Genomic DNA, 55,402 nt, shown 5'->3' on the forward strand with positions numbered 1-55,402 from the left:
CCCCCGCTGCTGTCACGGTGACTGGAGGCTGTAGCGCTCGCCCTCGACCTGGGTCTCGAACACGCCCTGGACGTTGCCGTCGGCGTCCAGGGACGTTCCCGTCCCCGTCGTGGTGAACGTGCCGTCCGCGTCCACCTGCCCCTCCTGGGCTCCGCGCAGTTCGAAGTCGAAGGTGTCGTCGGCCTTGAACGCGTAGTGCCTGAAGGCGTAACGGAAGCCGTCGGCGGTGGGCTGCCAGCTGCCGAACCCGGTCCGCTTGCCGACGGCGAGGCTGAAGCTGCCGTCGGGCCGCAGCGCGAACAGGCCGCGCTCCGTCTTCGTGCCGGACGCGAACGTGATCTCCACGGCCCACGTGCCGACCGGCGAACGCCGCCACTCGGTGTCGCCGCTGGCCGAGCCGGCCAGGCCGGCCACCGAGCCGAGCGTCAGGGCGCCCGCCGCCGCCACCAACGCCACGCGCCGGGCGAACCCGGGACGCTTGCCTGCCTTGTCTGACATGGTTCCTCCTTGTGTGCCGGCCCTATCTGCCGGGAGTGACCAGGTCGACGGCCTCCGCCGCGACCTGGAGGGATGTGCGCCGCGCCACCGGGTCGGAGCCGACGGGGGACAGGGCGATCGTGGTGACGCCGGCCCGCGCGTACGCGGCCATGCGCTCCGCCACCCGGTCCGGAGGCCCGAGCAGCGAGGTGCTGTCGACGAACTCGAACGGCACCGCCGCGGCCGCGCCCGCCGCGTCGCCGGCCCGCGCCCGGTCCTGGATCTCCACCGCCGCCTCGCCGTGGCCGAGCCGCTCCAGCAGGCGGAAGTAGAAGTTGTCGGCGCGGTGCCCGAGGCTGACGAACCGCGCCACGTGGTGCCTGACGGGCAGCGCGGCGGCCTCCAGATCGTCGTCCACGGCGATCGACACCGAGGGGATGACCTCGAACGGCTCGCCGGCCAGGTCGCCGCGCAGCCGCCCGGCCTCCATGTGCCCGACCGCCTCGGCCACCCGCTCGGGCGAGCTGAAGACCCCGAACCAGCCGTCGGCGATCTCCCCGGCCAACTCCAGCCCGCGCGGGCCGACGGCGGCCAGGTAGATCGGGATGCGCGGGCTGACGAGCGTGGCGTGCAGGCGGAAGCCGGTGCCCCGGCCGCCGCGCAGCGGCACCTGCAGGTGCTCGCCCTTGTGGTCGACCTGGCGGCCGTCGAGCGCGGCCCGCACGATGGAGACGTACTCGCGCGTCCTGGCCAGCGGGCGGCCGAACGGCGTGCCGTGCCAGCCCTCGGTGACGAACGCGTTGGAGACGCCCAGCCCGAGCCGGAACCGGCCGCCGGACAGGCCGTCCAGCGTGGCGGCCGTCATCACGGTCATGGCCGCGGTCCGCGCCGGGATCTGGAACACCCCGGAGGCCACGTGGATCCGCGTGGTCCTGGCCGCGAGGTATCCCAGCGCGCTGGCCGCGTCCGAACGGAATCCCTCCGGTACGAACGCCACCTCGAACCCGAGCCGTTCCGCCTCCATGACGAGGTCGGCGTCGTTCAGAGGGACGTTGATCCCCAGTCGCATGGCATGCCCCGCTCTCTCGGATCAGATCGTCGCGAGGCCATCGTGGAAGGCCGTGTTCGAGCCGCGCTCGATCCGGGGCGGACGGGGGCTGGAGCGGAACTCGACCGGACGTCCAGCGTCGCGCGACGCCGGTTCTGCTCCCTGGTACATGTGCCGAGGACCGAAGGGATGAGGCCAGCCATGCCACACGAAGACACCGAGGTGCTGATCGCCGGCGGCGCCGTCGTCGGCCTGACCGCGGCCCTGTTCCTGGCCAGGGCGGGAGTACGGGTGACGCTCGTCGAGCGCAAGCCCAGTACGCTGCGCCACCCCAGGGCGCGGGTGATCAACCCGCGCACCGTCGAGATCTTCCGGTCGGCCGGTCTGGAGGAGACGATCGTCGCCGCGCAGTCCCTGACCTCCGACCTGAGCACCAAGACGGTGATCAGGGCCAGGACGCTCAACGACGCCGAGCTGTTCTCCATGCCGATGCGCAACGAGGCGCCGGGGCTCAGCGAGGCCACGCCGTGCGACTGGTGCTCCATCGACCAGAACAGGCTGGAGGAGATCGTCGCCGACCACGCCGTGAAGCTGGGCGCCGACGTGCGCTACTCCACCGAGCTGACGTCGTTCGACGACGACGGGGACGGGGTGACGGCGACCGTGCGCGACGCCGACACCGGCCGCGAGCGCCGGATCCGCGCGCGCTACCTCATCGCCGCCGACGGCAGCCGCAGCTCCGTGCGGCAGCGGCTCGGCATCGGCGTGACCGGCCCCGGCGTGCTGCAGAACATCGTCAGCCTCGTCTTCAAGGCCGACCTCAGCGGCCCCCTGCGCGGCCGGGACCTCGGCCTGGGCTACTTCGACCAGCCCGAGCCCGGCACCCGCATGATGCCGATGGACGGCTCGCGCTGGGTGTTCGTCACCCCCTACGATCCGGCCGCCGGCACCGCCGACGACTTCGACGACGACCGGTGCGTGGCGGTCATCCGCGCCGCCGTGGGCGTGCCCGACCTGCGCGTCGACAACATCGAGGTGCAGATCGAGCGGACCGGCGCCAAGGTGCTCGGCTACGAGGTCGCCGCCCAGCTCGCCGAGCGCTACCGCCACGGACGGGTGTTCCTCGTCGGCGACGCCGCGCACGCCATGCCCCCGACCGGCGCGCTCGGCGCCGCCACCGGCGTGCAGGACGCCCACAACCTGGCGTGGAAGCTGGCCGCCGTCCTGTCCGGCGACGCGGGCCCCGGCCTCCTGGACACCTACGAGCAGGAACGCCGCGCCGTCGCCGGGCACACCATCGACTACGCCATGAAGACCATGCGCGACCGCACCAGCACCGCCGACGGCGACGGGAAGGCCGTCAGCTACGCCGCGATCATCCTGGGCTACCGGTACGACTCCGCGGCCGTGCTCCCCGAGGAGACCGGCGGCCCGCCCGCGCTGGAGCCCGCCCTGCTCGGCGCGCCGGGCACCCGGGCCCCGCACTGCCCGATCGTCCGCGACGGCGTGCCGGTGTCCACGCTGGACCTGTTCGGCGAGGCAACGGTGCTCCTCACCGGCTCGCAGGGCGGCGGCTGGCACGAGGCGGCGGCCCGCGCCGGGCTGGACGCGCGGATGATCGGCGGCGCGGAACTGGCCGCCCCCGAGGGCAGCTGGCCGCGCGCGTACGGGGTGAGCCCGTCGGGCGCGGTGCTCGTCCGACCCGACGGCTTCGTCGCCTGGCGCGCACCCGCCCTCCCCGCCGACCCGGAGGCCGTGCTGCGCTCGGTGACCGGCCGGATCCTCGACCGCGGCTGAGAGGCCCGCCATCATGGACATCGGACTCGCCCTGCCCACAACCGTGCCGGACCTGACCGGCGAGCGGCTCGTCGAGTGGGCCCGCAGGGCCGACCGGCTCGGCTTCAGCACGCTCGGCGCGCTCGACCGCATCGTGTACCCCAACTACGAGCCGCTGCTGGCCCTGACGGCCGCCGCCGCCGTCACCGAACGGATCAAGCTCGCCACCACCATCCTCATCGCCGCCTGCCGCGACAGCGCGCTGCTGGCCAAACAGCTGGCCACGCTCGACCACCTGTCCGGCGGGCGCCTGGTGGTCGGCCTCGCCTCGGGCGACCGCGAGGACGACTTCGACGCGACGGGGACGCCGTTCGCCGGCCGGGGCAAGCGCCTCGACACCGTCGTACGCGAGCTGCGCGACGCCTGGTCGGAGGCGGGCCAGGGCCTGCGCCCCCGGCGCCGGCCGCCCCTGCTGATCGGCGGCCACTCGGCGGCGGCCATGCGCCGCTCGGCGCGGGTGGGCGACGGGTGGATCGGCGGCGGCAGCTCGGTCTCCCGCTACGCCGACCTGGCCGACGCGGTGCGCGCGGAATGGCGGCGGCAGGGGAGGACGCAGGCTCCCAGGCTGCTGGCGCTGTCCTACGTCGCGCTCGGCCCGGGCGGACGCGAGCACGCCGAACGTTACCTGCGCTCCTACTACGCCTTCATCGGCGACAAGGCGGCGCTGGTGGCCTCCGGCGCGGCCACGGACCCGGAGCGGCTGCGCGAGCTCGCCCGCGGCTACGCCGAGGCCGGCTGCGACGAGCTGATCCTGCTGCCGTGCACGGCAGACCCCGGACAGGTTGATCTGATCGCCGATGCGGCGCTGAGCTGAGAGCTGGTGGAGCGGTGCGGGTGTTGTTCACGGCCTGGGCGTGGCCGTCCCATCTGTACGCCATGGTGCCCCTCGCCTGGGCGGCGCGCGCGGCCGGGCACGACGTGCTGGTGGCCTGCCAGCCGTCGCTGACGGCCGCCGCGCGGCGGACCGGGCTGCCGTACGCCGTGGTCGGCTCCGACGTGGACTCGGTGGACCTGGTCCGCGGGTACGCGCTGCCGACCCGGCGCTTCGGCACCCCGCCCGTCCCCCCGGGGCCCCTGGCCAACGGGCGCGCCCCCCGCGCGCTGCGCATGTTCCAGGCCAACGCCGAGGCCATGGTGGACGACCTGGTACGGCTGGCCGGGGAATGGCGGGCCGGCCTGGTCGTGCACGATCCGACGGCCTGGGCGGCCCCGATCGCGGCGGCGGCGGCCGGGGTGCCGGCCGTGCGCCACCTGTACGGGGCAGACCTCGTCCACCGCGCCCGCCGGTTCCTGCCGGAGCTGCTGGCGCCGATGGCGGAGCGGCACGGCCTCGACGACCTGGATCCCCTCGGGGCGGCCACGATCGACCCGTTCCCCGCCGGCGTGCAGGTGGAGGTGGACTACCGGCCGACGCCCATCAGGTACGTCCCGTACAACGGGGCCGGCGCGGACCCCCGCCTCGGCCCCGCGGACAGGCCCAGGATCTGTGTGACGTGGGGCACGACCATGGCCCGCGTCGACGTGCGCCGCTTCCTGGCCAGGGACGCCGTCAGCGCGCTGGCGGGGTCGGAGGCCGAGGTCGTCGCCGCCGTGACCGCCGCGCAGCGCCCGCTGCTCGGCTCCCTGCCGGAGGGCGTACGGGTCGTCGAGGACGCGCCGCTGCACGCCGTACTGCCGTCTTGCGACCTGCTGGTGGCGCACGGCGGCGCCGGCACCTCGCTGACCGGCCTGGCCGCCGGCCTGCCGCAGCTGCTGGTGCCGCAGCTGCCCGACCACGAGGCGCACGCCACCCGCCTGGTCCGCGCCGGGGCGGCCGAGCTGCTGCCGCCCGACGACGCCGGTCCGGCCGAGCTGCGGGAGCGGGCGCTGCGCCTGCTGCACGACGAGCGGGCCAAGGAGGCCGCGGCCCGCCTGCGCGAGGAGATCGCCGCCCGCCCGGCCCCCGCCGCCGTCGTCCCGCACCTGGAACGCATCGCCACAGCCTGACCGGCCGGCACGGCGCGCTCGTGCTGGAAGGAGACGACCGCGGCCTGACGGGAGGCCGCGGTCGTCCCGTGTCCGGAGGGGATCGCCACGGGCTGGTCGAGGGGCGCGGTCCCTCGGGTCCGGAGGGACGGCGTCGGTGAGTGCGGAAAGCCGCCGCGGGACCTCTCGGGCCCGCGGCGGCGTAGGGGCGGATCAGGTTCCGCCGGTGACCTCGACGATGGTGCCGGTGATGTTCCCGTTGGCCTCCGAGCCGAGGAACACGATGGCCCTGGCCACCTCCTCGGGCGTCGAGATGCGGCCCGTGGCGGCCGAGGCGGCCACCTTGCTCATCACCTGCGGGGGAAGGGCACGCCGGGTGGTGTCGGTCGCTGTCGCCCCGGGCGACACCACCACGCTGAGGATCCCGCTCGTGCCCGCCTCGGCCGCCAGGGTGCGGCTGAAGGCGTTGAGGCCGGCCTTGCTGGCGATGAAGGCCTCCTCCCCGGGGATGCCCGAGCGCACCGACGCCGCCGAGACGAAGACCAGCCGTCCCCAGCCGCGCGCCTTCATCGACGGCAACACCGCCTGCACCGTGTGGAAGGCGCCGTCGAGCTCCTCGCGGAGCTGGGTCTGCCACTCCGCGACCGGCACGTCCTCGAAGGCGCGGGGCGGCAGGTGCGGCCCCGACCAGGGGGAGGCGTTGGCGACCAGCACGTCCACGCCGCCGTGGGCGTCGATCACGCCGGCCACGGCGGTCCTGATGGAGTCCGCGTCGCCCAGGTCGTACTGCACGGCGATCGCGGTGCCGCCGGCCCGCTCGATCTCGGTCACGGTGCTCTGCGCACCGTCCTTGTTGACCCGGTACGTGAGGGCCACCCTGGCCCCTTCCGCGGCGAACAGGCGTGCCGCCGCACGTCCGATGCCGCTGCTGGCGCCCGTGACGAGCACACTCTTTCCGGTGAGCCCCAGTTCCATCCGTCACTCCCTTTGATCGGCACGACGGGCGGAGCAGGCCCGCCGGGACGCCCATGCTGGCTCGTTCCGCTCGAGCATCACCTGAGCGGTGCTGGCCGTCGCCCGGTCCGGCCCTCACCGATCCGCGGGCCGCTGCTCAAGCGGTGCTGGAGCGATCCTTGAGCCCTCGCAGCCAGCCTCTGCAGTCGGCGGGTCTCGAGGACCCGGCCGCCGGATGACCCGGAGGTATCACATGGCAATGGCGGTCATGCGCGACGAAGCGGCCGCGAAGGTGTTCGAGCTCTCGACGGGCGTGCACGCCAGCGCGGTGGTGCGCGCGGCGGTCCAGCTCGGCCTGGCCGACGCGGTGGACGGCGAGCCCGTCACCCTGGAGGAGCTCGCCTCGGCCGCCGGCGCGCGGCGGGACACGCTCGAACGGTTCATGCGGCTGCTCACCGCGTACGGCATCTTCGCCGAGGCGGAGGGCCGCTACGAGCACACCCCCCTGTCCCGGGCGCTGCGCTCGGACGCGCCCGGCGGCCCCGCGGCGATCATCCGCCTGGGCGGAGACTGGAACTGGATCCTGTGGGGACTGCTCGCCCACTCGGTCAGAACGGGCGAAGCCGCCTTCCAGGCCCACTACGGCCAGGACATCTTCGCCTATTTCGACCAGAACAGGCAGGCCGGCGAGGCGTTCCAGCACGGCCTGTCGGTCGTGGCGCAGCGGGAGGACCCGCTGGTCGCCGAGGCGCTGCCGGTCAAGGACGGCGAATGCGTGGTCGAGCTGGCGGGAGGCAAGGGCAACCTGCTGCGCGCGGTGCTGGAACGCCACCCCGGCGTCACCGGCGTGCTCGTCGAGACCGAGCAGGCGCTGGACACCGTCGACCCGGCGCTGCGCGAGGGCCCGCTGGCCGCGCGTTTCCGCGCCTTCCCCGGCGACTGCCAGACGGCCGTCCCCGGCGGCGGCGACGTCTATCTCATCAAGCAGACCCTGCACATGTGGGACGACGACACGTGCCTGCGCGTCCTGCGGAACTGCCGGCGCGCCGCGCCGCCCGGCGCCCGCGTGATCGTCGTCGAGCAGCTCCTCGCGAGCGGCCCCGCCGAGCGGCGGGCCCGGCTGATGGATCTGCACATGCTCCTGGTCGCGGGCGGCAAGGAGCGCACCGAGAAGGAGTTCGCCGAGCTGTTCGACCGTGCCGGCCTCGGCTTCGGCGGCGTTCGCGGGGAGGCGGGCGACCTGCGGCTGATCGAGGCCGTGACGCCCGACGCCTGACCCGATCATCACTCAGAAGGGAGCCCCCGTGGCACCGGACGCACCGATCAGCACCCCGGCCGACATCTTCCGGCTCGGCAGCATGTACGCGATGTCCAAGGTCGTGCTCACCGCGGTAGAGCTCGACCTGTTCACCGCGCTCGAAGACGTGGAGGCCACCGCGGAGGAGGTGTGCGAGCGCCTCGGCCTGCACCCCCGCGCCACCCGCCAGTGGCTGGACACCCTCGTCGTCACCGGCCTGCTCCAGCGCGAGAACGGCAGGTACGGCAACAGCCCGGCCGCCTCCCGCTTCCTGGTCCGCGGCGCCCCCGCCTACGTCGGCGGTTTCCTGTCGCGCTCCGGTGAGATGCTCTATCCGGCGTGGGGCAGCTTCACCGACACGCTGCGCACCGGCCGGCCGCAGGCCAACGACGGCGACTTCCGGGAACTGGTGGGCAACCCCGCGTTCCTGGACCGTTTCCTGACCATGATGGACTCGCTCAGCGGGCACCTCGGCCCCGAGCTGGCCAAGGTCTACGACTGGACCGAGCACGACTCCGTCGCCGACGTCGGCGGCGCCCGCGGCAACCTGATCTCCCACCTGGTCAGGGCGCACGTCCACCTCAAGGGCATGGTGTTCGACCTGCCGGAGATGGAGCCCAGGTTCGACGCGCACCTGGCCGGGCTCGGGCTGGCCGGCCGGGCCTCGTTCGTGCCCGGCGACTTCTTCAACGACCCGTTGCCGCAGGCCGACGTGCTGATCATGGGGCACGTGCTGCACGACTGGTCCGAGGAGGAGCGCCGGATGCTGGTCGGCAAGGCCTACCAGGCGCTGGCTCCCGGCGGGGTGCTGCTCGTCTACGACCGCATGATCGAGGAGGAGCCGGCCGACGCCGACAACCTCCTGGTCAGCCTGCACATGATCCTCACCACGACCGACGGGTCGGAGTACACCCAGGGCGAGTGCCTGGCGTGGATGCGCGAGGCGGGCTTCCAGCAGACCTCCGTCCGGCCGCTCGGCCCCACCGACACCCTCGCCATCGCGATCAAGTAGGAGATCACCTTGCCGCACAGAACGCTCATCGTCGCGCACATGGAGGCCTCGCACGCCGACGCCATCGCGGGCATCTTCGCCGACTCCGACGCGACGGACCTGCCGCACCTGATCGGCGTGTCCCGCAGGACCCTCTTCCGCTTCCACGACCTGTACTTCCACCTGGTCGAGGCCGACCAGGACATCAAGCCCGACCTGGACAAGGCGCGCCGGCACCCGCTCTACCTGGACGTCAGCCAGAGGTTGTCGGAGCACGTCAGCCCGTACGACCCGAACTGGCGCGAGCCGAAGGACGCCATGGCCATCCCCTTCTACACCTGGGAGCGCTCGTGACCGACAAGCAGGCCGGACCCCGGATCGTCCACATCGACGACGTCGAGCCCAACCGCCGCCGCGGCGGCGACCTGCGGGTGCTGCTCAGCCCCAAGACCGTGGGCTCGACCACAGGCTTCATGGGCGTGACGCTGCTCAAGCCGGGCGAGTCCGTCGCCGAGCACTACCACCCCTACTCCGACGAGTACATGTTCGTCGCCCGCGGCACGATCGTCGCGAGGCTGGACGGCGAGGACGTCAAGATGAGCGCCGACCAGGCCGTCATGGTGCCGAAGTTCACCCGGCACCGCGTCGAGAACACCGGCACGGAGGACGCGCTCATCGTCTTCCACCTGTGCCCGCTGGCGCCCCGCCCCGAGCTGGGGCACGTCGACACAGAAGAACGAGCGGGAGAGGCCTGATGTCGTCCGCCCGCGTCGTGGTCACCGGGATCGGCGTCGTCGCTCCCGGTGACCCGGGCACCAAGGCCTTCTGGGAGATGCTCACGGCGGGCCGCACGGCGACGCGTACCATCACCTTCTTCGACCCGTCGGGCTTCCGCTCCCGGATGGCCGCCGAGTGCGACTTCGACCCGGTGTCGGAGGGCCTGTCGGCCCAGGAGGTCCGCAGGATGGACCGGGCCGCGCAGCTCGGCGTGGTCGCGGCCAGGGAGGCGTGGGCCGACAGCGGCCTGGGGCAGGACGTCGCGCCCGAGCGGGTGAGCGTCAGCCTGGGCAGCGCCGTGGGCAGCACGATGAGCCTGGAGGAGGAGTACGTCGTCCTGAGCGACGGCGGCAGGCGGTGGCTGGTGGACGACGCGTACGGCGTGCCGCACCTGTACGGGTTCATGGCGCCCAGCACCCTGGCCGCCGAGGTGGCGTGGAGTTGCGGGGCCGAGGGACAGGTCGGGTTGATCTCGACCGGCTGCACGTCGGGCCTGGACGCCATCGGCCTCGGCGCCCGTCTCATCCGGCAGGGCACGGCCGACGTGGTGGTGGCCGGCGCGACCGACGCGCCGATCTCGCCGATCACCTCGGCCTGCTTCGACGCCATCAAGGCCACCTCGCCCAACAACGACGACCCCGAGCACGCCTCGCGCCCGTTCGACCTGCACAGGGACGGGTTCGTGCTGGGGGAGGGCGCGGCCGTCCTGGTGCTGGAGGAGATGGAGTCGGCGCGCCGCCGCAGCGCGACGATCTACGGTGAGATCGCCGGGTACGCCTCCCGCAGCAACGCCTTCCACATGACCGGGCTCAAGCCGGACGGCAGGGAGATGGCCGAGGCCATCCGCGCCGCGCTGGACGGCGCCAGGCTCGACCCGTCGGACATCGACTACGTCAACGCCCACGGCTCGGGCACCAAGCAGAACGACCGGCACGAGAGCGCCGCCTTCAAGCGGGCCCTGGGGCCGCGCGCCTACGAGGTGCCGGTCAGCTCGCTGAAGTCGATGGTCGGGCATTCGCTCGGCGCGATCGGCGCGATCGAGGCGGCGGCCTGCCTGCTGGCGATGCGGGACAACGTGGTGCCGCCCACGGCCAACCTGCACACCCCCGACCCGGAGTGCGACCTCGACTATGTGCCGCTGACCGCCCGCGACCAGCGGGTGGACGCCGTGCTCAGCGTGGGCAGCGGGTTCGGCGGCTTCCAGACGGCGATGGTGCTGGGGCGGGGGCAACGATGAGCGCGGTGACCGGGATGGGGGTGGTGGCGCCCAACGGCGACCGCGCGGAGGACTACTGGCGCGCGGTCCTGGACGGCAGGTCCGGGCTCGGGCCGATCACGCGTTTCGACGCCGGCGGCTACCCGGTCACCAGGGGTGGCGAGTCGTCGTTCACCGCCAAGGGCCGGGTGCCGGGCAGGCTCGTCGCCGAGACCGACCGCTTCACCCACATGGCGCTGGCGGCGGCCGAGATGGCGCTGGCCGACGCCGAGGTGGACCCGGCCGGGCTGCCCGAGTACGAGATGGCGGTGACCACGGCCAGCTCGTCCGGCGGCACGGACTTCGGGCAGCGGGAGATCGAGAAGTTGTGGCGGAACGGGCCCCGGCACGTGGGCGCGTACCAGTCCATCGCCTGGTTCTACGCGGCCAGCACGGGCCAGATCGCGATCCGCCACAAGATGCGCGGCCCGTGCGGCGTCGTCTGCGCGGAACAGGCCGGCGGGCTGGACGCGGTGGCCCACTCGTGCCGGTTGCTGCGCGACCAGGTGCGGCTGGCGTTGTCCGGGGGCACCGACGCGTCGTTGTGCCCGTACGGGCTGGTCGCGCAGCTCAGCAACCGCAGGCTCAGCCCGTCGGGGACGTTCCTGCCCTTCGACGCCCGAGCGGACGGTTACCTGCCGGGCGAGGGCGGGGCGATGTTCGTCATCGAGCCCACCGACACGAAAAAGACAGCGTATGGCTATATAGCCGGTCACGCGGCGACGTTCGATCCGCCGCCGTGGTCCGACCGGCCTCCAGGGTTGCGCCGCGCCATCGAGGCCGCACTGGCCGACGCCGGCGCCCGGCCCGGCGACGTCGACGTCGTCTTCGCGGACGCCGCCGGGGTGCCCGAGCTGGACCGCCAGGAGGCCGAGGCGGTCACCGCGGTGTTCGGGCCGCTGGGTGTCCCGGTCACCGCGCCGAAGACCATGACCGGGCGCCTGTACGCGGGCGGCGCCGCGCTGGACCTGGCCACCGCGCTGCTGGCCCTGCGCGACCAGGTCATCCCGCCCACCGTCGGCGTCTCGGAACCCGTCGAGGGATTCGGGCTCGACCTCGTCCGCGACACCCCCAGGCAGGCGCCGCTGCGCGCGGCACTGGTGCTGGCCCGGGGCTACGGCGGATTCAACTCGGCAATCGTCGTCAGAGCGTAAGGACACACCATGGCAGCACACACCGAGAACCAGATCGTCATCGCCGCGCCGATGGAGGTGGTCTGGAGCATGACCAACGACGTGGAGAACTGGCCGCGGCTGTTCAGCGAGTACGCCGCCGCGGAGATCCTCGAGCGCAAGGGCGACACCGTCCGCTTCCGGCTCACCATGCACCCCGACGCCGACGGCAACGCCTGGAGCTGGGTGTCCGAGCGGACCGCCGACCCGGTCAAGCGGACCGTGCGGGCCCACCGCGTGGAGACCGGCTGGTTCGACTACATGCACATCGCGTGGGACTACACCGAGGTGGACGGCGGCATCCTGATGCGCTGGAGGCAGGACTTCCAGATGAAGCCGGGCGCGCCGCTGGACGACGCGGCGATGGCCGCCAGGATCAACGGCAACTCCGCCGTCCAGCTCGACCTGATCCGCCGCCGCGTCGAAGCCGCGGCCCAGACGGTGCGATGATCTCGCTGCTCATCCCGCTGTCCCTGGCCGGAGGCGGCCTGGCGGCGGGGGTCATGCTCTCGACCGTCATCGGCATCGAGCCGTACACCAAGGCCATGCCCTACGACGGGTACGTGCGCGCCATCAGCTTCCTGTGGCCGCGCTACGACCCGCTCATGCCCATCGTCAACGCCATCACCTTCCTGGCCGACGCCGCCCTCGCGGTGATGGCCCCGTCCGCCGGCGCGCGTGCCCTCTACACCGCGGCGGCGGCGCTGCTGGCGCTCGTCATGGCCATCTCGGTCGTGAAGAACGTGCCGATCAACAAGTACGTGACGTCGCTGGACCCCGGCGACCCGCCGCCCGACTGGGCCGCGCGGGACCCCAGGACCCGGTGGCGCACCTGGAACCTCATCCGCACCGTGCTCGTCCTGGCCGCGCTCGCGGCCGCCGGCGCCGGCGCGGCCACCCTGATGTGACATCGGAGAAGCCATGCGACTCAACGGCAGGAAGGCGCTGGTCACCGGCGGCGCCAGAGGAATCGGCCGGGCCATCGTGCTCGACCTGGCCAGGGCGGGCGCGAGCGTCGTCACCTGCACCAGGCAGGGCGGCGAGGCCGCGCGGACCCTGGAGAAGGAGCTACGGGCGATCGGCGGCGAGCACCACGTCGCGACCGCCGACGTGACCGAGCAGCGGGACATCGACACCCTCGTCGGCGAGTGCGAGCGCCGATGGGGCCGGATCGACATCGTGGTCAACAACGCGGGCGCGATCAGCCATGTCCCGTTCGCCGAGCTGGACGCGGCGGAGTGGCACCGGGTCGTGGACACCGGGCTGACCGCCACCGCCATGGTCATCCAGCGGGCGCTGCCGCTGATGGGCCAGGGCGGCTCGATCATCAACATCGGCTCGAAGGTGGCCACCGTCGGCATCCCGCTGCGCGCCCACTACACCGCGGCCAAGGCCGGCCTCATCGGCCTGACCAGGTCGCTGACCAAGGAGCTCGGCGAGCGCGGCATCCGCGTCAACCTGGTCGCCCCCGGCCCCGTCGAGACGGAGGCGGGCGTGCCCGACGAGGTGCGCGAGCGTTACCGGCGGCTGATCGCGCTCGGCCGGATGGGCCGCCCCGAGGAGATCGCCACCGTGGTGACCTTCCTGGCCGGCGACCAGTCGGCGTTCATCAACGGCGAGACCATCAACGTGGACGGCGGGATCTAGCGATGACTTTTCGCGTGATGTTGCGCATGCAGATCAAACCGGGCGCAGAGCGTGAGTTCGAGGAGACCTGGCTGCGGGTCGGCACCGCGGTCACCGAGCACCCGGCCAACGAGGGCCAGTGGCTGTCGAAGAGCGCCGAGGAGGACGGCGTCTACTACATCGTCAGCGACTGGGTGGACGAGCCCCGCTTCCGGGAGTTCGAGACCAGCGAGCAGCACCTCCAGCACCGGGTACGGCTGCACCCGTTCCGCTCGGGCGGATCCATGGTCACGATGAACGTGGTCTACGCCATGGACCCCGTGGCCAGGACATGACCAGCCCGAGAGTGCGCGTGCTCGTCTACGCCAGGGCCTCGGGCGACTCCCACGACGAGCTGGCCGAGGCCTACCACCAGGTCAGCCGCGAGCTGGCCGGCACGCCCGGCCTGCTCGGCAACGAGCTGCTGCGCTCGCTCACCCAGCCCGGCGGCTTCCTGGTGCTGAGCGAGTGGGACAGCCTGGAGTCCTTCCGCACGTGGGAGGCCGGCACCCGGCACCGGCAGACGACCGCGCCGCTGCGCTCCTTCCAGGACGGCTCACGCGGGCAGAGCTTCGCGCTGTACGCCGTCACCGCCGCCTACCCCGAGGAGCGATCATGACGTACGACGCCGCGCTCGCCGGCAAGCGGGTGCTGGTCACCGGCGGCTCGCGGGGCATCGGCGCGGCCACCGCCCGCGCGCTGGCCGCCGCCGGCGCCCGCGTCGTCGCCTGCCACCGGGGTGCGCCCGCCTCGCTCCCGTACGAGCTGGTCACCGCCGACGTCACCCGGGAGGCGGACGTGGCCGCGCTCGCCGGCGCCTGCGCCGAGCGCCTGGGCGGGCTCGACGTGCTGGTCAACAACGCGGGGGTGGACGGCGCCCGCCCCGTGGACAAGCTGGACCCCGGCGAGTGGCACGAGATCATGGACGCCAACCTGACCTCCGCCTACCTCGTCACCCGGCAGGCGCTGGGGCTGATGTCCGGCGGCGCCTCGATCGTCAACCTGTCCGCGTCCGTCGCGCTGCGCGGCCGGCCCGCCAGCGCGCACTACACCGCGTCCAAGGCCGCCCTCATCGGGCTCACCCGGTCGCTCGCCCGCGAGCTGGGGCCGCGCGGCATCAGGGTGAACGCGGTCGCGCCCGGCGTCATAGACGCGGCCGGCCCCGGCGAGGGCCCGCCCCCGCACCTGCGCGAACGGCTGGCCGGCATGACCGCGCTGGGCCGGCTCGGCACCGCCGACGAGGTGGCGGCCGCCGTGCTGTTCCTGGCCGGAGACCAGTCCCGCTACATCACCGGAACCACGCTCAACGTCGATGGAGGAATGTGATGACGTACGCCGCGATCACCTACCGGGTCAAGCCGGGGCACGAGGACGAGATCGCCGAGATCTTCCGGAACTTCAAGCGGGTGGACAGCTCCGAGCTCCACGACGAGCAGGGCAACGAGGTGGGCCGCCTGCTCGGCACCGCCGTGTTCATCAAGGACGACTTCATGGTCCGGATCATCCACTACGAGGGCACGCTGGAGGCCGTCTCGGCGAAGATGGCCCGCCACGGCGGCGTGCACGCGCTGGAGAAGCAGCTCGCCCCCTACCTGCTGAAGGAGCGCGACACTAGCTCGCCGGAGAAGTTCGGCACCTACTTCCGCGACGCCACGATGCGCTGCATCTCCCAGCTGTCCGCCGACACCAGGCCGGCGGAGGCGTCATGAGGCTCGCCGTGGTCGGGCTCGGCGCGATGGGCGCGGGCATGGCCCGGCGCCTGCTGGAGTCCGGCTTCCCGCTCACCGTGCACAACAGGACGGCCGCCAAGGCCGATCCGCTGCGCCAGGCCGGCGCCCGGTGGGCTCCGCAACCGCAGGACGCCGCCCGCGACAGCGACGTCGTCCTGCTCAGCCTCGCCGACGAGGGCGCCGTGGAGCAGACGCTGTTCGAGCGCATGGTGCCGGCGCTCAAGCCCGGCACGATCGTCGTCGACACCACCACCGTCTCGGCGGCCTACGCCGCCGAGGCGGCCGAGCGGCTGAGCGCCCACGGGGTGCGCCGGGTCGAGCTCTGCCTGATCGGCAACCCCGCCATGGCCGCGCAGGGCAAGCTGCGCCTGTTCGCGGCCGGGGACCAGCGCGACGTGGCCGAGATCGAGCACGTCCTGACGGCCATCGGAGATGAGCTGCGCTATCTGGGCCCGCCCGGCATGGCGTGCACGATGAAGCTGGCCTTCAACCTCCTGCTCGGCGTCCAGACCGTGGCCCTGGCCGAGGCGGTGGCCCTGGGCGTGCGAGCCGGGCTCGACCGCACCATGCTGATCAACGCGATCACCGGCAGCGCGTTCTGCTCCCCGGCCCTGGCCTTCCGCGCCGCCTTCATGCGCGACGGCACGTACGAGCCGGCCGCCTTCCGCGCCCGGCTCATGGCCAAGGACCTGCGGCTGGCGGTCTCGGACGCGGACGCGGGCGGGCTGGACCTCCCGGTGTGCTCGCGCGCGGTGGAACGGCTGGACGAGGTGGTCGCCGCGGGACGGGGCGACGAGGACAGCGCGGTGGTCGTGGAGACCGCCATGGCCTCGTGAACGCCCATGAGGATCCTCGTCACCGGCGGTGCCGGGTTCATCGGCTCCCACTTCGCCCGTACCACGGACGCGGACACGATCACGGTGCTCGACCGGCTCACCTACGCCGCGGACCCGGCGAACCTGGATGGGGTCGCCTGCGACCTCGTCGAGGGCGACATCTGTGACGCCGGCCTGCTCGCCAAGCTCGTGCCCGGCCACGACCTGGTGGTCAACTTCGCGGCCGAGTCGCACGTGGACCGGTCGATCGAAGGGGCGGCGGAGTTCGTCCGCACCAACGTGCTCGGCGTCCAGACGCTCATGCGGGCCTGCCTCGACGCCGGGGTCCCGAAGGTGGTGCACGTGTCCACCGACGAGGTGTACGGCAGCATCGAGTCGGGCTCGTGGCGTGAGGACGCGCCGCTGCGCCCGCGCTCGCCGTACGCGGCGGCCAAGGCGGGCGGCGACCTGATCGCCCTGGCCGACGCGACGACCCACGGGCTGCCCGTAGTGATCACCAGATGCGGCAACACCTACGGACCCCGCCAGTACCCCGAGAAGCTCATCCCGCTGTTCGTCACGAACCTGCTCACCGGCCGCAGGCTCCCCCTCTACGGCGACGGGGGCAACGTCCGGGAGTGGATCCACGTGGACGACCACTGCCGGGCCATCCGGCTCGTCGCCGAGCGCGGCGTGCCGGGCGAGGTCTATCACGTTGCGGGCAACACCCGGCTCACCAACGTGGAGCTCACCGGGCGCCTGCTCGACGCCGTGGGCGCGGGCTGGGACGTGGTGGAACGGGTGGCCGACAGGAAGGGGCACGACCGCCGCTACTCGCTGGACGGCGCCAAGCTGCGGGCGCTCGGCTATCGTCCGCGCGTCGGCTTCGACGAGGGCCTGGCCGAGACGGTGCGCTGGTACACCGACAACCCGTCCTGGTGGAAGGACAAGACCACGACCGCATAGAGACGCCCCGCTCCTCCTTCTGCGACCTGCTCGCCGTCGTGCGGGGGGACGCCACCGACCCGTCGAGCGTGCGCGGGGCCATGGCCGGCCAGGACGCCGTCGTCGCGGCGGTCGGCGGGAGCGGCATCGCCCACGCCCTGATCGGAAAGATGCCGGGCGTCTGCGGCGCACGCGCCTGACGGGCGTGAGCGGGTCAGGCGTCTCTGGGCGCAGCGGCCTGAGCGGGTCAGGTGCGCAGCGTACTGGCGTCCTCGCAGGCCTGGTAGTGCTTCGACGCCTCCCGCAAGCTTGTCTCCTGCTCCCTGAGCGCCGTGGCCAGGAGTGCGAGCCCCGCGTCGATGCCGTCCAGCCGTTGCCCGCGCCCCCGCCGGTATCCGCGGCCGTAGTCGTCGTCGCCCAGGGCAGCGCGCGCGGCGCCCCACGACGCCTCGAACCCGGCGTGCACGCCGGACACGTCGCCGGCCAGGTCGCCGGCCGCGCACGCCAGCCGGTCAAGGTGCCCCTGGCCGTGGGCGACGACGCCGTTGAACTCCACGGGGTCGCAGCCTAGCGAGCGCGCCGCCCGAGGTCGACAGGCAGCATATTCCAGAAAAGGATGGTACATACGAGACCTATGGAGCTTGTGTGGTGGGCGTGAGGGGCGGACGATGACGACGGACGAGCCGTGGCGGCTGCTGGAGGAACTCGTCCAGGAGGTGAACCAGGAGACCGAGCAGCTCAAGCAGATGCAGGAAAGGATGCGGCTGCTGTCGGCGACGGCCACCTCGAAGGACGGCATGGTGACCGTGACCGTCGGCCCGCGCGGCGAGGTGCGGACGATCGACCTCGACCCGCGCGTCTACCGCAAGCTGTCGCCGTCCGAGCTGTCCGCCTCGATCGTCGAGCAGATCGGCAAGGCGACCCGGCAGATCTCCGGCGAGATGAAGGAGCTGATGGAGCCCTTCACCTCCGATCTCCCTCTCGATGACCTGTTCGGCGAGGAGACGGGCTTCGAGTCGTTCCTGCCGCGACCCGGCGCACCAGGGGCACACGGGCGACGGGAGCCACGACCGCCGTCGTGACCCGCCGGCCCGAACCGTCGATCGAAAGAGATGACACCGCCTGATGAGGCTCGATCTCAGCCTGGTGCCCGACATCGTCAAGCCGCTGGCGCAGCCGCTGACCGGCGGGGCGGTCCCGGAGGCCGACGTCCCCGGGATCCTCGCCGAGGCCACCACGCTGGAGCACCTGGCCGACCTCCTGGCCGGGCTCAGAGCCGACGACGCCGGCGCGGTCGCACGAATGTTGCGCGGCTGGGAATGGCAGGGCCCCGCCAAGGAGGCGTTCGAGCAGGCGTTCACCGCGCTCGGCGGGCAGCCGGGCGCCACCGGCCCCGATGCCGGGCCGGCGCTGCTCGACCTCCTGGAACAGGCGCTGCGGGACGAGGCCGCGGCCCTGCGCGAACACGGCGTGCGGATGCAGCACACCGAATGGATGATCTACGCCTCGCTGGCGCTGCTCGGCGCGGTGATCGTCAGGCTCCTGGTGTGGATCTACGTCAACGGCCCGGCCGTACTCAAACTCATCCAGCACAACACGCTGCTGACCCGGATGCGCATCCAGACGATCAAGCGGCTCGTCCTCAGCGGCATGCTGACGTTCGGTGGCATCAGCGGCGGCCTCGACCTCGGCGTGCAGGTGGCTCAGCAGATCTGGGGAGACCGCGAAGCCGGTGACTTCGACGTCGCGTCGCTGGCGCTGTCAACCGGCAGCGGCGCCCTGACCGGCGCCCTGTTCGCCGGCGCGAACGCGGGGCTTTCGCGGCTGCTGAGCCGGAACATGGTGTACCTCGCCTCCGAAGCCGAGCTGGCCGTGCGTGACAGGATCGTGGCGTACGGGCAGAGCATGTACGGCCAGGCGCTGCTGGGCGGGCTGGCGGGCACCGGCGGCGCCGTCCCCGGACTGGCGCTCAGCGGGCAGCTCGACACCTCGCACCTGGCCTTTGCCCTCATCGCCGGCGTCTCCGGAGGCCTCGACGTCCCGCCCGCGGCGAGGGTGAGCTACACCCCGATGCAGGCGGTCGCCCAACTCGGCGACCCCCCAGTCACCGGAACCTCGGCCACGGTCAACGCGTCCGCCGGCAGCTCGGTCACCGGTTACGGGTCCGCCGGCAGCTCGGCCACGGGCACGTCGGGCACTGGTGACGCGGGCGCCGGCGCACCGGTCGCCGACTCCCCGACCCCGGTGCACCAGCCCCGGCCCGAACGCCACGGTGACGTCGGCGCGCTGATCAACCGGCGGACCTCTGAACCGGGCGGCACTCTTGCCCCGCCGCACCAGGGCGAGACGATCGTGGGCGAGGTCACCCGGCGTCACGACACGCCCCTGTCCAGCGCCGAGCAGGGCGGAGTTCCCGTACGGCCGGCCCAGAGCCACCCGGCCGAGCAGACCCCGGCCGGACCGCCGCGGTCCGAGGTGGCGCGTCCGGGTGAGCTCCCCCGTGACTCGCTGCTCCCGGCCAACATCCCTACGATCAACGCGCCCCCAGAAGCCACGGCCGAACGGCACCACGACGACGATCACGAACCCGCGGATACCGCCCCGGCCCACCAGCGGCCCGCGGACGCCCCCGTCCCTCTGGCGGACGCTCCGGTCCACCAGCGGCCCGTGGACCTCCCGGTCCACCAGCGGCCCGTGGACCTCCCGGCCCATCAGCGGTCTGTGGATGGCGACCTCGGGCACCAGCGGCCCCCAGGGTCCGGCGAAGAGCGGCCCGCGATGTCGAGTGAACCGGCGCCGGGCGGCCGGAGCGGGCCAGGCGGCGACTCGCCCGGCCCTGTCGTCCGGCAGCCACGCGACCACAACACGCCGCCGGACGCCGGAACGCGGGCCTCGAAGCTGACGTGGACGCCCCATGAGGGGACGGTGCCGGTCCTGGACCCGGTGGACCCCGTGGGCGCTCGTCAGGCGACCGGAGACGTCCCGACGGTCGCGGACCCCCGGCCGCGGAACTTCGCCGAGGCCGCGGCGATGGTGCACCGCTGGACGCCTGACAGCGGGGACGCCCGGCGGCCTGCGCGCGATGGCTGGTCGCCTGACAGCGGGGATGCCCGGCGGCCCGTCCCAGATGCGGAGCTCCTGGCCGAGGGCCGTCGTCTGAGACGGGAACTGGGCGTCGTCAACGACAGCGAGACGACGGCGTGGGCGCTGGCGCGGATGAGCCGGATCTCCGGCGAGCCGGCGGCGGGGCGGGCCGTGCACCGGCTGGCGGCCGAGCTCGGCCTGCACCGCGACATCGACGCTCTGGTCGATCTCTACAACGACGCCGAGCGGTTCGCGATGGCCCCGGACGGGGCCGCCGGCCGCGCGGCGCTGGTGGACAGTCTCCGGGCGACCATGGCGGCGGACTCCTTCCGCTGGACGGGATACCGTCACCGGCACCTGTTCGGCCTGCGGGACGTCACCGCCGCGCAGGCGCGCGCGGTCGGGCTCATGGTCGGCATGATGGGGGAGCGGCTCACCCAGAGCGGCGCGAGGGACCTCGTCAGGCCCCTGCTCGACGGGCACGTGGGGCCTGGCGCCGGCCGGGTCGCCGAGGTGCTGCCGGTCGTCAGGGCGGCCCAGGAGAACGGCTGTTTCCCCGCCGGGACGAGCGGGGCCGCAGCCTTCCGCCGGGGCATGGAGCGGTTCTGGCACGAGGACCCCTACCTGTGGAACGGCGTGCTGCTCGCCGAGAGGCACGCCATGACCGATCCCGGCGAGGCGACGGCCCGGCTGCTCGCGCACCTGGACGAGATCGCCGCGCCGCCGGGCCCCGGCAGGGAACGCGCCGGTCCTCCGCTGGAGAGGCTGGCCGAGGACGTGGGGCTGGGACGCTCCGTCGGGCACCTCGTCCGCCTGGCCGAGGAGGCGCAGGCGTACGGCGCCGGCCTCACGCGGGCGGCCGACGTCCGGGAGCTCGTCGGCCTGCTCGCCGCGCACCGGGCGCGGGACCCGTACCGCTGGGACGGTCTGCGGATCGCGGCGGAGCACGGTTTCCCGCGCCCGCGCGACGACGAGGCGCGGTCCCTGGCGCGGCTGGCCGAGCTCACCCGCTCCGAGGCGCCGTCCCGGCTGTGGATGTTCGACCCCCTGCGCCGGCTGGCCACGGAGGCGGGTCTCGGCCAGTCCGTGGAACGGCTGGCGCGCAGGGCGGCCGACGTCCAGCAGGCCGGGTTCGACCTGTTCGGGCCGGTCGATCGGCGGCAGGTGATCGACGCTCTGACCCCGCACGCCGGCCGTGCCCCGGAGGGCCCGCCGCCGGAGCCGCGGAACGTGCCCCCGGGCCTGCACGATCTCTCGCCCTCCGCCGTCCAGGAGGCCAGGCAGGCCGCGGCCCGGGAACACGCGCGGGCGCAGAAGGCGTACCGGAGTGCCCATTCCCCCCTGCGCCGCTCGCTGTCCCTGCTCGCCGGGCCCGATCCGCTGGCCGTGGCGGAGCAGGAGCGGGTCGCCTCGCTGGACTCCCGCGTCCAGGCGTGGAGGCGCTGGCCGGAGCGGCCGGAGGTGTCGTTCACGAGGGACGTCGGCGCGTTCCGCCGTGCCTACGATCGGGCGATGGAGCGCGCGGTCGCGGGGGAGGCGGTGATCCCGTACATGTCGGAGAACGCCACCGCCTCCCTCGCGGACCGTGACGGCGGGCGGGGGTTCGGGCTGGAGCTGGAGTTCGACCTGCCGGACCGTACCGACGTCAGGAGGCTGGAGGCGATCGCCCGCTCCCTGCGCGAGGCCGGCCTGACCGGCGACGCCCAGGTGCACAGCCGCCACACCATGCACGGGGAGGGCTACCGTTCGGGCAGGAACGGCGGGCGCGGGCTGTGGAGCCTGGAAAGGGACGGCACGGTCGCGGGCGAGCTGGTCTCGCCCATCCTGTACGACGAGCCCGCGACGTGGGAGAACCTCCGCGTCGCCTGCGAGATCATCCGGTCGCACGGCGGCACGGCGAGCCCTTCGACCGGCGGGCACGTCCACGTGAGCACCCACGACTACGACCACATCGTGGAGAACTACGCCGCCGTGCTGCGCTACGCGGACCATCACGCCGACACCCTGTTCCGGCTCGCGCAGAACCCGGAGCGGGCCGGTCACCGGGGTCTCGCCTACTGCCGGCCCAACGACCTGCCCGCCGCGGGCTACCAGCAGATCGATCCGGTACGGCACGCCAACACGGGCCAGGAGCTGGCGTTGAACATGGAGGCGATGCGCGGCACCGCGAAGGACCACATCGAGCTGCGGCTGTGGGACGGTTCGCTCGACCCCGCCGTGATCCAGTCACAGGTCAAGGTGTCGCTGGCGCTGGTCGAGGCGGCGTTCCGCACCGCGACGCTGGGCCATCCGCCGAACGGCGACCGGCGCGACCACCTGGGCGCCCACGCCGCGCTTCTCGCGCAGGATCCCGCGCTGGACGTCACGGAGCGGGGAAGCCGCTCCTTCCGTATGCTGATGGACGAGCTCTTCTGGCGGGCCGCCGACAAGGAGCAGCTCACGGCCCTGTTCGCCGCCACGCGCTGGGTGCCTGGCTCATGAGGGAACGGGACAACGTCGTGATCGTCCGTAACGGCTCGGCGGCGGAGCCGCCTCCGGCCGCTCCCGTCAGGCACGACGGACGGCCGTACCACCTGGAGATGATCTACGCGGGCGGGGCCCGCCGCGGCTACGCCGACGACGCCGCCGACCTCGTCGAGCTGCTCGCCCCCGGCTACGCCGCGCTCGCCACCGCCGGCGAGCGCGCGACGGCACGCGTTCGCCTCGCCATGGACCTGCAGGTCAGGCTGCAGGCCCGGCTCGCGGCCGGAGCCCGGCTCGACGCCTGCGGCGACGCGGAACGCGCCGTGATCCTCGGCGGGCGGCACGAACCCCCGGCACCCGCCCGGTGGGAGGCGCCGGTCCCCCTGGTGCTGGTCGCGACCTTCTACGAGCCCGCCGGCCCGCTGCCCAGGCCGCGAGGGCCCGCGGACCTCCAGATCTGGCTCGACCCGGCCGACGACTGGGCCCTGCTGACCAGCCTGCACACCGCCGGCGTGATCACCGTCAGCCGCGCGGTCACATGAACCACGAAAGGAACGCCCTTGAACGCTCGATCCGTCACCGTCCTGGTGTGGGGCGAGAACCGGCATGAACAGACCGAACCCAGCGTGGCCGAGATCTATCCCGACGGCATGCACAACGCCGTCCGCCGCGGCATCGAGCACTGGCTGGGGGAGCGGGCGACCGTCACCACGGCCACGCTCGACGACCCCGAGCACGGGCTGACCGAGGAGGTGCTCGCCGGCACCGACGTCCTCACCTGGTGGGGCCACGCCGCGCACGGCGAGGTGTCGGACGAGGTGGTCGACCGGGTGCACCGGCACGTCCTGGCGGGCATGGGGCTGGTGGTGCTGCACTCCGGCCACTACTCGAAGATCTTCACCAGGCTCATGGGCACCACGTGCACGCTGCGCTGGCGCAGCGCGAACGACCGCGAGCTGGTCTGGACGGTGAACCCGTCGCATCCCATCGCCCGCGGCATCCCCCACCCCATCGAGATCCCCGCCCAGGAGATGTACGGCGAGCAGTTCGACATCCCGGCACCCGACGAGCTGATCTTCATCAGCTCGTTCACCGGCGGCGAGGTGTTCCGCAGCGGCTGCACCTTCCGGCGCGGCAACGGCAAGATCTTCTACTTCAGCCCCGGCGACCAGGACTACCCGGTGTACCACCACCCGGACGTGCTGCACGTCATCGCCAACGGAGTCGAGTGGGTGGCCGCCGACCCGCCACGGCGCGACCTGCCGGCCTCGCTCCGGCAGGAGACGGGCGACTTCGGCGCCGGCCAGGATCACCGCGGCGCGACGCCCGGCAAGGGGGCCACGGAGTGAGCGCCGCCGCCGGCCGGGCGCGGCCGCTCCGCGTGGTCCAGGTCGGAGCGGGCGCGATGGGCCTGGTCTGGATGCGCACCCTGACCGCGTCCCGCGACGTCGACCTCGTCGGGGTGGCCGACCTCGACGTCGATCGGGCGCGGGCCGCCGTACGCGCCACCGGCGCCGACGCCAAGGTCGGCGCCTCGCTCGGCGACCTGCTCGCGGACACCGCGCCCGACGCCGTCGTGAACGTCACCGTCCCGGCGGCCCACAACGAGGTGAACATCGAGGCGCTCTTCGCCGGGCTCCCGGTCCTGTGCGAGAAGCCGGCCGCGCCGACCCTGGCCGAGGCGGTCGTCCAGGTCGCCGCCGCCGAGGCGACCGGCCGGCTGCTGATGATCAGCCAGTCCCGCCGCTACTACGCCGCCCTGGAGGAATACCGTCGCCGCATCGCCGAGCTCGGCACGCCCGGGCTGCTGACCACCGGCTTCTACCGCGGCGAGCGCTTCGGGGGCTTCCGCGACGTCATGGAGCAGCCGCTGCTGGTGGACATGGCGATCCACGCCTTCGACGCGGCCCGCCACCTGCTCGGCGCGGAGCCGATCTCGGTCGTGTGCGAGAGCTGGAACCCGGCATGGAGCTGGTACCGCGGGGACGCGGCGGCGACCGCGACGTTCCTGTTCGAGGGCGGCACCCGCTACGTCTTCACCGGCTCCTGGGTCGCGGAGGGGCTGGAGACGCCCTGGAACGGCCGGTGGCGGGCCTCCGGCCCCGGAGGCACCGTGACCTGGGACGGCGAGGACCGCGTCACCTCCAGCACCGGCGGCGCGTCGGAGGTGCCGGCGGGCACGCACGAGGAGATCGCCGGGGCGCTGGCGGAGTTCCTCACGGCACTGCGTACGGGCGTGGAGCCGTCGGGATCGATCGCCCGCAACATCCGCTCCCTGGCCATGGTGGAGGCGGCGGTGCGCTCGGCGGAGTCGGGCGCGCGGGTGCACATCGGGGCGCTGCTCGAACAGGCCCACCGGGACGCGCTGGCCCTTCCCGTACGCGAGGAGATCCGCGCCCGGCTGGAGACCGCCTCCCGGCTGACAGGGCCCAGCGCGGAACGCCCAGGCGCGTGAGCGGAGCCTCATCTGCCGGCATCTCCGCAGGTGAAATCGATTTCCCACCGTGTGGGACCAGGGGCGGTGATCGTCAAGAAGCTGACGAGGAGATGTCACACTCCGGGCACGCCGGCCCTCTTGGTTGCCGAGGCGGTCACCGCCTGCCCCGTCGATCCGCCAGGAGCGCCCATGTCTACCGCCTACGTCGTCACCGCCGTGGCGACCATCGCCGCCAACACCTTCTCCGGGCTCGCGGCCATGACCCGGCTCAAACCGATCATGCGCACGCTGGGCCCCGCGCTCGACCGGACCGGCGTGCCGGAGTCCTGGCTGGTCTGGCCGATCGGCGCGCTGAAGGTGCTCGGCGCGCTCGGGCTGGCGCTCGGCCTGCTCGGTGTGCCGCTCGCCGGGACGGCCGCCGCCGCCGGGCTCGTGCTCTACTTCGTCTGCGCTCTCTTCGCCCATCTCCGCGTCCGCGACCACGCGCCGCAGTTCTACCTGGCGATGGTGTTCCTCGGGCTCGCGGCGGCCACCCTGGCCCTGGACCCGGCTCTCGTCCTGTCCCCGGCCGGGTGACCGCCGCTTCACCCGTCAGGCCTGCGTACGGTCCAGTTCCAGGCGTACCCTGGCCAGCCAGGACCCCCAGCCGTCATCCGGCCGGCTGTCGCCGATGCGCAGGTAGAACCCCGGAGACCCGCCCCGCAGGCCGGCGAGGTCGAGCGTGCGCTCCTCCCGGTTGGACCGGTCGCGCACGTCGTTCTCCTCCCGCAGCACCGTCCGCCAGGTCTGCTGGTCGGTCGAGACCTCCACGAGGAAGTGGTTGGCGATGTCCAGCGTCAGCGACCCGCCGGTGACCTGGGCGGGCAGCTCGAACCGGTAGGTCGCGTGGCTGTCGCCGTCGGTGAACCGGGCACGCCCGTCGTACACCTCGCCGTCGAGCTTGGACCCGCCCGGGTCGAGGAGCCAGGGCTCCTCGGCCGGGGTGCCGGGCGTGAACTCCACCGTGTCGCCGATCAGCGTGACCGCCACCTGCTCGCCGGCGGTCCCCTGGTCGGAGGTGGCGGCGAGCCGGATCGGGTGGCTGCCGGGACCGGCCGTCGCCGGCACCGCCACCTCGAACGCCACGGTCTGGGACGCGCCCGGCGCCACGGGCCCGAAGTCGGCGGACGCGGGCTGGACGGTCCAGCCCTCGGGTCCCGTGGCGGTGAGCCGGCCTCGGGCGGGCTCCGTGGCATGGTTGGCCACGGTCGCCGAGAGCCTCACGGTCTCGCCTGGGGCGGCGAAGACCCCGGAGCTCTCGATGACCAGCGTCGACGTGGCGGGCGGCTCGGGAGCGAGCAGTTCCACCTCGGCCAGCGAGACCGCCGTGCCGCCGGTGAACCTGATCCGGTAGTGGGCGTACGCGCTCGGGCTGGTGATCTTGAACGGGCGCGTCTGCGACCGCCACGCGAAGCTTTCACCGGTCCGCTTGTCGATCGACTTCCACGCGTTGCCGTCCTTCGAGCCCTCCAGGACCCAGCTGGACGGATCCTGGGCGGGATCGCCCGAGCCGGACGTGAGCGTGTAGTAGCGCGCCGTGCGCTCGCCGTCGAAGGAATAGCGCACCCACTCGGGCACCGTCGCCCCGGTGGCCGAGTCATCGTCGAACAGCGCGCTCACGTCGGCGCCGCCGGGCGCCGACGCCGTGCCGCGCCCGGGCCCGGTGAGGTCGTGCAGCGGCGCCGGGACCCGGTCGTCGCCGGTGATCGAGGGCGGGGCGGCGTTCTTCCCCGTGCCCCAGCGCGAAGGCTTCGGCCCCATCTCGAACACCAGCTCGCCGCCCTTGGCGATCAGGTCGTGCGGCAGGTACGTCTTCCCGTACGGCTTGCCGTTGACCTTCAGCCCCTGCACGTAGACGTTGCGCGCGCTGTTGCCCGGCGCCCTGATCACCAGCTTCCCGCCGTTCTCCAGGCGCACGGTCGCCTTCGTGAACAGGGGCGAGCCGATCGCGTAGGAGGGGCTGCCCATCTGCAGCGGGTAGAAGCCGAGGGCGCTGAAGATCTGCCAGGCCGACATCTCCCCGTTGTCCTCGTCGCCCGGGTAGCCCTGGCCGATCTCGCTGCCCAGATAGAGTCGCGAGAGCGCCTCGCGCACCTTGGCCTGGGTCTTCCACGGTTGTCCCGCGTAGTCGTACATGTAGGCGATGTGGTGCGAGGGCTGGTTGCTGTGCCCGTACTGGCCCATCCGGATGTCGCGGGCCTCGCGCATCTCGTGGATGATCCCGTTGTACGAGCCCGGGAACAGCGCGGTCTCCTGGTCGTCGAAGAACGCGTCGAGCTTGGCGGCCAGCTTGTCCGCGCCGCCGTACAGGTTGGCCAGGCCGCGGCCGTCCTGCGGCACGTGGAAGGCCATGTTCCAGCCGTTCGTCTCGGTGTAGTCGTGGCCCCACTCGCGCGGGTCGTACGCGTCCGGCTTGAGCCGGAACGACCCGTCGGCGCTCCTGCCCTGGAAGAAGCGGACCGCCGGGTCGAACATGTGCACGTAGTTGAGCGCCCGGTTCCTGAAGTACTCGTACTCCTCCAGGTAGCGGGCGCGCTTCGCGCCCTTCGACCGTTCGGCCAGCGACCTGGCCATGTTCGCGATGCCGAAGTCGTTGATGTAGCCGTCCATGGCCCACGACATGGCCTCACCCGTCGACTCCGTGCTCGTGTAGCCGAGGAAGACGGAGGTCGACAGGCCCTTGCGGCCCACGTGGCGGGTGGGCGGGGTGACCGTGGCGTTCTTGAGCGCCGCCTCGTAGGCGGTCTCGGCGTCGAACCCGGTGATCCCCTTCAGGTGGGCGTCGGCGAAGGCGACGTCGGAGCTGGTGCCGACCATCAGGTCGGCGTAGCCCGGCGATGACCAGCGCGCGATCCAGCCGCCGTCCTCGTACTGCCGCACGAACCCGTCCACCATCTCCCCGGCCGCCTTCGGCGTGAGCAGCGCGTACGCGGGCCAGGTGGTGCGGTAGGTGTCCCAGAAGCCGTTGTTGACGTACACCTTGCCGTCCGCCACCTTCGCCCCGGTCTCGGTGGGCGTGCTGGGCGGGGTCTCGGTGGCCGACTGCACGGCGTGCCGGTACACCGGGGCGTCCGCGGTGCCGGTGTTCTCGTAGCCGGAGTTGGGATAGAGGAACAGCCGGTAGAGGTTGGAGTACAGCGTGACGAGCTGGTCGTGGCTCGCGCCCTCGACCTCGATGACGCCGAGCTTGGCGTCCCACGCCTTCCGCGCCCGCTCGCTGACCTGCTCCAGTGTGTCGGAGGCGCCGATCTCCAGCTCCAGGTTCTTCCTGGCCTGCTCGACGCTGATCAGCGAGGACGCGATCCGCATGGTCACCGTGCGGGTCTCTCCCGCGTCGAACGCGAGATAGCCCAGCACGTTGTCGCGTCCCTGGCCGGTCAGCCTGCCGCCGCCGGTGACCGGGCGGTCGAAGGTGGCGTAGTAGAACATGCGCGTCGCCCCGGTGGACAGGTCGCTGCGCACGTCGGAATAGCCGGTGACCACGCCGCCGGACACGTCGAGGGTCAGGCCGCCGCTGTCGTTCACGTTGTCGAAGATCAGCTTGGCCGACGAGCCGGGGAACGTGAACCGGGCCAGCGCCGCGTGGTCGGCCGGCGCGATCTCCGTCTTGAGGCCGTTGTCGAACGTGACCGCGTACAGGTGCGGCTGGGCGACCTCCCGCTCGTGGCGGAAGGGCAGCGCGCGGGCGGTCCTCGCCGGGTCGGGCGCCCCTTCGGCCGCCGACGGCATGAACTGGAACGTCTGCCGGTCGCCCATCCACGGGCTGGGCTCGTGGCTGGCGGTGAACGCCTGGATCTCGGGCAGGTTCGCCGCGTTGCCGGCCCGGTGGTATTCGTAGAGCCACCGCGTCGAGGAGGCGTCCGTCATCGGCGTCCAGAAGTTGAACCCGTGCGGCACGGCCGTGGCCGGGAAGTTGTTGCCCCGCGAGAACCCGCCCGTGGAGTGGGTGCCGCGGGTGGTCACCGCGTACTGCGAGGGCCGCTGCCCGTCGCGCCCGTCACGGCCCTCGTACGGCTGCCGCTTCCGCTCCTTGACGATCTTGATGTCGTCCACCCAGCCGCGGAACCCGGCCTCGCCCACGGGGCTGTCGTAGGCCACCAGGATGCGGCTGATCCGCTTGCCCCTGGCCACGTTGCCGATCTCGGCGCGCTTGAAGTTCCACTGGTCGGCGTAGAGAGTCTTGGACTCGCCCTGCTCCCGGGGCGCCAGCCGGACCCCGTGCTGGTCGACGGCCTCCAGGTCGCTGAGGTAGGTGCCGTCGCTGAAGGCCAGGTCCACGGAGACGTACGTGCTGGGGTAGCGCAGGTGGGCCGAGGTGAACTCGGGGAAGACCAGGTAGGACAGCTCCATCCGGGAGGTGACCGGGATGTCCACCTCGAACACCTTGTTGGTGGAGTGGCCTCCCTTGCCCGACGTCGTGCCGCCCGCGTACCGGAGGGCGCGCAGGCCGCTGAAGCCCGCGCGCGGCCTGGACGTGTGGCCGCGGGTCGGGCCCTCGCCGACGTGGCTGCGCATGTCGCTGGGCGGCCTGGCGCCGGTGCGGCCGTCGGAGAGCTCCCACTCGGCCAGTTGCAGCATGGGGGCGCCGCCGACGCGGGTGACGTTCAGCCGGTAGTGGGCGTAGGCGGTCGTGTTGGCGAACCGGTATTCCTTGCGCTGGTGACGCGCCGAGAACGTCTCGCCGGTCCGGGTGTCCAGGGTCGTCCACGTCTTCCCGTCCTGCGAACCCTGGAGTTGCCAGTCGCGGGGGTCGCGCTCGGGCACGTCGTCGGCGGAGGTCAGCGCGTAGTGCACGACCGCGACCGGCTCGGACAGTTCGTACCGCGCCCAGCCTGTGTTGCTGTCCACCAGCCACTTGGTGCTCGCGTCGGTGTCGGCGAGGTTCTCCTTCACCTCGCCGGCGTCGAAGAACTCGCCGCTGACGTCGATCCGGGCGATCCTGTCGGAGATGTTGCCCTCGATGCCGCCGGGCAGGGTGCCGGAGACGTTCTCGGCCTTCCTGCCGCCCTTGGCGTCGGTCTCGGTGGTGTTGGTCCAGGTCGGCTGGGGGTCGCCGGGTTCGAAGGAGGAGGCGAAGGCCGCTCCTTCCGCCTGGGCCAGCTTCTGCCCGTCCTGCGCCGCTCGCCGCGCCTGCTCGGCGGACGGAGCCGGCTCGCTCGCCCTGGGGTCGGGCGGCGGGCTGGAGGACGGGCCGGGGGTCGGGGTGCCCGAAGGGCCGGGATTGGGAATCGGGTCTGGACCTTTCTGTGCGGTGGCGCCTGCCGGGCCGTACCGGGTGGTCAGCGCGGCGGCGGCCGGGGCGGAGAGTGCGAGGGCGACGCCCGCGCATAAGACCGCCGTCATGAGAGATCGTCGGCGAGGGTGCTTCATCGGGGGGTACCTTCCGTGCGTCAGCCGGTACGGGGACTCGGTCGAGCAGCGTCACGAAGGCGGCTGCGTGGGTCGTGCCTTGTCGGGACGGGACGGGGATGGGACCGGGATGGACCGGATGGCCAGGGGGTGCTCACAACGATCTGCCGGAAGGAGGATGACAACGTTGTCAGCCTCAATCTGTCAAGGAAGTTTTCAAATCGCGGGCCCCCTGTCAAGAGGCCGCCCCGCGGACCCCGGGCGGGCGCAGGAAAACGCACCGGTGGGCGCCCCACCGGTGACAGCGGATCGGTCGCGCCGGGGTCAGCGCCGCTTGACGACGGTCAGCAGGACCGCGGAGTCCTCCAGCGCCTCGAGACTGTGGCGGGCGTCGGGCACGATGAGCAGGTCTCCGGTGCGCGCCTCCCACGACTCCGCGCCGGACAACATGCGCACCCGGCCGTGCAGCACCTGCACCGTCGCCTCTCCCGGGTTCTCGTGCTCGGCGAGGTGCGAGCCCTGCTTCATGCCGATGACCGTCTGGCGCAGCACCTTCTCGTGCCCGCCGTACACGGTGTCGGCGGTGTGACCGCCACCGGCGCCGGCCGCCAGATCGGTTTGCTGACGGGCCAGGGCCGTGAGCGAGACTTTCTGCATGCCGCCATTGTCTCAGTTGGGCTATGGTCGGCCGTGTGACGGGACCGTGGAACACCCCGCGCAGGCCCTTCGTACAATTCCCCGACGGCCGCGAACCCCTCGTGCCGGCGCAGCCCGGCGCGCGGCAGAGCGACGCCGCCCATCTGGCGCTGCTGCCCCCGCCGCACGGCTCGGCCGCCGTCGGAGCGCCCCAGCAGTTCGGGCACCGCGCCGCGGGGTCACGCAGCCCGCCGATGGTCTGACCCTTCGCCCACTGTCGCGCCGCGCGGCCGTGCGCGCCCGGCTGCCCGCCGGCGCGACCGTCCCCCCTGTGGGACACCCCTCATTCCTTCCTTCTCGCGTCAAGCAAGGAGCCGAACACCGCCATGGCCGAGCTCGCATCAGCCCGTACCCTCCAGCACGCCCGCCACGGACGGGTGGCGCTCGATCTGGGCACCGCGCGCACCAGAGTGCTGACGTCGAGCGGGGCCGCCATCGCCGACCGCCCCTCGGCCGTCGTCGCCTCCCCGCCCGTCGCCGATGTCGCCGAGCCGGTACGCCCGATCCGGCACGGGATGGTCGCCGACCCGGGCGCGTGCCTGCGCCTCGTACGCCTCGTGCTGCGGGACGTCCAGACGGCGGGCGACCGCTCCATGGAGCAGGTGGTGGTCGGCGTGCCCGTGGCCGCGTCGCCCAGCGACCGGAGGGCGGTGCGCACGGCGGTGTCCGAGGCCGCCGGGTGCGGGGTCACGCTGGTGGAGGAGCCCCTGGCCGCCGCCGTCGGCGTCGGCCTCGACGTCACGGGCTCGCGGCCGTTGCTGCTGCTCGACGTGGGCGCGGGCATCGTCGAGGCCGTCGCCATCCGCGACGGCGTCATCAGCGACGCCGTGGCCATCCAGCTGGGCGCCACGACCAGCGCGGGCCTGCTGCCGTACGTGCTGGACGGCGTCGTCGACATGACGGCCGCGCTGCTGCGCCGCCTGCCCGCCCGGCTTCGCGTCGCCGCGCGCGGCCACGGCCTGACGGTGACCGGGGGCGGCGCCCTCCAGGCGCAGCTGCTCAACCGCCTGGACACCGTCCTGCGCATGCCGGTCAGCACGCCGCCCGAGCCGCAGCACGCCACCGTACGCGGCCTGATGCGGCTGTGCCTGCAGCCCGCACTGGCCGCCGGCCTCGCCGCGCGTGGCCGCTGATCGCCGGGGCAGGGTAAGCCCGTGATCCGACTCGATCGCCTGGTCAACGTGCTGGGCGGATACGGGGTGCGGCTGTGCGGGCGGCCCGAGACGCGCTCGGTCCAGCTGCGCAGCGTGGCGATGCCGGACCCTGCCGACGAGCGCCTCCAGGGTGACGTGCTGCTGGCGGTCGGCGCCCCGTCGGCGGCCGAGGCGGTCCGGTGGGCGGTGTCGGCGCGGGCCACGGTGGTGATGGTGCGCGCCGGCGCCGAGGCCGCCCGCGAGGCCTCCTCGGCCGGGGAGAGCGAGGGCGTGGCGGTGATGCTGGTCGACCCCGCCGTGTCGTGGAGCCAGCTCGCCGGCGTGGTGTACGGGCTCGTCCTGGAAGGGCGGGAGACGGAGGCGGGTCGCGGGCCGACGGACCTGTTCGCCCTGGCCGACAGCCTGGCCGACGTGGTCGGCGGCGCGGTCACCATCGAGGACCGGCTGTCGCGGGTGCTGGCGTACTCACGTTCCCAGCAGGCGGGCGACCCGGCCCGGCTGGAGACGATCCTGGTGCGGCAGGTTCCCGACCGGCTGCGGGAGCTGTTCAGGTCCCGGGGGGTGTTCGACCGGCTGGCCGCGTCCGACGAGCCGGTGTTCGTCGAGCAGGACCCGGAGCACGGGCTGAGCGGGCGGATGGCGGTGGCCGTGCGGGCGGGCCGCGAGGTGCTCGGCTCGGTCTGGGTGACCTGCGGCAGCCCGCTGACCGGGGCGCGGCTCGGCGCCCTGAGCGACGGGGCGCGCACGGTGGCGCTGCACCTGCTGCGCCAGCGGGCGAGCGCCGACCTGGAGCGGCAGGTGGAGTCCGACCTGGCCATCCGGCTGCTGGAGGGCAGCGCCGACGCCGCGACGGTGCTCAGCCAGCTGGGGCTGGCCGGCGAGACGCTGCGCGTCATCGCCGTCCGCGCGCACGCCGAGAACGAGCGGCACGCCGCGCTGCTGCTGGCCTTCGAACGGGCCACCACCGGTTTCGGCTGGTCGCGGCCCGGGCGCAGCACGCTGCTGGGCAACACGCTCTACACGATCCTGCCCGGCGAGGAGGCCGGCGCGGCGCGCGCCTGGGTGTCCGCGCTGGGGTCCGCGCTGCCCGCGCAGGTGCGGCTCCTCGCCGGGATCGGGGCGCCGGCCAGGGCGGCGGAGCTGCCGGCCAGCCGGCAGGAGGCCGACGAGTGCCTGGCGCTGCACGAGACGGGCCCCCTTCAGGCCGCGCCGCCGGCGTACGACGAGTCCTGGGACGACATCCTGCTGCGGCGGCTGCGGGCCGCCGCGCGCACCGGCCGCACCCCCGCCCGCGGGCCGGTCGGCGCTCTGCGCCGGCACGACGCCCGCCACGGCACCCACTACATGGCCACGCTGCGGGCGTGGCTGGAGGCCCAGGGCGACCCCGCCGTCGCCGCTGAACGGCTCGGCGTGCACCCCAACACCGTACGCAACCGGCTCCGCAAGATCGCTCAGATCACCCCGCTCGACCTGGACGACGCCCGCCAGCGCCTGGCCATGATCATCACGCTGGCCGCCCTGGAGGACGACCTGCCGTTGTGACGGCCGGACAATCCGGCCGCCGCGATTGTCGGCCCCGCACAACGCTGGACGGTCCCGCGCGCGCGATCCTGGGAGAAAGAGCGTATTTGTCCAGTACGGAGGCATGCCATGACCGGCAACGAGCGCATCACCAACCCGCCGCGATCGGCGATCGTGGTGGGCGCCGGCATCGTCGGCCTGTCGACCGCGTGGTTCCTCCAGGAACGCGGCGTCGAGGTCCACGTGGTCGATCGCGGCGGCGTGGCGGCCGGGGCGTCCTGGGGCAACGCGGGATGGGTCGCTCCCGGCCTGGCCATCCCGCTGAACGAGCCCTCCGTCCTGCGTTACGGCCTCAAATCGCTGGTGAACCCGTCGGCGCCGCTGCACGTCCCCGCCACCGTCGATCCGAAGTTGTGGGCGTTCCTGCTCCGGTTCGCCGCCAACTCCCGGTGGTCGTCGTGGACGCGGGCCGTGCGCGCCAACCTGCCGCTGAACGAGGAGTGCATCGAGGCGTACGAGGTGCTCACCGCCAACGGCGTGGACGCCCCCGTCGTCGACGCGCCCATCACCGCGGCCTTCCGCACCCCGCGACAGGCCGAAACCCTGCTGCGCGAGCTGCGCCGGATGGCCGACGCGGGACAGCCCGTCGACCACGCCGTCCTGGAGGGCGCGCGCCTCGCCGAGCACGTGCCGCTCGCCTCCGCGGCCCTGCAGGCGGGCGTGCGGATCGACGGGCAGCGCTACGTCGACCCCGGCGGCTTCGTCCACGCCCTGGGCACGGCGGTCATGGCCCGCGGCGCCACCGTGTACGCCTTCGAGGTCGCCGACGTGCGCGACGAGAACGGCACGATCACCGTCAGCTCTCGCCAGGGCACGTCCGTGTCGGCCGAGGCGGTGGTGGTGGCCACCGGCGCGTGGCTGCCACGCCTGGCCTCACAGTGGGGCGTCCGCGTCCCCGTGCAGGCCGGCCGGGGGTACTCCTTCACCGTGCCGGTCGACCGCCCGGTGCCCGGCCCGATCTACCTGCCCGACGTGCGGGTGGCGTGCACGCCGTACCAGGGGGCGCTGCGCGTGGCGGGAACCATGGAGTTCCGCGACCCCGACGCCCCGGGTGTCCCCGCCCGGATGGAGTCGATCATCGCCTCGGCCCGCCCGCTGCTGGACGGCGTGCGCTGGGACGAACGCACCGACGTCTGGGTGGGCCCGCGGCCGGTCACCCCCGACGGGCGCCCGCTCGTCGGCGCGACCGCCCGCCCGGGGATCTACGTCGCCGGCGGGCACGGCATGTGGGGCCTGACCCACGGCCCGATCACGGGCCGGCTGCTGGCCGAGCAGATCACCACCGGCAAGCAACCCGCCGTCCTGCACGAGTTCGACCCGCTGCGCTGACCGGTCCGGCGCGCTGCGCCGGCCGGGCGGAGCCCGCGGCGGCGGGGACGGTGGTCGCGGCCGTGACGCCGTGGACGCTCGCGTATACGATCGAGCGCCCGATGCATGGACCGTCTCATGCCGCGGGCGTCACTATGAACACATGTTGGCTCTGTCCCTTGTCGCACTCGCGCTGCACGGCGCCCTCGCGGGCCTGTTCTACACCTTCTCCATGTCCGTCATGCCGGGCCTGCGCGCCATCGACCCCGCCCAGGCGGAGGCGGCCATGCGCAGCATCAACCGTAAGATCCTCAACCCCTGGCTCTACCTCGTGTTCCTGGGATCGCCGCTGGCGGCGCTGGTGGCCGGGTTGCTCGCGGACGGCCCTGCGGCCCTCTGGTTCTTCGCCGCCGCCGCGGTGAACTTCGCCGGTTCGTTCCTCGTCACGGTGGCGATCAACGTACCGATGAACAACGCCCTGAACGCGGGGACCATGCCGTGGAAGGACTACGCGGGCAGGTGGACCGCGTGGAACACGTTCCGCGCGGTGGCGAGCGTGGCGAGCCTCGTCCTGATGGGTGTCGGCCTGACCGCTCTCTGAGGGGACCGAGCGGGTGGGAACGCCCGGGTGAGCGCCGCCCCACCCGGGCTCATCCGAGCCTGGGCTGATCTTGCGGGGAGAAATGCCTGACGGGGCCAGGAGAAAATGACAACGGTAAGAGGGTGCCGAGGAATCGATCCCGTATTGCATCGGGCATATAACAACATTATAGTTAATCGATGCTTTCCGGGAGATGCGGCACCGGGTGCTTGATGTTGTCCTCCTCGCCCGGGCTATGCCCCATGAGTTCCTGGTTTCGCCGCCCTGCCGGATGACTTTTCCAGGTCATCGCACGTGAAGCAGCGCACGTGGTTACGCTTTAACGATTCGTGCCGATGTCATTCTGGCGGGATTGAACGGGTCATTCTCGGGAGGTGAGATGGCCCAGCGGTTCAGTGAGTTCGAACTCCGGCTCGACGCGGTCCACGGCGTGCACTCTCGATCCGCCGACGGGCACGAGGCGAGCGGTCAGTGGGTGGATGCCGACCTGCTCGCGATCGGGCCCTTGGCCGCGAACGTGTTCACTGCCGGGGGCTCGCCCAAACGTCTGGGCGACGCGATGGAGCGGCTGGCGTTCCCCGGGCGGGTGGCGGAGCATTTCGCCACCGCGTGGCAGCTCGCCAGGCGGAATCCTTCAGTGTTGCGGGTCCGGCTGCGGCTGGACGCGACCTTGGCGCCGCTCCCTTGGGAATTCCTGCGTTTCCGCGACCGCTGGCTCGCCACGCACGCTGACTTCGTCCTCGCCCGGCACGTCGCGCGGGCCGTGGGCGGAAGGCCCCCGGACCAGCTGCCCGACCGGCCCAAGATCCTGGTCGCGTCCGGATCCCAGCAGGAGGGGCCGATCCAGGCCGGCGCGATCCATGAGCTGCTCAGCACCAGGCACTTCGAAGTGCTGGACCTGCTGGAGGACTGCGAGCTGCGGGACCTCGACCAGGCGCTGGTCAGAGACCGGCCGCACATCCTGCATCTCATCGCTCACGGGCGCGTCCGCGACGGCCAGGGCGAGATCGCCCTGTCACACCGGGGCGACAGCACCCACTGGCACGCCGCGGACCAGCTGGCCACGGTTTTCGACCGCTGGCAGCCCGAACTGGTGCTGCTGCACACGTGTGACAGCGCGGCCCGCCCTCGCGGCGAAGCATCCGATGGCGAACAGCGCGTGAGCATCACGGACGCCATGGCGGCCAAAGGGCCACTCCGCGTCGTCGGGATGAGCGCCCCGATCTCCAACGAGGTGGCCGTGGCCTTCTCCAACGAGTTCTACCGTGAGCTGACGAGGACGGGCGCCTCCATCGAGTACGCCGTCCAACTGGCCAGGAGAGGGCTGGGGCGCGAGTTCGGCTTCACCCGCCCGTGGTTCGGCGTGGCGAACCTCCTGCTGTCGGGGGCGGCCGAGCACACGCCGGCGCCCGAGACCGGGCCGCAGGATCAGGTCGCCTCCCAGGCTCCGCGCGTCCGGCACAACCTGCGGCAGCGCGACTACGCCACCTTCGTGGGCCGTGACCGGGAGCTACGCCAGCTGGGCAACCTGCTTCCGCCGGACTCCAGCTGCCCGGTCATCGGGGTGTTCGGACCGGCCGGTTCGGGCAAGAGCACGCTCGCGCTGGAGATCGTGCACCGCGTGATCGAGGCGCCCAAGCCCGCGTTCGACACCGTGATCTGGGTGAGCGCGCAGACGCAGGTGCTCACCAGAGCGGGCGTTCAGCCGCACTCGCACGTCAACGCGCTGGAAGACGTGCTCCAGAGCACGGCCCTGACGATGGGACGTTCGGAGCTGCTGCGGCTCCCGGTGCCCGAACAGGTCGAAAGGCTCCGGCTGGCGATGGTCGACCAGCCCGTGCTCATCGTCATCGACAACTTCGAGACGGTGGACGACCACCGGGTGCTCGAGTTCGTCAGCGAGTTGCCCGCCCCGACACGGGTGCTGCTGACATCACGCGAGTTCGTCGAGTGCTCCGATCACATCCGGCTCGGACCGATGGGGGAGTCCGAGGCGATCAGGTTGCTGGAGCTGGAGCTGAGCAGGAGAGGGATCCAGCAGAGCCGCGAGCAGAACGAGCGGTTGGCGGCGGCGAGCAACGCGCTCCCGCTCATCATCAAGTGGGTGGTGGGCCACCTGGCCGCCGGGCATGCTCCTGGCTCCGTGCTGGCCAAGCTGGCGAGCGGGGCCGACGACCTGGCCGCGTACTGTTTCGGCACCTCGGTGGAGTCGCTGCGGATGCGTAACCACGACGCGTATCAGAGCCTCATAAGCGCGTCGGTGTTCGCCGGGTCCATGTCGAGGGAGGCCTTCGGCGAGGTTGCCGCGCTCGACTCGCCGCACGTGCGCGACGAGTGCATCGCGACGCTGCTCGGGATGAATCTGCTGGAGCAGACGGGCGAGCGGCTGCGCATGCTGCCCGTGATCAAGCGGCTCATCCTGAAACTCGTCGGCGACATGCACGAGCTGGCTGAGCCGCGAACGCGGCAGGTGGCTTACTACCTCCGGTTTCTCAAGAAATACAACCCCAAACAGGACTCCACACCAGAGACGGAGCCGTTCTGGCAAGAGGTTCACAACATCCGGGCATTGATCCGAGCCCTGCAGACCGAGAGGGCCGACGAGGACGCCGAAGGGGCCGACAAGGATTACGTCAAGCTGTGCGTCGAGTACAGCTCATTCGTATGGGTGCACGGGCTCTGGGCCGAACTGTTCGAGATCGCCCAGAGCATCGCAGCGTCGGGAAGGAAGACCGGCGACTGGGAGGCGGTCGCGAAGGTGGCGCTGGACGCGGCTCTGGCCTACATGGACCGGTTCGACGCCGACGCCATGCGTGAGCAGCTGACGCTCGTGCTCGAGATGTTCGAGCACCTGGACCGGATCCCTCCTCAGCTGTATGAGACGTTCCTGTTCTGCCGGGCGGCCGCGGCCGCCATCCGGCGCGACGCCGCCGCGCAGCAGTACTTCGAGGAGGACCTCGAGTTCATCGAGAGCATCGGAGAGCGCTGGCGCAAAGCGGGCACGCTGTGGTGGATGGGCGCCTTCAATGCCCGGCAGGGGCGGTGGGAGGACGCGCAACGTTACTTCGACCAGGCAATGGAAATATCGGAGTCGGCGGGAGATCGGCGCACCATGGCGCTGGTCTATGGCTGGCGGCCCGCTGCTCTGTACTTCTTGGGCAGGAAAAACGACGCTTTCGGGTCGATAGCGGAACTGGAGGGCTTCGTGCAGCGGTACGGGCAGCTCACGTCCAAAGGGCAACTCGCCGACAGCGCGGCCATCATCCACCTCGCGGAAGGGCTCGCCCACCTGCAGAGCGGGCTGGCGTACGCGGAGGCGGCGCACGGGGTCTTCCGCGACCTGGGAAGGAAAGAGCTCGCGGCGCACTACGAGGCGGTGGTGCCCGCTCTGCACGAAATCGTCACACGATTGGCAGAACTGCAGCGGAAGGAACCAACGAATGGCTCGACGTGAGATTCTTGAATGGGGTTCGATCGCCGAGCGCTATGCCGCCTGGCTGAACGACGAAGAGAACATTTCGGGTCGGGCCTTCACCGACATCGTCACTGACGCGGTCCTCGACATGGCCGGCGATCCGGCCGGCAAGCGGGTTCTCGACCTGGGCTGCGGTGAGGGATATCTCTCCCGCCACCTCGCGCGGACGGGCGCCGCTGTGGAGGCCATCGACGGCGCGGGGGAGATGTTGCGGATCGCGCGAGCCCTCTCCGGAGACCTGCCCGTCAGCTTCCGCCAAGGCGACATCTGCGGGAAGCTGCCCTACGATTCCGGCACCTTCGAGCTGATCGTCTGCAACATGGTGCTGATGGACGTCGACGACATAGGCCACGCCATATCGGAGGCGGCACGGGTTCTCAAACCAGGCGGCCGGCTCGTCTTCTCTGTCGTCCACCCCACGTTCTTCGACGCCACAGGGGAGTGGCGCAGCGAGGACGGGCAGCCGGTCTACCGGCCACGGCGCCGTTACGTCGAGGAGTTCAGCTACGTCAAAACCCTGGTCGGGCTCGATCCGCCCGCCCGGCTCACCCATTATCACCGGCCCATCCAGGCCTATGTGCAGGCCGTGCTGGCGGCCTCCCTCATGTTGACCGGCTTCGCCGAGACCAGCATGTCGCGGGACCAGCGCCGGCCCGAGTTGACGCGGTTCCACTTCACGGCCAACAACCTGATCATCGGGGCCACCAAACCGGGCGGAGGCGAGGAATGATGCGCCCCTTGCCGCAGCGCATCGGTGATCTGCTGGGCAGGGCACGGACCGGACGCGTCGACACCCGTTCCTACTCCGCCGTCCCGGACGATCACAACCTGGACGGTGGTGGGGAGGCGGCGTGGTTCGGGCCCGGAGAGGGCTACTTCGAGGTGCGCGTGAACCAGTTGCAACTCGCGGCGGCCCGCGAATGGTTCACCAGATACGACCCGATGGTGCTGATCGCTGTGGACTGCGTCTACGGGAGCAAGCACATCAGCATCCCGTACGTCGTCGGGCCGGCCCTGTTCGAGTCGGCGGGCATGCAGGTGGGGCCCAACGCGATCATCCGCGACATCCGCACGGTGGGTCCCCTGCCATATCTGGGAAGCCCGATCCGGATCCGCATCGTGCTCTACAAGGTGGTGCGGGAGAACCTCATCTCATCCATGATCAACATCGCGGAGACCCTGTCGGGGGTGTTGCAGCCGTTCGCGCCGCGGGTGGTCGGCGAGTCCCTGAGCGTGGTGAGCAACTCGGTGTTGTCGGCTCTGGAGGCCGTGGTCGGTCTGCAGGACGCGGTGGTGCCCGTGCTGGCCTTCGCCAAGGACTTCGGCGGTGGCAACGAGCCGCTTAAATCCTTTCATATCGCTTTGATGGATCGGCCATCTGGTGAGCTGAGCCCTGATGAGCTGTGGATCACGAACGGGGAACTGTGCACCGGCTCATCCCCGGGCAGCCTCTCCAGGATCGTCGACCATGACTTCGTGCACTTCAGCGTCAACGGCAGCCGCTCCCGTGACGACGTCTCGCTGCTCCCGTTCTATGCGATCTGGGAACAGGCGCTCCGGCACGCCCTCGAACCGGGCCATCCGCAGTGGTCGATCGCGAAGTCCCACATGGTGGCGCTCTATTCGGCGATGGCGACCAGCCCTGACCTGACCCGCGGGCAAGCCGGCGAACTGCTCGACGGGTTCGGGGCCGAGTTGCAGCGGCATCGCAAACGTGCCCTCGATCTCGCCAAGCTCGGCGCCAGACCGGACGGCGGCGCGCAGGAGGGAGTCGAGCAGATGCTCGAGCTGCTCGATCTTTCGGAACGCTGATGCCGGGCGATCTTCTGGTCCTCATGTCCGGTCAGCAGGCGACGGGCAAGACCACGACGGCGCGAGCCCTCGCCAGGCAGCTCGATCTGCCGCTGCACGCCAGCCACGACCTGCGGGCCGCGATGGGGCTCGCCTCGGGCGAGCTCTACCGGCCGGACATGCGGGACGAGGTTTACGAGCGGCTCTTACGCGGGGTGACGGAGTCTGGTGCGGTGCTGGACGCCTCTTTTCTCCGATCGGCATATCGGGCGGCCGCATATCGTCTCGCGGAACGTTCGCGGCTCGTCGCCGTTGTTGTGGAGTGTCAGGCGAAAGTCTCTGACATCGCGTTTCGGACACGTCGTCGCCTTGGTGTGCCAGGCCCGGAAAACCAGGGTGATCGTATGCTGTACTATCATCTTCGATCCGCCGAAACCGATCCACTGAGACAGGATGGTGCAATCGAGCACCTCCGCTTCGACACATCGGCGAACACCGTCACCGTGATCCGCTCGACGAGCCCGGCGACCACGTGCGTTGAGCGGGTTCTGCGGTCGTTGTCTCTTCTTGGCGGCCCGGGTGAATGATACGGTTCGGTCGCCGGGCATCGACGGCTACACGCTCTTCGAATAATGGAGGGTATTCCCGTGGAATCGCCGAAATACTCAAGAAGCGACGCGTTCGTGGTGCGCCCCGATGAAAAGGGTGTCATCTACGAGTATCCAAACCAGTCCCATGCGCTTCGGATGTCCTATATGGAGGTCAACGGTCGCCGTCCCGGCGAGCCGGGCAAAGCTTTCCTGGAAGAGGACTGCACGTTCGCCATCTACATCATCGACGGCGCCGGCACGATCTGGATCGAGGGTGAGGAGTTCAAGCTCGGCGCCCAGGACGTCGCCACCGTGCTGGCCGGAAAACGCTGGTACATCGAGGGCAACCTGAAATACGTGACGGCGACCACGCCGGCCTTCTACCCCGAGCAGTCCACGATGGTCGACGTGAACCCCGGCTGACACCCCGGGAGGTGGTCATGGCTCCACCGGATGCGGACCTCTTGCTGGAGTCCTTCAGCCGCGGCGAACCTCTGCTGCCACCGCGCACCGCCTACGTCAACGTCGTCAAACGGTGCAACGCCGGTTGCGGATATTGCGCCGACTGGACCGCGCCCCGTGATCCGCGGCTCGACCCGCCGCTGGAGCAGCTGGCTTACCTGTTCGGAGAGTTACGCCGCCTGGGCGTCGGCGATCTGGTGGTCAGCGGCGGAGAGCCGTTCTTACGCCGTGACCTCCCCGCCGTGCTGGAAGCGGCGCTCGAGTGCGGATTCGGGATCCGGGTGATCTCCAACGGCTCCCTGATCACCCGGGACCACGTGAGAGCCCTCGTCGGCCTGGGGATCACGAAGGTCGGCATCTCCATCGACAGCCTGGTTCCTGACCGGCTCATGGCCATCCGAGGGCTGAAGGTCGCTCGCGTGCGTCGGACCATCGAGATCCTTGCCGGTGACGAGCGGACCAGGCCGCGGGTGGCGCTCTACGTCACCATCACCAGGGCCAACCTCGACGACCTGATCCCCCTCGCCGACTACGCCCGCCGGCTGGGGATCGCTGTGCAGTATCAGCCGGTCCACTTCGCCGGTACCGGCCTCGACGACCATATCCTGACCCATCTGTGGCCGGCCGAGCCCGATCTGGCCCGGCTGGACGGAATCATCGCCGAACTCGTCCGCGGCGCACAGGACGGCACGCTCCCCATCAACAGCAGGCCGGACTTCCTCCAGCAGATTCCCCGCTTCTTCCGCGACCGAACCTTTCATCCGGAACGATGCACGGTGGCCTACACCGATGTCGTGATCGACCAGGACCTCAATCTGCGTCCCTGCTGGTCCATGCCGGCCGTGGCCTCGCTCGCGCAGCCGAGGTTCGATCTGGTGCGGATCTGGCGATCTCCCGAGATGCGGGCGGTTCGAGAGGAGATCAAACAGGATCGTTGCCCTGGCTGCCTGTTCAGCTGTCATATGAACAAACCGCACATATCGCTGAACAAGGCACGCTCGTGACCGCCTCGTCCCGGAGGCTCCTGCTCGTTCAGCTGTACAGCTCACTACAGCCTGCCGATGCCGAGCCCCTCTCCGTGGCCACGCTGGCCTCCGCGGTCCAGGACCTGACGGAGGTCGAGGTCCGTACGGTCAACCCGGTGACCGACCCACGGGCGGTGAGCGACTTGGTGGCCTTTGTCCGCCGCGAACGGCACAAACTGGTCGGCCTGTCCGTACCCCAGGGCACGTACGACACGGCACTGGAGATCATCGAACGGCTGCGTGCGCTACGGTCGGCGCGGGGCCACCCCGAGGTCCTGCTGGGGCATGCCCTGCCGACCCACCTTCCGGAACGTTTCCTCGGCGTCGACCCGGACGTACTGATCATCCGTGGCTGGGGCGAGAACGCGCTCCGTGCCTACCTGTCCGGGCAACCGCGGCATCGGCTCGCCGACGTTGTGTTCATGGAGTGCGGAGAACTCGTGCGCACCCCCGCCCGGTCGGACGGCCAGCCGGTGTACCCGCCTCCGTTGCGGGTGGACGGCGACTATTTCCGCCGGGTCGAGGCCAGCCGCGGCTGCCAGTTCGGCCGGTGCACCTTCTGCACGCGGCCGCCGGGACGGGCCGACCAGTGGAGCGCCACCGCGCGGGAACGGATCGCCGCCGACCTGTCGGCGCTGGCCGCGATGGGGGTGCGCCGCTTCACCTTCACCGACGAGGACTTCCAGCCCGGTGCCGGGATCGCCGCACTCGTACGGGACCACGGACCGTTCACCTACACGGTCTCGATGCGGGTGGACACCCTGATGGGACGCCAGGGGGATCGACAGGGGATGACGACCTCGGAGGCGGAACTGGCAGACCTGTACGACTCGGGTCTTCGCCAGGTGTACCTAGGTGTGGAGACGTTGTCCAGGTCACAGATCCGGCGTTTCGGCAAGCGGGCCACCGCCGACCATGCGATCAGCGCGGTGCGGCGCCTGGTCCGTCGCGGTTTCGACGTGGAGATCGGGCTGATCCTCTTCGACCCTCTCGTCACGCTGGAGGAACTGGCGGAAAGTGTTGACCTGATGCTCTCCAGCGGGTTGTGGCGGCACGCGGGCGCACCGTTCGGAAAACTGCGGATTCAGGTCGACTCTCCGATGGCGCGCAGTCGCCGCCTCGCACCGATGCTGACCACGATGGATCCCACCATGATGTCCTATTCCTGGGACTACGCCGACCCGCGCGTGGCTCGGGCGTGGCAGGTGGGGCTGGACTGGTGGAGCGGGCTGGAGCAGGCGTACCAGCTGATCCGCAATGTGGTCAGGACGGGTCGTGACCGGCCGGATCTCCTGCGCGTGGCCACCTCCGCGCTGCTGATGTTGCGCGCGTCGAGCTTCCAGGTGCTCCGGCTCGCGATCGAGAGCATCCGGCGGGGCGAGGCCGGGCTGGAGGCCGACACGGTCGCCTCGTTGGTCGAACGGCGGGAACGAGCGCTGTCAGCGGTGAACGCCGCGTTCGGCGAGGGCTCGGACCGGGTGACGACGCGCCGGCTGGTCGAGGAAATTCACAAGATCGCTATGAAGGAGAGAATAGATGGCTTTTGATCCCTCCTTCGAAGGGTTCGAGGGAATTGCGGGTGTCGATGGTGAGACAACCGGCCGTGATCCCTTCTTGGCGAAAAACCCCGACACCTTGTGGGAGTACGCCATCGTCATTCCCCACGAAGGGGCGAGGCTGGAGCGGGTCTGGGAGTTCTGGCCGGAGGCGGTCGCCGACCCGGAGTTCCTGGCTATGAGCAACTTCTCGCGCCGGCACCATCCCCGCCTGCGGGAGTGGGGCGCCGCCACCTTGGGGACCGACGGATCATGGCGGCGGACCTCCCGGCGGGAGGCGGCGACTGAGATCGCCGCGTTGCTGCAGGGCAGACATATCGTGGGCATCGTTCCCGGGTTCGACGACATGTTCCTCAGGGCGCTTTTATGTGAATACGATCTGCGACCCTCCTATCACTACCATGTCATTTGCGCAGAGGTTCATGTCCGCGGATTCATTCACGGCTGGCACGCGGCGCTGGCGGCCGCCGCTGAACGGCTCGAGAGACCGGCGGCGGGGCTGGTGGCGGAGCTCGCCGGGCCACCGCTGGAGGTGACGCGCGCTCCCTGGGATGCCGACCGGCTGCTGGCCGCGGTGGGCGCCGAACCGCCGCAGGGCATCGAGCGGCACTCCGCGCTGGCCGACGCGCGGTGGGCGTTGGAGGCGTACCTGCTCGCGCAGGCGCCCGGCCCATGGCCGCGCTCAGCGGGCGGCCCCACCCTGTGACGGCAGCTTCCGGGCGGCCGGACGGGCGGACGGCGTCGGCCCGGCCAGGGCGGAGCCGGGATCTTCGCCGACGCGGCGCCGCGGCACTGGCGACCCCGCTGCTCCCCGGCCGTGGCGTCCGTGAGCCGGACGCGGCGGTGCGCTGACGAGGCCAGGCCACCGCCGGACGGAGGCATCTCGCGATGAGACGCCGGCCGCGGCCGGCGCCCTGTGATGATCAGGGCGTGCCGGTCAGGCGAGCAGCTCCAGCACCCGTCCCGCCTGCCGCTCCCACGTCCCGGCCGGGTTGCGCGCGGCGAACGGTCCCTCGGGCCCGAGCGTGGAGAACCAGACGAACGCGATCAGCCGCCGGAAACCCAGCACACGGGAGCGCTCCACCCGCGTGAGCCCGATGTGGTCCAGCAGCCGCGCCGCGTCGAGATCGCCGTCGAGCCGCGAGACGTGCTCAAGGAGGTCGCCCAGCTCGAACGCGCGGTCGCTGCGCCCGGAGTCCTCCCAGTCCAGCAGCCGGATCCGGCGGTCGTGGGCGTCCCACAGGTAGTTGGCGCGATTGCCGTCTCCCTGCCCGAGGACCGGAGGGAACGGGTCGGCGAGCAGCTCGTCCGGGTCCGGGCCCGCCAGCCATGCCGTCCCCTGCGCGTGCGCCCTCCGCACGACGGGGTCGTCCCCGGGACCGGGCCGCCGCCCGGCGGTCCAGGCCCAAGCCTTCGCCACGGCCGTGGCCGGGGACCACACGGCCGGTCGCATGGACGACACGACTCCGGCGGGCACCGCCTCGCGCAACCGGCCAAGGGCCTCGGCCAGCGCTTCGATCTGCTCGTCCGTCGTACGCTCGCCGCGCAGCGGGATGCCCGGCAGCCGGGACATCGTCACGCTCGGGGGCATCGCGTCCAGGGCGGCCTCGACCGGCGCCGGGGCCAGGCCGGGCGCGTACGCGCCCAGCACGGTCAGCGCCTCCCACTCCCGCAGGGGCTCCTGCCGCTCCCACGACCGGTAGCGTTTGACCACGACGTCGTCGCGGAGTTCGAGATCGTGGGTGGCGAACCGGCCGCGTGTCACCGGCCGCGGCCCTGGCCAGGCGGCCGACCGCGGGGAGCATCCGGAGGTGTTCGCTCGTCGATCATCACCTCACCGGATCATACGGGCCGCGGCGGAGATCTTCGCCGCCCGATGTCCGGATCGGCGTCGCCCGTTCGTCACGTTGCTGAGAACACGACACAAAGGAGCATAGACATGAAGTACATGATGTTCGTCTGCAGCGACACAGCACCGGACACCGATAAGTCGGAGATGCCTGACATCGAGGCGTGGGTGGCGGAGAACGACGCTCGCGGCCGGCGCCTCGACGGCGACGCGCTGGCACCCACGTCCGCGGCCACGACCGTACGCGTGCGCAACGGAGAGCTGCTGGTCTCCGACGGGCCGTTCACCGAGACCAAAGAGGTGATCGTGGGATACGACCTCCTCGAATGCGCCGACCTGGACGAGGCGATCGAGGTCGCGCGGACCCACCCCATGGCGCGGGCGGGACGGCTCGAGCTGCGCCCGTTCACCGGCCAGGACGGCCCGCCACGTGACTGACGCGGATCCTGCCGGCGACGGCGCGGCGATGACTGGCGGAGACGCGGTGCGGACGGGCGCCGGCCCGGCGCGAACCGGTGGTGGCGCGGCGCGGGCGGGTGGCGATGCGGCGGCAGCCGTCGCCGTCGCGGGCAGGGACAGCTTCGCGCGGATCGTCGCCGCCCTGATCCGCGTCACCGGGGACTGGACGCTGGCCGAGGACTGCGCGCAGGAGGCGCTGGCGCTCGCCCTCGAACGCTGGCCCGCGGACGGCGTGCCCGCCAACCCGGGCGGATGGCTCATGACGGTGGCTCGCAACCGCGCGGTCGACGCCCTGCGACGGGCGTCGACCGAGCGCCGCAAGCTTGAGGAGGTGGCGGCGCTCGCGCTCGCCGGCCCCGGCCCCGGCACCGGGAAGGAGCAGGTCGTGGACGACCGGTTGCGCCTGATCTTCACGTGCTGCCACCCCGCGCTTCCCCTGGAGGGCCGCGTGGCGTTGACGTTGCGCACGATCTGCGGGGTGCCGACCGCCGACATCGCGCGGGCCTTCCTGGTCAGCGAGTCCACCATGACCCGTCGCCTGACCAGGGCCAAGACGAAGATCGCCGATGCGGGCATCCCGTACCGGGTGCCGGCCGGTCCGGCGCTCGCCGAACGGCTGTCCGGCGTCCTGGCCGTGCTCTATCTGCTGTTCACGCGCGGTTACGACGCGGGGGGCGAGCCCGCCTTCGCGGACGAGGCGATCCGGCTGGCCCGGCTGCTCGAACGGCTCATGCCGGATGAGCCGGAGATCTCCGGGCTGCTGGCCCTGTTCCTGTTCCAGCACTCCAGGCGCGATGCCCGCCGCGACGGCGACGGCGACCTGCTCACCCTCGACCGGCAGGACCGCTCCCGCTGGGACCACTCCGCGATCGCGGAGGGCCTGGCCGCCCTGGCAAGGACACGGCAGGACAGAGCGCAGGCGCGGCGCGGCGGCGCCGGGGCGGGGAAGGACAGTGCGGGGGTGCGCCTGGCCGGTCCCGCGGCGGGACCGGACGGCCCGTACGTGCTGCAGGCCAGGATCGCGGCCTGCCACGCCACCGCGGCGTTCGCCGACGCCACCGATTGGACGGCCATCGCGGCCTGCTACGACGCGCTCGTCCGGATCCAGCCCTCCCCGGTGATCCAGCTGAACCGGGCCGTGGCTCACGGGTACGCGTACGGTCCGGCGACGGGCCTGGAACTGCTGGCCGCGGCCCGCGCCGGTGGCGCGCTCGACGGCTACCCGCCCGCGCTCGCAGCCGAGGCCGACCTCATCGCCCGCGACGGCGGCAGGGACCGGGCCGCGGCCCTGTTCCGGCGGGCCGCCGCGCTCGCCGACGGCGAAGCCGAACGCCGTGCCCTGCTGGACCGGGCCGACCGGCTCCTCGCGTAGCCGGTCACAGGGACGACCAGGGCGGGTCGGGCGGTCACCACGAGCGCACGCGGGAAATCGATTACTTCGTGGGCCGGTCGTCCGCCACCCCGTACGAGGACGCCCGGAACAGGAAGGAGGCCCAGGAGCGGTACGGCCGCCACGCCTCGGCCAGCCGCCGGTAGGCGGCGGGCGGCGCGTCCTCCGGCAGTCCGTACGCCTCCCGCAGGATGGCGAACAGGCGCGGCTCGTCACCGGGGAACGCGTCGGGCGCGCCGGCGCCGCGGATCAGGATGAGACCCGCGGAGAACGGCCCGACCCCGGGCAGGGCACGGAGCTCGGCCAGGGCGTCGGCGGGGGAGAGCGAGCGCAGGTGCTCGGTGGTGAGCACGCCGTCGAGGGCCGCGCGGGCCAGGCCGCGCAGCCACTCCTCCTTCTGGCCCGGCAGGCCGAGACCGCCGGCGTCCAGCAGGGACACGGGCGGAGGAAAGGCCGCGTACGTCCGCCCCTCCACGGTGACCCGGGCGCCGTGACGCTCGGCGATGCGCCGCTTGAGCCGGGAGGCGATGACCATCGACGACCGCTGCACGATCACCGCCCAGCAGGCCGCCTCCCACGGGGTCCAGAAGCACACCGGCCGCAGGCCCGGGCTGCGCCGCTGCAGGTCGCCGAGCACCGGGTCGGCCTCGCCGAGGTCGGCGAAGCCGGAGCCGTCCACGTCGAGGGAGAGGATGCGCGCCACCTCGCCCCGGATGTCCGGCCCGGCGGGGCGGGTGGTGGTGACGGTGACCCCGCCGGGCGCGGCCGTCGCGGTCACCCCGATCGGCAGCCAGTCGGCCTCCGCGTTGTAGGCGAAGCGCAGCGAGCGGCCGTCGGACGGCAGCGCGCTGGTCGCCGGCCACTCCTCGACGAAGCGCAGCGAGGCGCCGAAGTCGAACGGGCCCCCGGCGGTGAGCGTGAAGTCGTACGTGGTCATGCGCGAATGGTAGGGGCGGCACGCGCGTCCTTCGCAGCCGGCACGGGGGCGTGGGCGGCCCGCGGCAGGGTGACCGACACCTCGAGGCCGCCTCCCCTCCGGGCCCTGGCGGCGTAGCGGCCCAGGTGGGCGTGGGCGATCGCGGCGACGATGGACAGGCCGAGCCCGTGCCCCTGTCCTGCCCCGCCGGCCCGGTCGGGGGCATGCCTGCGGAACGGCTCGAAGAGCGCGGCCACCACCTCGGGGGCGACGCGCGCGCCGCCGTTGGCGACGTGCAGTGTCACCGAGCCCGGCCCGGCCTCCGTGCGCACGTTGATCCAGCCGCCTTCGGCGTTGTGCCGGACCGCGTTCTCGACGAGGTTGCCGGCCAGCCGTTCCAGCAGCACGGGATCGCCTGACAGGGAAGCCGGGGCGAGCGCGTGCGCGAGCCGCAGGCCCTTGAGCTCGATGTCGCCCGCCGCCGCCGCGAGGGCGTCCCGTACGGCCGCCGCGAGGTCGACGGGCTGGTAGCGCTCGATCCCGCGCTCGCTGCGGGCGAGGGTGAGCAGGCTGGCGATGAGATGCTCGTGGCGCCGGGTCGCGGCGCGGATCCGCCGGGCCATGGTCAGCAGCGACTCCAGCGAGGGGCGCGCGAGCGCGACGTCGACGGCGGCGCGCTGCACGGTGAGCGGGGTCCGCAGTTCGTGCGAGGCGTTGGCGACGAAGCGGCGCTGCGCCTCGAACGCCGCGGCCAGCCTGCCGAGCATGGCGTCGATCGTGTCGGCGAGCTCCTTCAGCTCGTCGCGCGGGCCTCGCAGATTGATGCGCTCGTCGAGGTTGTGCGTCGACAACCGCCGCGCGGCCGCGGTGATGTCGCGCAGCGGGCCCAGCACCCGTCCCGCCATCACCCACCCGAGCGCCGTCGCGACGATCGACACGAGCGCGAGAGCGAGCACGGACTGCGTGAGCAACTCGCTGAGCGCCTCGGCCCGCTGCTGGGCGAGCGCCTCGACGATCCGTTCACGGATGGATCCGGGATCGTTCGGGTAAGGGGTCAGGACGGGCGGATCCGGCCGGGGGACGCCCTGGCCGCGCGCCTGCAACTGCCGCGCGAACAGCCCGTACGTGATCGTGAGAAGCAGCACGCCGACCGCCACGAACAGCCCGCCGTACAGCACGGTCAGGCGCAGCCGGATGGTGGCGGCGGGACGCAGCCGGGCGATCGACCCCGCCGCCGTCATGGCCGGCCGATCCGGTAGCCCGCGCCGGGCACGGTGTCGATGACGCCCGGCTCGCCGAGCTTGCGGCGCAGGCGCATCATCGTGACCCTGACGGTGTTGGTGAACGGGTCGGTGTGGGCGTCCCAGACCCGTTCCAGCAGCTCCTCGCTGGTGACGACGGCTCCGCGCGCGCCCAGCAGCACCTCCAGCACGCCGAACTCCTTGAGCGTCAGGTCCAGGGGCCGCTGGGCGCGGGTGGCGACGCGGCGCGCGGTGTCCACGGTGAGGTCGCCGTGCGCGAGCACGGGCGGGAGCGCTGGGTTGGACCGCCGCGCCAGCGCGCGGATCCGCGCCACCAGCTCTGCGAAGGCGAACGGCTTGGCCAGGTAGTCGTCGGCGCCCAGGCCGAGCCCCTCGACCCGGTCGTCAAGCGTGTCCGCCGCGGTGAGCATGAGCACCCGCGGGTGGGCGCCGCCCGCCACCAGCTCCGTGCACACCTCGTCGCCGTGCACGTCCGGCAGGTCGCGATCCAGCACGACGACGTCGTACCGGTTGACCGCGAGCTGCTCCAGCGCGCTCGCCCCGCCGAACGCCGCGTCCACCGCCATGCCCTCGGCCCGGAGCCCTTCGAGCAGGATCTCCACCAGATCCGCCTGGTCCTCCACGACCAGCACCCGCATCGCCACCTCCGCCGCGCGTCGCCTCTGCCTCTCCACCCTGGCGGCGACCCGATAACACGGGCATAACGCGCGCGGTGTTACGCCCGTGTTAGCGGCGCCGCCGGAGACTGCCTGGCGACCGACAGGGAGGAATCACATGAAACATCTGGTGGCCGTCGCGACGGCGGCCGTACTCCTGGCAGGGCTCGGCAGCGCGGCGTACGCCGCGACGCCGGGCGTCACCCCTTCCCAGGCCTTCTCCGCGGGCCCGCCGCAATGGGGCGAGGTGCTGTACGGCGAGACCGTGACGCGCGACGACGACGGCCGGACGACGGTGCGCAACCACCAGCGGGGCCGGATCGCCGAGGTCTCGGGCACGTCGATGACGGTCAGGAGCGCCGACGGCACGAGCTGGACCTGGGTGCTCGGCGGCGACACCGAGGTGCGCGCGGATGGGAAGGACGACGCGTCCGTGTCCGACCTGAAGGCGGGCGACGACGTCATGGTCGCCGGCACGCGCGAGGGCGGCAGGCGGACCGCGTCCTTCGTGACGAGCCCGCCGCCGGACCTCGGCGAGCTGCGGGAACGCCTGAAGGACCTGCGGAAGGGAGGCCTGCCGCACCCGCGTGGCCTGGACCTGCCCGCGTTCCGGTCGTGACGGCGGCCCCGTGGCGCGGCGGTTCCGCTCTCGCCGCGCCACGGGGCGACGTCCCGCGACCGGCATGGCATCGTGAGACCCGGACCGCCGAGGAGAGGAGCCCGGGTTCCCATGGCCGAGGAGATCGTGCTGCAGGACACGCCGCATCGCCGGGTGGTGCGGGTGGGCGACACCGTGCGCAGGCCGGTCCAGCCCTGGACGCCGGCGGTCCACGCGCTGCTCCGGCATCTGGAGGGTGTCGGGTTCCCCTACGCGCCGCGGGTGCTCGGGATCGACGAGCGGGGACGCGAGGTTCTCACCTATCTGGAGGGTGAGTCCGGGCCGCGGAGCTGGGCGAAGGTGGCCGGCGACGCCGGGCTTGAGACGTGCGCCCGGTTGTTGCGCGCCTACCACGACGCGGTCGCCGGCTTCGATCCGCCGCAGGAACTCGTCTGGCACACGGGGCAGCGCGGGCTCGACGGCGGCGAGGTGGTCTGCCACGGCGACTTCGGGCCGTGGAACATCGTCTGGCAGGGGGACGTCCCCGTCGGGATCCTCGACTGGGACTACGCCCGGCCGGCGGAGCGCCTGCACGACGTCGCCTACGCCCTGGAATACCTCGCGCCCTTCCGCGACGACGCCGAGTGCCTGCGCTGGCTGCGTTACCCCGAGCCGCCCGACCGCCGCCACCGGGTGGAGGCGTTCGCCGCCGCCTACGGCCTCGCCGGCGCCGCCGGCCTGGCCGACCGGGTGATCGACGTCCAGCGGGGCGTGGCCGCCCTCGTCCGCACGATGGCGGAAGCGGGGCACCAGCCGCAGGCCCGGTGGGTCGAGGAGGGATACCTCGACGAGGTGGGCCGCAGGATCGCCTGGAGCGTGGCCAACCGGCCGCTGTTCCCCTGACCCGCGAACGGCGCTGGAAAACCGACGACCTGGGCGAACATCATGGGTTCAGGTGGGGGTAGGGGGCGACCGTAGCCTGAAAGAAACGGGGAAACGGTCATGAGCCGCATCGGAGAATGGCTGAAGAAGGCGGAGAACCTGGCCAGGGGGCACTCCAAGCGGGCCGACCAGGTGCTCGACCGCGCCGAGCAGTACGCCAAGGAGCGCACCGGGCACAAGTACGACGAGCACATCAGCAAGGGGGCGGACACGGTGCAGCAGCGCTACGGCGGCGGCGCCGCGGGCTCGGAAGAGGAGCGGCGCGCCCAGCAGGAGCAGCAGGGGCAGGCGGGTCAAGAGGAGCAGCAGCGCAGGCCGCCGCAGGGCTGAGACGTTCAACGCTCCTCGACGAAGCCGAGATAACGCTCGGCCGAGCGGCGCACGGCCGCCGCGCCGTCCGTGTGGACGACACGGTTCCACCAGCCGCCGTAGACCCGGTCGAACGCGTACGGCTCCAGGAGCGACAGGGCGCGGCGCACGGTGTGCGGGCGTTCGGGGATGTAGTTGGGATAGCTGTACATGAAGCTCACCCAGCGACGGTCCTGGACGACCTGGACGATGTCGCCCGAGAACAGGGCGCCGTCGCCGCCCGACCAGTGCAGCACCTGGCCGCCCGCGAAGTGCACTCCCGCGTTGATCAGCGTCAGGTCGTCGGCGATCTGGTGGGTGTCGCCCTCCCAGAGGACCACGGCGTCGTCGGGGCGGGCCACCCACTGACGGTCGGCGGCGTGGATGTAGACCGGGACGTCGCCGAAGGCCCGCGACCATTCGATCATGGAGCCGTAGAAGTGGGGGTGGCTGATCGCGATGGCCGCCAGCCCGCCCAGCTCTCTGATCTCGGCGATCAACTGGTCGTCCAGGTAGGAGACCATGTCCCACATGACGTTGCCCGCCGGTGTGCGGACGAGGAGGGCGCGCTGGCCGATGGCCGTGGGCGGGGCGGTGCCGACGCCCACCACGCCGGGGCCCTCCTCCGCCACACGTCCGCGATGGCCCTCGTCCGCCAGCCCGGCCAGGGTCGTCCACTGCTGGCCGTCCCACCCCACGTACTGACGTTCGTCGTCGCAGATCGGGCAGTCGGTGCGCGGCTCGCCGTACTGGACGCCGCAGGTGCGGCAGATGGGCAGGTCGGACGGCATCTGTCCAGCCTAGGGCCGGCGGGCGGCGTCCTCCAGGACCCGGCGCGCGTCGCGCTCGAACGACGCCCGTGCCCCGAGCGTGAGCAGGCCGCCCACCACCATCGGGATCACCAGCAGGTACATGCCGGACACCAGCGAGCCGAGCCGGTCCGAGGCGATGCCGACGATGAGCGAGCCGAAGGCGCCGCCCGCCGTGATGAGCAGTTGCAGCACCGCGAAGCCGAGACCCCGCGAGGCGGCCGGCACCACGTCGGCCACGCACGCCATCATGTTGGGGATCGCGATCGACATCAGGGAGCAGGCCAGCAGCACGAGCGCCGTCAGCGCGCCGATCGAGTCCGTCGACAGCGCGAGCGCCAGCACCAGTGAGCCCGCGGTGATGCCGCCGCCGCCCGCGAGCAGCCGGCCGCCCTTGCGGCTGCCGTGCCACTTGCGGCCCAGCCACGAGCCCACCAGGGTGCCCGTCAGCGTGCCCGCGACCGTGATCAGGCCGCTCAGCGAGCCGGCGGTGCCCACGCCGACGTCGAAGCCGCGCACCATGAGCGTGGGCAGCCAGTAGAAGATGCCGGCCAGGCCGAGAGTGAGGAAGGACAGCCCGACGCAGACGAAGATCAGCGTGGGGATGGCCAGCACCTGCCTGAACTGCCGCCGGAACGGCGGCTTCGGCTCCGCCGCGGGTGTGGCGGGGGCGGCCTCGCCCTGGGCCACCAGCCGGTCCAGCTCGCCGCGGCGCGGCTCGCGCAGGAACCAGACCAGCAGTGCCGTGAGAACTCCGGGGACGACCATGACGAGGAACGCCGTACGCCACGAGAACATCTCGGCCAGCACGCCGCCGAGCAGCGTGCCGATGCCGCCGAGGTAGGTGGTGACGCGGGTCAGCCCGTACGCCTTGGCGCGGCTGACCGGCGGGTAGTAGTCGGCGAGCAGGCTGCCCGCGGCCGGGTTGTCGATGTTCTCGGCCGCGGCCAGGAGCACCCGCATCAGGTAGAAGATGACGAAGCCGGTGGCCAGGCCGGAGCCGAGCGTGGCGATGGCCCAGACGAAGACGACCACCGTGATGATCCGCGTACGGCTGAACCGGTCGGCCAGGTAGCCGGCGGGCAGCGAGACGATCGCGGCGGCCAGGGCGGCGGCCGTCGGGATGGAGCCGGCGGCGGTGTCGCTGAAGCCCCATTCGCGCTGGACGAGGGGGAGCACGCCCGACAGGAGGTTGTGCTCGATGCGGTCGACGAGTCCGACGATGAACAGAACGATCAGCGGTGCCCAGCCGAATGGCGCGCGAGCCTGCGCGTCGATGGCGCCGGCGCGTGGCGAGCCCAACGTACCGACCATGTCCACCCTTTCCCTAGGGAACTCTAGAATCGCGTTCTAGGGCGACGTTCTAGCCAGGGTGGCAGAAGTCACAGCATTCGTAAATGGGGGATATCGCGGAAATTTCGTGATCGGTCGGCTCCGGTACGGTGCTCGCATGGTCAAGGGAGCGTTGCTGGTCGCGGGCACCACGTCCGACGCGGGCAAGAGCGTCGTCACCGCCGGCATCTGCCGCTGGCTCGCCCGCCGGGGCGTCCGCGTCGCGCCCTTCAAGGCCCAGAACATGTCGCTCAACTCGTACGTCACCGCCGAGGGCGCCGAGATCGGCCGGGCACAGGCCAT

At 72.1% G+C, this 55,402-nt stretch carries 56 protein-coding genes (1 of these 56 cut by a window edge); 44 read left to right on the plus strand and 12 right to left on the minus strand.

The window, feature by feature from the left end; all coding sequences use genetic code 11:
* Positions 1–12 precede the first annotated feature (12 nt).
* Together ABGA98_RS40645 and ABGA98_RS40650 are read right to left on the minus strand one after the other, a co-directional pair.
* On the minus strand, positions 13–498 hold the full coding sequence (locus tag ABGA98_RS40645) for a hypothetical protein (protein ID WP_347623810.1): 486 nt from the start codon (positions 496–498) through the stop codon (positions 13–15).
* Between the two features lie 22 nt (positions 499–520).
* Positions 521–1,546: an LLM class flavin-dependent oxidoreductase gene (locus tag ABGA98_RS40650; protein ID WP_347623811.1), complete on the minus strand. Its 1,026-nt coding sequence runs from the start codon at positions 1,544–1,546 to the stop codon at positions 521–523.
* A gap of 180 nt (positions 1,547–1,726) precedes the next feature.
* On the opposite strand from ABGA98_RS40650, the gene ABGA98_RS40655 reads away from it, so the two are divergent.
* The 3 genes from ABGA98_RS40655 to ABGA98_RS40665 are packed head-to-tail and all read left to right on the plus strand — an operon-like array spanning position 1,727 to position 5,347.
* Positions 1,727–3,322, plus strand: a complete 1,596-nt coding sequence (locus ABGA98_RS40655; protein ID WP_347623812.1) for an FAD-dependent monooxygenase — start codon at positions 1,727–1,729, stop codon at positions 3,320–3,322.
* Between the two features lie 13 nt (positions 3,323–3,335).
* Complete coding sequence (locus ABGA98_RS40660) at positions 3,336–4,175, plus strand: LLM class flavin-dependent oxidoreductase (RefSeq protein WP_347623813.1); 840 nt, start codon at positions 3,336–3,338, stop codon at positions 4,173–4,175.
* Positions 4,176–4,189: 14 nt separating this feature from the next.
* On the plus strand, positions 4,190–5,347 hold the full coding sequence (locus ABGA98_RS40665) for a nucleotide disphospho-sugar-binding domain-containing protein (RefSeq protein WP_347623814.1): 1,158 nt from the start codon (positions 4,190–4,192) through the stop codon (positions 5,345–5,347).
* A gap of 192 nt (positions 5,348–5,539) precedes the next feature.
* Here ABGA98_RS40665 and ABGA98_RS40670 read toward each other — a convergent pair whose 3' ends face one another.
* Positions 5,540–6,301 (minus strand): SDR family oxidoreductase, encoded by a 762-nt coding sequence (locus ABGA98_RS40670; protein WP_347623815.1) that lies wholly within the window; start codon positions 6,299–6,301, stop codon positions 5,540–5,542.
* 232 nt (positions 6,302–6,533) lie between these two features.
* Between ABGA98_RS40670 and ABGA98_RS40675 the strand changes: the two genes are divergently transcribed.
* Genes ABGA98_RS40675 through ABGA98_RS40750 form a run of 16 tightly spaced genes read left to right on the plus strand, consistent with a single transcriptional unit; the run spans position 6,534 to position 17,127 of the window.
* Positions 6,534–7,556, plus strand: a complete 1,023-nt coding sequence (locus ABGA98_RS40675; protein ID WP_347623816.1) for a methyltransferase — start codon at positions 6,534–6,536, stop codon at positions 7,554–7,556.
* A gap of 28 nt (positions 7,557–7,584) precedes the next feature.
* Positions 7,585–8,589, plus strand: a complete 1,005-nt coding sequence (locus tag ABGA98_RS40680) for a methyltransferase (protein ID WP_347623817.1) — start codon at positions 7,585–7,587, stop codon at positions 8,587–8,589.
* Between the two features lie 9 nt (positions 8,590–8,598).
* Positions 8,599–8,922, plus strand: coding sequence for a TcmI family type II polyketide cyclase (locus ABGA98_RS40685; RefSeq protein WP_132517220.1), 324 nt, complete (start codon positions 8,599–8,601; stop codon positions 8,920–8,922).
* A complete protein-coding gene (locus ABGA98_RS40690) occupies positions 8,919–9,323 on the plus strand; it encodes a cupin domain-containing protein (protein WP_347623818.1) in 405 nt (134 codons plus the stop codon). Before ABGA98_RS40685 ends, ABGA98_RS40690 begins: the two co-directional genes overlap by 4 nt.
* On the plus strand, positions 9,323–10,582 hold the full coding sequence (locus ABGA98_RS40695) for a beta-ketoacyl-[acyl-carrier-protein] synthase family protein (protein WP_347623819.1): 1,260 nt from the start codon (positions 9,323–9,325) through the stop codon (positions 10,580–10,582). The genes ABGA98_RS40690 and ABGA98_RS40695 overlap by 1 nt, the downstream gene beginning before the upstream one ends.
* The gene (locus ABGA98_RS40700; RefSeq protein WP_347623820.1) at positions 10,579–11,754 is read left to right on the plus strand and encodes a ketosynthase chain-length factor; all 1,176 of its coding nucleotides are present in this window, start codon (positions 10,579–10,581) and stop codon (positions 11,752–11,754) included. The genes ABGA98_RS40695 and ABGA98_RS40700 overlap by 4 nt, the downstream gene beginning before the upstream one ends.
* Before the next feature lie 9 nt (positions 11,755–11,763).
* Positions 11,764–12,222 (plus strand): SRPBCC family protein, encoded by a 459-nt coding sequence (locus tag ABGA98_RS40705; protein ID WP_347623821.1) that lies wholly within the window; start codon positions 11,764–11,766, stop codon positions 12,220–12,222.
* Entirely contained in the window at positions 12,219–12,680 is a 462-nt protein-coding gene (locus ABGA98_RS40710; RefSeq protein ID WP_347623822.1) for a DUF1772 domain-containing protein, read from the plus strand. Before ABGA98_RS40705 ends, ABGA98_RS40710 begins: the two co-directional genes overlap by 4 nt.
* Before the next feature lie 13 nt (positions 12,681–12,693).
* Positions 12,694–13,419, plus strand: a complete 726-nt coding sequence (locus ABGA98_RS40715; RefSeq protein WP_347623823.1) for a 3-oxoacyl-ACP reductase family protein — start codon at positions 12,694–12,696, stop codon at positions 13,417–13,419.
* 2 nt (positions 13,420–13,421) lie between these two features.
* Positions 13,422–13,733, plus strand: a complete 312-nt coding sequence (locus tag ABGA98_RS40720; protein ID WP_347623824.1) for an antibiotic biosynthesis monooxygenase family protein — start codon at positions 13,422–13,424, stop codon at positions 13,731–13,733.
* Positions 13,730–14,056 carry an antibiotic biosynthesis monooxygenase gene (locus ABGA98_RS40725; RefSeq protein ID WP_347623825.1) on the plus strand — a complete coding sequence of 109 codons (327 nt, stop codon included), beginning with the start codon at positions 13,730–13,732 and terminating at the stop codon, positions 14,054–14,056. The genes ABGA98_RS40720 and ABGA98_RS40725 overlap by 4 nt, the downstream gene beginning before the upstream one ends.
* Positions 14,053–14,763, plus strand: a complete 711-nt coding sequence (locus ABGA98_RS40730; protein WP_347623826.1) for an SDR family NAD(P)-dependent oxidoreductase — start codon at positions 14,053–14,055, stop codon at positions 14,761–14,763. Before ABGA98_RS40725 ends, ABGA98_RS40730 begins: the two co-directional genes overlap by 4 nt.
* Positions 14,763–15,146, plus strand: a complete 384-nt coding sequence (locus ABGA98_RS40735; protein WP_347623827.1) for a SchA/CurD-like domain-containing protein — start codon at positions 14,763–14,765, stop codon at positions 15,144–15,146. The genes ABGA98_RS40730 and ABGA98_RS40735 overlap by 1 nt, the downstream gene beginning before the upstream one ends.
* Entirely contained in the window at positions 15,143–16,003 is an 861-nt protein-coding gene (locus ABGA98_RS40740; protein WP_347623828.1) for an NAD(P)-dependent oxidoreductase, read from the plus strand. Before ABGA98_RS40735 ends, ABGA98_RS40740 begins: the two co-directional genes overlap by 4 nt.
* 6 nt (positions 16,004–16,009) lie before the next feature.
* On the plus strand, positions 16,010–16,948 hold the full coding sequence (gene rfbB / locus ABGA98_RS40745; RefSeq protein ID WP_347623829.1) for a dTDP-glucose 4,6-dehydratase: 939 nt from the start codon (positions 16,010–16,012) through the stop codon (positions 16,946–16,948).
* Positions 16,921–17,127 carry an NAD(P)H-binding protein gene (locus tag ABGA98_RS40750; protein WP_347623830.1) on the plus strand — a complete coding sequence of 69 codons (207 nt, stop codon included), beginning with the start codon at positions 16,921–16,923 and terminating at the stop codon, positions 17,125–17,127. Before rfbB ends, ABGA98_RS40750 begins: the two co-directional genes overlap by 28 nt.
* Positions 17,128–17,174: 47 nt before the next feature.
* Here the strand turns inward: ABGA98_RS40750 and ABGA98_RS40755 are convergent, their stop codons facing one another.
* On the minus strand, positions 17,175–17,483 hold the full coding sequence (locus tag ABGA98_RS40755) for a hypothetical protein (RefSeq protein ID WP_347623831.1): 309 nt from the start codon (positions 17,481–17,483) through the stop codon (positions 17,175–17,177).
* 112 nt (positions 17,484–17,595) lie between these two features.
* Here ABGA98_RS40755 and ABGA98_RS40760 point away from each other — a divergent pair, with 112 nt between their 5' ends.
* The 6 genes from ABGA98_RS40760 (at position 17,596) to ABGA98_RS40785 (ending at position 25,487) form a co-directional block, all read left to right on the plus strand.
* Positions 17,596–18,009 (plus strand): YbaB/EbfC family nucleoid-associated protein, encoded by a 414-nt coding sequence (locus tag ABGA98_RS40760; protein WP_347623832.1) that lies wholly within the window; start codon positions 17,596–17,598, stop codon positions 18,007–18,009.
* A gap of 43 nt (positions 18,010–18,052) precedes the next feature.
* Positions 18,053–22,492, plus strand: a complete 4,440-nt coding sequence (locus ABGA98_RS40765) for an amidoligase family protein (protein ID WP_347623833.1) — start codon at positions 18,053–18,055, stop codon at positions 22,490–22,492.
* A complete protein-coding gene (locus ABGA98_RS40770) occupies positions 22,489–23,016 on the plus strand; it encodes a hypothetical protein (RefSeq protein ID WP_347623834.1) in 528 nt (175 codons plus the stop codon). The genes ABGA98_RS40765 and ABGA98_RS40770 overlap by 4 nt, the downstream gene beginning before the upstream one ends.
* An 18-nt stretch (positions 23,017–23,034) precedes the next feature.
* Complete coding sequence (locus ABGA98_RS40775; RefSeq protein WP_347623835.1) at positions 23,035–23,823, plus strand: ThuA domain-containing protein; 789 nt, start codon at positions 23,035–23,037, stop codon at positions 23,821–23,823.
* Entirely contained in the window at positions 23,820–24,929 is a 1,110-nt protein-coding gene (locus ABGA98_RS40780; protein ID WP_347623836.1) for a Gfo/Idh/MocA family oxidoreductase, read from the plus strand. The genes ABGA98_RS40775 and ABGA98_RS40780 overlap by 4 nt, the downstream gene beginning before the upstream one ends.
* Positions 24,930–25,100: 171 nt before the next feature.
* Entirely contained in the window at positions 25,101–25,487 is a 387-nt protein-coding gene (locus ABGA98_RS40785) for a DoxX family protein (RefSeq protein WP_347623837.1), read from the plus strand.
* A gap of 15 nt (positions 25,488–25,502) precedes the next feature.
* Here the strand turns inward: ABGA98_RS40785 and ABGA98_RS40790 are convergent, their stop codons facing one another.
* Positions 25,503–30,293, minus strand: a complete 4,791-nt coding sequence (locus ABGA98_RS40790; RefSeq protein WP_347623838.1) for a GH92 family glycosyl hydrolase — start codon at positions 30,291–30,293, stop codon at positions 25,503–25,505.
* Between the two features lie 330 nt (positions 30,294–30,623).
* On the minus strand, positions 30,624–30,956 hold the full coding sequence (locus ABGA98_RS40795; protein WP_347623839.1) for a cupin domain-containing protein: 333 nt from the start codon (positions 30,954–30,956) through the stop codon (positions 30,624–30,626).
* A gap of 101 nt (positions 30,957–31,057) precedes the next feature.
* Between ABGA98_RS40795 and ABGA98_RS40800 the strand changes: the two genes are divergently transcribed.
* From ABGA98_RS40800 to ABGA98_RS40860, 13 genes are all read left to right on the plus strand, one after another.
* Positions 31,058–31,198, plus strand: a complete 141-nt coding sequence (locus ABGA98_RS40800; protein ID WP_347623840.1) for a hypothetical protein — start codon at positions 31,058–31,060, stop codon at positions 31,196–31,198.
* A 123-nt stretch (positions 31,199–31,321) separates the two neighbouring features.
* The gene (locus tag ABGA98_RS40805; RefSeq protein ID WP_347623841.1) at positions 31,322–32,128 is read left to right on the plus strand and encodes a rod shape-determining protein; all 807 of its coding nucleotides are present in this window, start codon (positions 31,322–31,324) and stop codon (positions 32,126–32,128) included.
* Between the two features lie 21 nt (positions 32,129–32,149).
* Positions 32,150–33,691: a helix-turn-helix domain-containing protein gene (locus tag ABGA98_RS40810; RefSeq protein WP_347623842.1), complete on the plus strand. Its 1,542-nt coding sequence runs from the start codon at positions 32,150–32,152 to the stop codon at positions 33,689–33,691.
* A 108-nt stretch (positions 33,692–33,799) separates the two neighbouring features.
* On the plus strand, positions 33,800–35,059 hold the full coding sequence (locus ABGA98_RS40815; RefSeq protein ID WP_347623843.1) for an FAD-dependent oxidoreductase: 1,260 nt from the start codon (positions 33,800–33,802) through the stop codon (positions 35,057–35,059).
* A 142-nt stretch (positions 35,060–35,201) separates the two neighbouring features.
* Positions 35,202–35,639 carry an anthrone oxygenase family protein gene (locus ABGA98_RS40820; RefSeq protein WP_347623844.1) on the plus strand — a complete coding sequence of 146 codons (438 nt, stop codon included), beginning with the start codon at positions 35,202–35,204 and terminating at the stop codon, positions 35,637–35,639.
* Between the two features lie 379 nt (positions 35,640–36,018).
* Positions 36,019–39,093 carry a CHAT domain-containing protein gene (locus ABGA98_RS40825; protein WP_347623845.1) on the plus strand — a complete coding sequence of 1,025 codons (3,075 nt, stop codon included), beginning with the start codon at positions 36,019–36,021 and terminating at the stop codon, positions 39,091–39,093.
* A complete protein-coding gene (locus ABGA98_RS40830) occupies positions 39,080–39,844 on the plus strand; it encodes a methyltransferase domain-containing protein (RefSeq protein WP_347623846.1) in 765 nt (254 codons plus the stop codon). The genes ABGA98_RS40825 and ABGA98_RS40830 overlap by 14 nt, the downstream gene beginning before the upstream one ends.
* The gene (locus ABGA98_RS40835) at positions 39,841–40,926 is read left to right on the plus strand and encodes a hypothetical protein (protein ID WP_347623847.1); all 1,086 of its coding nucleotides are present in this window, start codon (positions 39,841–39,843) and stop codon (positions 40,924–40,926) included. Before ABGA98_RS40830 ends, ABGA98_RS40835 begins: the two co-directional genes overlap by 4 nt.
* A gap of 23 nt (positions 40,927–40,949) precedes the next feature.
* Positions 40,950–41,492 carry an AAA family ATPase gene (locus tag ABGA98_RS40840; RefSeq protein ID WP_347623848.1) on the plus strand — a complete coding sequence of 181 codons (543 nt, stop codon included), beginning with the start codon at positions 40,950–40,952 and terminating at the stop codon, positions 41,490–41,492.
* Between the two features lie 60 nt (positions 41,493–41,552).
* A complete protein-coding gene (locus ABGA98_RS40845) occupies positions 41,553–41,918 on the plus strand; it encodes a hypothetical protein (RefSeq protein WP_347623849.1) in 366 nt (121 codons plus the stop codon).
* 17 nt (positions 41,919–41,935) lie between these two features.
* Complete coding sequence (locus tag ABGA98_RS40850; RefSeq protein ID WP_347623850.1) at positions 41,936–42,961, plus strand: radical SAM protein; 1,026 nt, start codon at positions 41,936–41,938, stop codon at positions 42,959–42,961.
* Positions 42,958–44,529 (plus strand): radical SAM protein, encoded by a 1,572-nt coding sequence (locus ABGA98_RS40855; protein WP_347623851.1) that lies wholly within the window; start codon positions 42,958–42,960, stop codon positions 44,527–44,529. Before ABGA98_RS40850 ends, ABGA98_RS40855 begins: the two co-directional genes overlap by 4 nt.
* Positions 44,519–45,244, plus strand: a complete 726-nt coding sequence (locus tag ABGA98_RS40860) for a hypothetical protein (protein ID WP_347623852.1) — start codon at positions 44,519–44,521, stop codon at positions 45,242–45,244. The genes ABGA98_RS40855 and ABGA98_RS40860 overlap by 11 nt, the downstream gene beginning before the upstream one ends.
* Positions 45,245–45,475: 231 nt before the next feature.
* Here the strand turns inward: ABGA98_RS40860 and ABGA98_RS40865 are convergent, their stop codons facing one another.
* The gene (locus ABGA98_RS40865) at positions 45,476–46,303 is read right to left on the minus strand and encodes an aminoglycoside phosphotransferase family protein (protein ID WP_347623853.1); all 828 of its coding nucleotides are present in this window, start codon (positions 46,301–46,303) and stop codon (positions 45,476–45,478) included.
* Between the two features lie 174 nt (positions 46,304–46,477).
* Here ABGA98_RS40865 and ABGA98_RS40870 point away from each other — a divergent pair, with 174 nt between their 5' ends.
* On the plus strand, positions 46,478–46,825 hold the full coding sequence (locus ABGA98_RS40870; protein ID WP_347623854.1) for a YciI family protein: 348 nt from the start codon (positions 46,478–46,480) through the stop codon (positions 46,823–46,825).
* Positions 46,826–46,853: 28 nt separating this feature from the next.
* Complete coding sequence (locus ABGA98_RS40875) at positions 46,854–48,218, plus strand: sigma-70 family RNA polymerase sigma factor (protein ID WP_347623855.1); 1,365 nt, start codon at positions 46,854–46,856, stop codon at positions 48,216–48,218.
* Between the two features lie 61 nt (positions 48,219–48,279).
* On the opposite strand, the gene ABGA98_RS40880 is transcribed toward ABGA98_RS40875, so the two are convergent.
* From ABGA98_RS40880 to ABGA98_RS40890, 3 genes are read right to left on the minus strand one after another with little or no spacing between them, the layout of a single operon-like run.
* A complete protein-coding gene (locus ABGA98_RS40880; protein ID WP_347623856.1) occupies positions 48,280–49,173 on the minus strand; it encodes a hypothetical protein in 894 nt (297 codons plus the stop codon).
* The gene (locus ABGA98_RS40885) at positions 49,170–50,393 is read right to left on the minus strand and encodes a HAMP domain-containing sensor histidine kinase (RefSeq protein WP_347623857.1); all 1,224 of its coding nucleotides are present in this window, start codon (positions 50,391–50,393) and stop codon (positions 49,170–49,172) included. The genes ABGA98_RS40880 and ABGA98_RS40885 overlap by 4 nt, the downstream gene beginning before the upstream one ends.
* On the minus strand, positions 50,390–51,052 hold the full coding sequence (locus ABGA98_RS40890; protein WP_347623858.1) for a response regulator transcription factor: 663 nt from the start codon (positions 51,050–51,052) through the stop codon (positions 50,390–50,392). The genes ABGA98_RS40885 and ABGA98_RS40890 overlap by 4 nt, the downstream gene beginning before the upstream one ends.
* A 136-nt stretch (positions 51,053–51,188) precedes the next feature.
* Here ABGA98_RS40890 and ABGA98_RS40895 point away from each other — a divergent pair, with 136 nt between their 5' ends.
* The 3 genes from ABGA98_RS40895 (at position 51,189) to ABGA98_RS40905 (ending at position 52,940) form a co-directional block, all read left to right on the plus strand.
* Positions 51,189–51,689, plus strand: coding sequence for a hypothetical protein (locus ABGA98_RS40895; RefSeq protein WP_347623859.1), 501 nt, complete (start codon positions 51,189–51,191; stop codon positions 51,687–51,689).
* A 111-nt stretch (positions 51,690–51,800) separates the two neighbouring features.
* Positions 51,801–52,571 carry an aminoglycoside phosphotransferase family protein gene (locus tag ABGA98_RS40900; RefSeq protein ID WP_347623860.1) on the plus strand — a complete coding sequence of 257 codons (771 nt, stop codon included), beginning with the start codon at positions 51,801–51,803 and terminating at the stop codon, positions 52,569–52,571.
* A gap of 99 nt (positions 52,572–52,670) precedes the next feature.
* A complete protein-coding gene (locus tag ABGA98_RS40905) occupies positions 52,671–52,940 on the plus strand; it encodes an antitoxin (RefSeq protein WP_347623861.1) in 270 nt (89 codons plus the stop codon).
* A 5-nt stretch (positions 52,941–52,945) separates the two neighbouring features.
* On the opposite strand, the gene ABGA98_RS40910 is transcribed toward ABGA98_RS40905, so the two are convergent.
* Both ABGA98_RS40910 and ABGA98_RS40915 read right to left on the minus strand, forming a co-directional pair.
* On the minus strand, positions 52,946–53,749 hold the full coding sequence (locus ABGA98_RS40910; protein WP_347623862.1) for an MBL fold metallo-hydrolase: 804 nt from the start codon (positions 53,747–53,749) through the stop codon (positions 52,946–52,948).
* Positions 53,750–53,758: 9 nt separating this feature from the next.
* Positions 53,759–55,081 carry an MFS transporter gene (locus ABGA98_RS40915; protein ID WP_347623863.1) on the minus strand — a complete coding sequence of 441 codons (1,323 nt, stop codon included), beginning with the start codon at positions 55,079–55,081 and terminating at the stop codon, positions 53,759–53,761.
* A 136-nt stretch (positions 55,082–55,217) separates the two neighbouring features.
* Here ABGA98_RS40915 and ABGA98_RS40920 point away from each other — a divergent pair, with 136 nt between their 5' ends.
* On the plus strand, positions 55,218–55,402 hold the 5' portion of the coding sequence (locus tag ABGA98_RS40920) for a cobyric acid synthase (RefSeq protein WP_347623864.1). Its footprint extends 1,297 nt past the window's final position; only the first 185 of its 1,482 coding nucleotides appear in the window; it begins with the start codon at positions 55,218–55,220; its stop codon lies off the right edge, out of view.

Source organism: Nonomuraea sp. B1E8 (assembly GCF_039871515.1).
Classification (GTDB): Bacteria; Actinomycetota; Actinomycetes; order Streptosporangiales; family Streptosporangiaceae; genus Nonomuraea.

Coding starts and splice junctions, on each gene's coding strand:
- ABGA98_RS40725 (WP_347623825.1), top strand. CDS start 13,730: ATGACCAGCCCGAGAGTGCGCGTGCTCGTCTACGCCAGGGCCTCGGGC.
- ABGA98_RS40740 (WP_347623828.1), top strand. CDS start 15,143: ATGAGGCTCGCCGTGGTCGGGCTCGGCGCGATGGGCGCGGGCATGGCC.
- ABGA98_RS40840 (WP_347623848.1), top strand. CDS start 40,950: ATGTCCGGTCAGCAGGCGACGGGCAAGACCACGACGGCGCGAGCCCTC.
- ABGA98_RS40890 (WP_347623858.1), bottom strand. CDS start 51,052: ATGCGGGTGCTGGTCGTGGAGGACCAGGCGGATCTGGTGGAGATCCTG.
- ABGA98_RS40825 (WP_347623845.1), top strand. CDS start 36,019: ATGGCCCAGCGGTTCAGTGAGTTCGAACTCCGGCTCGACGCGGTCCAC.
- ABGA98_RS40785 (WP_347623837.1), top strand. CDS start 25,101: ATGTCTACCGCCTACGTCGTCACCGCCGTGGCGACCATCGCCGCCAAC.
- ABGA98_RS40720 (WP_347623824.1), top strand. CDS start 13,422: ATGACTTTTCGCGTGATGTTGCGCATGCAGATCAAACCGGGCGCAGAG.
- ABGA98_RS40860 (WP_347623852.1), top strand. CDS start 44,519: ATGGCTTTTGATCCCTCCTTCGAAGGGTTCGAGGGAATTGCGGGTGTC.
- ABGA98_RS40655 (WP_347623812.1), top strand. CDS start 1,727: ATGCCACACGAAGACACCGAGGTGCTGATCGCCGGCGGCGCCGTCGTC.
- ABGA98_RS40730 (WP_347623826.1), top strand. CDS start 14,053: ATGACGTACGACGCCGCGCTCGCCGGCAAGCGGGTGCTGGTCACCGGC.
- ABGA98_RS40905 (WP_347623861.1), top strand. CDS start 52,671: ATGAGCCGCATCGGAGAATGGCTGAAGAAGGCGGAGAACCTGGCCAGG.
- ABGA98_RS40660 (WP_347623813.1), top strand. CDS start 3,336: ATGGACATCGGACTCGCCCTGCCCACAACCGTGCCGGACCTGACCGGC.
- ABGA98_RS40765 (WP_347623833.1), top strand. CDS start 18,053: ATGAGGCTCGATCTCAGCCTGGTGCCCGACATCGTCAAGCCGCTGGCG.
- ABGA98_RS40695 (WP_347623819.1), top strand. CDS start 9,323: ATGTCGTCCGCCCGCGTCGTGGTCACCGGGATCGGCGTCGTCGCTCCC.
- ABGA98_RS40735 (WP_347623827.1), top strand. CDS start 14,763: ATGACGTACGCCGCGATCACCTACCGGGTCAAGCCGGGGCACGAGGAC.
- ABGA98_RS40670 (WP_347623815.1), bottom strand. CDS start 6,301: ATGGAACTGGGGCTCACCGGAAAGAGTGTGCTCGTCACGGGCGCCAGC.
- ABGA98_RS40805 (WP_347623841.1), top strand. CDS start 31,322: ATGGCCGAGCTCGCATCAGCCCGTACCCTCCAGCACGCCCGCCACGGA.
- ABGA98_RS40875 (WP_347623855.1), top strand. CDS start 46,854: ATGACTGGCGGAGACGCGGTGCGGACGGGCGCCGGCCCGGCGCGAACC.
- ABGA98_RS40830 (WP_347623846.1), top strand. CDS start 39,080: ATGGCTCGACGTGAGATTCTTGAATGGGGTTCGATCGCCGAGCGCTAT.
- ABGA98_RS40880 (WP_347623856.1), bottom strand. CDS start 49,173: ATGACCACGTACGACTTCACGCTCACCGCCGGGGGCCCGTTCGACTTC.
- ABGA98_RS40850 (WP_347623850.1), top strand. CDS start 41,936: ATGGCTCCACCGGATGCGGACCTCTTGCTGGAGTCCTTCAGCCGCGGC.
- ABGA98_RS40645 (WP_347623810.1), bottom strand. CDS start 498: ATGTCAGACAAGGCAGGCAAGCGTCCCGGGTTCGCCCGGCGCGTGGCG.
- ABGA98_RS40895 (WP_347623859.1), top strand. CDS start 51,189: ATGAAACATCTGGTGGCCGTCGCGACGGCGGCCGTACTCCTGGCAGGG.
- ABGA98_RS40790 (WP_347623838.1), bottom strand. CDS start 30,293: ATGACGGCGGTCTTATGCGCGGGCGTCGCCCTCGCACTCTCCGCCCCG.
- ABGA98_RS40675 (WP_347623816.1), top strand. CDS start 6,534: ATGGCAATGGCGGTCATGCGCGACGAAGCGGCCGCGAAGGTGTTCGAG.
- ABGA98_RS40700 (WP_347623820.1), top strand. CDS start 10,579: ATGAGCGCGGTGACCGGGATGGGGGTGGTGGCGCCCAACGGCGACCGC.
- ABGA98_RS40820 (WP_347623844.1), top strand. CDS start 35,202: ATGTTGGCTCTGTCCCTTGTCGCACTCGCGCTGCACGGCGCCCTCGCG.
- ABGA98_RS40715 (WP_347623823.1), top strand. CDS start 12,694: ATGCGACTCAACGGCAGGAAGGCGCTGGTCACCGGCGGCGCCAGAGGA.
- ABGA98_RS40795 (WP_347623839.1), bottom strand. CDS start 30,956: ATGCAGAAAGTCTCGCTCACGGCCCTGGCCCGTCAGCAAACCGATCTG.
- ABGA98_RS40710 (WP_347623822.1), top strand. CDS start 12,219: ATGATCTCGCTGCTCATCCCGCTGTCCCTGGCCGGAGGCGGCCTGGCG.
- ABGA98_RS40910 (WP_347623862.1), bottom strand. CDS start 53,749: ATGCCGTCCGACCTGCCCATCTGCCGCACCTGCGGCGTCCAGTACGGC.
- ABGA98_RS40650 (WP_347623811.1), bottom strand. CDS start 1,546: ATGCGACTGGGGATCAACGTCCCTCTGAACGACGCCGACCTCGTCATG.
- ABGA98_RS40705 (WP_347623821.1), top strand. CDS start 11,764: ATGGCAGCACACACCGAGAACCAGATCGTCATCGCCGCGCCGATGGAG.
- ABGA98_RS40900 (WP_347623860.1), top strand. CDS start 51,801: ATGGCCGAGGAGATCGTGCTGCAGGACACGCCGCATCGCCGGGTGGTG.
- ABGA98_RS40885 (WP_347623857.1), bottom strand. CDS start 50,393: ATGACGGCGGCGGGGTCGATCGCCCGGCTGCGTCCCGCCGCCACCATC.
- ABGA98_RS40870 (WP_347623854.1), top strand. CDS start 46,478: ATGAAGTACATGATGTTCGTCTGCAGCGACACAGCACCGGACACCGAT.
- ABGA98_RS40915 (WP_347623863.1), bottom strand. CDS start 55,081: ATGGTCGGTACGTTGGGCTCGCCACGCGCCGGCGCCATCGACGCGCAG.
- ABGA98_RS40815 (WP_347623843.1), top strand. CDS start 33,800: ATGACCGGCAACGAGCGCATCACCAACCCGCCGCGATCGGCGATCGTG.
- rfbB (WP_347623829.1), top strand. CDS start 16,010: ATGAGGATCCTCGTCACCGGCGGTGCCGGGTTCATCGGCTCCCACTTC.
- ABGA98_RS40835 (WP_347623847.1), top strand. CDS start 39,841: ATGATGCGCCCCTTGCCGCAGCGCATCGGTGATCTGCTGGGCAGGGCA.
- ABGA98_RS40770 (WP_347623834.1), top strand. CDS start 22,489: ATGAGGGAACGGGACAACGTCGTGATCGTCCGTAACGGCTCGGCGGCG.
- ABGA98_RS40760 (WP_347623832.1), top strand. CDS start 17,596: ATGACGACGGACGAGCCGTGGCGGCTGCTGGAGGAACTCGTCCAGGAG.